Origin of the sequence: Neorhizobium sp. BETTINA12A (assembly GCF_023006485.1) — a bacterium.
In the GTDB taxonomy this organism is placed as follows: domain Bacteria; phylum Pseudomonadota; class Alphaproteobacteria; order Rhizobiales; family Rhizobiaceae; genus Neorhizobium.
Genome location: NZ_JALBGW010000028.1, coordinates 1 through 50952 on the forward strand (window position 1 = coordinate 1; position 50952 = coordinate 50952).

Genomic DNA, 50952 nt, shown 5'->3' on the forward strand with positions numbered 1-50952 from the left:
CGTCGAGCGCGCTCAGATTGCCTGACATGGACTTGCCACGCAGCGCATTCGGGGCGCCCATCAGCGTCCAAAGCCCGCGGCGGCGGGCCTCTTCGGCGGCCGGCAGCGTCACCGGGAACTCGCTGATCGTGACGCCGAGATCGAACATCTCGGCCACCTTCTCGATGCTGTCGTCGTCATGGGAAGCGAGCGACAGGCCGTGTTGCAAGGAGAGCGAAACGATTTCCTTCAGCTTCACCTCGATCTGCGGATCGTTGCGCATGGCAATGCGCTTTTGCACAATCTCGGCGGCCATTTCCTCGGAAATCGCCCGGCGTTCGGAAATGCTGGCGACATAGGCGGCGATGTTGTTGTACTGGCCCTGGCCCGGCGTATGGTCGGTGAGCGATACCATGTCAATTTCATCGGCCTTCAGCAGCCGTTCCAGAGCCGGCGCCGCGCCGACATTGGTGATCTCGTAGCGGGCGTGAACGCGGTGGTCGATCAGCAGGTTGTCGCCCAGGCGGTTGATGCCCTCGATGATGGCCGAGGTCGTTTCCAGCGAGCGGACATGGCCGTAGACGCTTTCGGTGGCGAAGGAAACGGCTGCGTAGGCCGTGGTGACACCGGCGGCAGCGAGTTTCTTGTCCAGCTCGTGGATGCCGAAGTCGATCGGCATCTGGGCGTTCGGCCGCGGCGCGATCTCGCGCTCGATCATGTCGCCATGCAGATCGACGAAGCCCGGCATCAGCAGGCGCCCGCCACCGTCGATCACCGCGCCCGCGACCGGTTCGGCGCGGATTTCAGCGATCACGCCATCTTCAATCCGCACAGAACCTGAATTCACTACCTCGTTCGGCAGAACGAGGGTGAAATTGCCGAGCCACATGGCTTTCTCCTGACCATATAAGGATGATTATCAAGAGGCAGCGCTTAGCCGCCATTCGTGACATTCATGTGAAATCCGGGCGGCTCAAGGTCAAATCACAATCACGCGGCGACTGAAACAACAGGCGACCGGGTTTATCGACGTTTCAAGCCTCTACCGCGACACCGCCTACATCAGGCGGCGAACGATGCCCGGTTTATCACCGCCCATTGCAGCATCATGATCGTCTTCGCATCGATGATGTCGCCGTTGGCGATCATCGCAAACGCCTCGTCGAGCGGCAGTTCGAGAACCTCGATATCCTCGTGCTCCTCGGCAAGCCCGCCGCCACCGTTCACCCGGTCGGAAAGATCGATCGGCGCATGGAAGAAATGCACGAGTTCGGTGATCGCGCCTGGCGACATGAATGCCTTGAAGACAAACCGCACATCCCGCAGGCGGTAGCCGGTTTCCTCCATCGCTTCGCGCCGGATCGCCTCTTCCGGGTGGTCCTCGTCGAGCAGCCCGGCCGGCACTTCGACCATCCATGCCGGCTTGCCGGTCAGATAGGCGGGCAATCGGAACTGCTTCACCAGCACGACCATGTCGCGCTTCGCATCGTAGAGAAGGATGCAGGCGGCCTCGGACTTATGGTAGATTTCGCGATGCAGGCGGTGCGTCTCGCCGCTGCGATCGGCATAGTCGAGTTCGTAGCTCGAAAGCCGCGTCCAGCCGTCCGACAACGTCTTCTCGCTGACGAGCTTCACCCGATCATTCTGCCCGGTCATGCTGCGTCCTTGCGAAGCCATACCTTGTTGTCGTGGAAGGCCGCCCCGCCATAGGGCGCCACGGCGTCGGCGCCGGTCAGCACGTTGATACCCTCGCCGTCGAGGTGTTTGCGGTTCGGCCACAGCCCCTCGGCGATCAGCACGCCCGGCCTCGCGCCAGCCACCAGCCTTGCATGTAGGCGGATTTCGCCGCGGGTGTTGCCGAGCCGGACGATATCGCCGTCGACGATGCCGAGGCGCTCCGCATCGGTCGGCTCGATCATCACTTCCGGCCGCCCTTCCCGCTCGTACGAGCTCTTGGTCTCGGTGAAGGAGGAGTTGAGGAAGCTGCGAGCCGGGGACGTCGCCAGCCGGAAGGGATGCGCCTCGTCCGCCACTTCGATGACATCGACCTGGTCGGGGAAGACCGGCAGTTCGCCGATCGGTCCCAGCGGCCCGACATTTTTCGGCGGCTTGTCCGGCGACGGGCCGTTCGCCCAGTCCGGCCTGAAGCGGAATTTTCCGTCCGGATAACCAAACCCCTTGATGTAATGGGCGGTTTCGAAATCCGGCTGCGCATCGATCCATTTGGTCCGCGCCAGATCCTCGTAGGCGCCCCAGTGGCTGGCCTTCAGAATGCGGTCGATATGCTGGCGTTCGTCGAGGCCGAAACCAGGAAAATGATCGACGCCGAGGCGCTTGGCCAGTTCCTCGATGACGAAGAGGTTGGTGCGCACCGTCGACGGCGGCTCGACCAGCTTTGGCCCGAGCAGGATATGCTGCTGGCCACCGGCGCGGTAAAGATCGTCATGCTCGACGAACATGGTGGCTGGCAGGACGATATCGGCGACCTCAGCCGTATCGGTCATGAACTGCTCGTGCACCGCGACGAACAAGTCGTCGCGCAAGAAGCCCTGGCGGACGAGGCGCTGTTCTGGGGCGACGTTCATCGGATTGGTGTTCTGGATCAGCATGGCCGTCACCGGCCCACGGTCACGCAGCGCTTCCGCGTCGCCGGTTAGCACCCGGCCGATCTGCGACTGGTCGAGCTGGCGGATATCGGGATCGGCATAGGCCGTGCCCATCAGCTCGGACTTGTTGAGCCTAAAGATCTCGCCGTTGTTGTGAAAAGCGCCGCCGCCCTCGTACTGCCAGCAGCCGAGCACGGTCGCGATCGACAGTGCCGCATGCATGGCGACCGTGCCGTTCCTCTGCCGGGCAAACCCGTAGCCCAGCCGGAAGAAGGTTTTCTGGGTCGTGCCGACAAGGCGGGCGAAGGTCTCGATCTCTTCGACCGACAGGCCGGTGATGGCGGAGGCCCATTCCGGCGTCTTCGCCTTCAGATGCGCTTCGAGGCCGGCCGGGTCGTCGGCATATCGCGCCATGTAGGCGCGGTCGGCATATCCGTCGCGAAAGGCGACGTGCATGACGGCGCAGGCGAGTGCTGCGTCGGTGCCGGGGCGCACGGTCAGCGCCATATCGGCCTGTTTCATCGTCGGGTTGTCGTAGATGTCGATGACGACGATCTTGGCGCCGCGCTCCTTGCGGGCCTTCACCGCGTGGGTCATGACGTTGACCTGCGTGGAGACGGCGTTGGTGCCCCAGATCACCACGCAATCGGACTTTGCCATCTCACGCGGATCGGGACCGCGCAGAGCGCCGGTTCCCATCACGTAACCGGTCCAGGCCATGTTGGTGCAGATCGTGCCGAAGAAGCCGGAGTATTTTTTCGCATGCCGCAGGCGCTCGATCGAATCGCGCTGCACCTGGCCCATCGTGCCGGCATAAAAATAGGGCCAGATCGCTTCCGATCCGTATCTCGCCTCCGCCTTGACGAAGGCGTTAGCGATCTCGTCGAGTGCGGCCTCCCAGGACAGCTCCTGCCAGTTCCCCTCGCCCTTGGCGCCCAAGCGGCGCTTCGGGTGCATCAGCCGGCCGGGATGGTAGAGCCGCTCGGAATAGCGGGCGACCTTGGCGCAGATGACGCCGGCCGTATAGCTGTTGTCGGCAGCCCCGCGCACGCGGCCGATTCGGCCGTCGGCGGTGAGATCTATGTCCAGTGCGCAGGCCGACGGACAGTCGTGCGGACAGACGGTGTGTCCGACGGAATTGTGGCCGGACTTTTCTGGGGCGATTGGGGTTTTCGCGGTAATCGGGGTCGCAACGTTCATGGCTTTTCTATATTGCAAGCTGACGTCCGCAAAAAGCGTGATTTGCAGCGCATCAATTTAATTCAAGCGAGACACCAGCAACGATGAACTACCGGCATATCTATCACGCGGGCAATTTTGCCGATGTCCTCAAACACGCGGTTTTGGCGCGGTTGATCCGCTATGCGCAGAACAAGGACAAGGCTTTTCGCCTGCTGGATACCCATGCCGGCATCGGGCTTTACGACCTTTCCTCGGATGAGGCGCAGAAGACCGGTGAATGGCGCGACGGCATCGGCCGGCTGATGGAAGCGGACCTGCCGGCAAAGGTCGCGGACCTGCTGGAGCCCTATCTGACGGCGGTCAGGGAACTGAACCCGACCGGCGCGCTGAAACTTTATCCCGGCTCGCCGAAACTTGCCCGCATGCTGTTCCGCCCTCAGGACCGGTTGTCGGCAATGGAACTGCATCCGGAAGACTTCAATCGCCTGCACAACCTTTTCGAAGGCGATTTCCAGGTGCGCGCCACCGAACTCGACGGCTGGCTGGCGCTCGGCGCCCATCTGCCGCCGAAGGAAAAGCGCGGAATCGTCCTCGTCGATCCGCCTTTCGAGGAAGAAGGCGAATACAGGCGGCTGGTGAAAGGCCTGTCGATCGGCTGGCGCCGCTTTCAAGGCGGCACCTTCTGCCTCTGGTATCCGATCAAGAAGGGCGCGCCGCTCAGGGCCTTTCACGATGAGCTGAAGGCGCTGGACATCCCGAAAATGCTGTGCGCCGAGTTGACCGTTCAAAGCGACCGCGAGACGACCGGGTTGTCCGGCTCCGGCCTCATCATCGTCAACCCGCCCTTCACGCTGAAGGAGGAGTTGCACACGCTTCTGCCGACGTTGAAAACCATCCTGGCGCAGGATCGGTTCGCCTCGCAGCGAGCCTTCTGGCTGACCGGCGAGACCGTCGACAACGACCTCGATTCGGAGTCTTGACCAGGCGTGGCTTCCCGCCCATGGTGCCGCGCATTGCAGGGGGCCGGCCGATGACCAACCGTTTTATCGCTTTCCTTTTTCTCGCGCTTTTCGCATCCACCGCCTCCGCCCAGGAGCGCCGATCGGACAATCGGCAGGATCACGCGGGACAGTTCGATTTCTACGTCCTGTCGCTTTCCTGGTCGCCAACCTTCTGCGCTTCGCAGAGCGGCGGCAAAAACGACCAGCAATGCAGCACGGACAAGGATTTCCGTTTCATCGTCCACGGGCTGTGGCCGCAATACGAAAAGGGCTATCCGGATTTCTGCGAGACGAAGGAGCCGGGCCGTGTGCCGCAGTCGCTCGGCAAACCGCTCTTCGACATCATGCCGTCGATGGGCCTGATCGGACATCAGTGGCGCAAGCACGGAAGCTGCACCGGGCTCAGCCAGGCTGATTATTTCGAAAAGGTCCGTGAGGCCTTTTCGCGGATCAAACTGCCCGCCGATCTGTCCCGCGGCGACTCGGCCATGACGCTGTCGGCCGACCAGATCGAAGAGAAATTCGTTGCCGCCAATCCGGGCATGAGCCACCGCGGCATCTCGACGAGCTGCGAGGGCCGTCAGCTGGAAGAGGTGCGCATCTGTTTCACCAAGGATCTGCAATTCCGTGATTGCGCTGAGGTCGACCGCGACAGCTGCAAGGTCAGCCAGATCACCCTGCCGCCCGCGAAATGACGGCGCGCTGAAGTTCGTCGAGAAGGAAAGATCATGAAGCTGCTTTATTCCCCGGCCTCGCCCTATTCCGCCAAGGTGCGCATGGCGGCGCGCCATCTCGGCATCGGGATCACCGAGGTGAAGACCGACACCAACGCGGCTCCGCCAGAACTGGTGAGCAACAACCCGCTCGGCAAGATCCCTGTCCTGCTTCGTGAAGGCGAGCCGCCGATCTACGACAGCATCGCGATCATGCATTGGCTCGATCGCCAGTCGGGCGGCAAGCTCTATCCGAAGAAGGACGCCAAGCGCACCGAGGCGGAAGTGCTGGAAGCGCTCTGCGACGGCATCACGGATTGCCTTCTGGCAATCGTCTACGAGCGCCGCTCGCGCGACGAGGACAAGGTCCACCAGCCATGGATCGACAAACAGTGGGGCAAGGTCGTGCGGGGGCTCGATCACCTCGAGAATAACCTGCCGAAAACCGGCAAGAAACTGCATGGCGGCCATTTCGCGCTGGCTGCGTTGATCGGTTACCTCGATCTGCGCTTCAACGGGCAATGGGCCGCGGGCCGGCCGGAACTTGCCTCCTGGCCGGACGTCTTCACCAAGCGCTTCGCTTCCTATACCGCGATGAAATCGGCAGCCTAAAAACAAAAAAAGCCCGGACCGAAGCCCGGGCTTTCCCCAGCCTGTTAAGGCTATTGAACTTAGAACTTCACGCCGATACCGACCTTGACGCTGTGGTCGTCGAAGCCCTTCGAGACCGAACCGGAATCGAGCGAGTAGCTGTCCGAACCGTAATCCGTGTAGCGGTATTCGACACGAGCGGTGACGTTGTTGGTGATGAAGGCTTCGGCACCGGCACCGACCGTGTAACCTACGCCGGTCTTGCTGTCGGACGAGGTCGCGTCACGCAGTTCGTTGTCCTGCAGAGCGAGGCCGGCCGTACCGTAGATCAGGAAGGGGTTGAGGTCGTAGCCGACGCGGCCACGAACCGAGCCGTTCCAGCCAGCCTTGCCTTCAAAGCCATCGTCCGTGGTGCTCTTCGTGCCGTTGTAACCGACGTCTGCTTCGACACCGTAAACGATCGAACCGCTCTGGAAGTTATAGCCCGTATAAGCACCGCCGCCGAACTGGCCGTCGCGGTCGCCGCTACCGAAGCGACCCCAGTCATACTGACCATAACCACCGAGATAGAAACCCTGCCAGCTGGCAGCCGGGGCCGGCTCTTCGGTTGCAACCGGGGCCTGCGGAATTTGTTCGACGGCATCAGCGGCATTGGCCGCGGAGATGGCGATGAAGCTGACTGCCGAGGCCATCAGAGTTGCGATGAGAGTACGCATACATTTTCTCCTTTTACTGCTGCGCCGGGAATTCGCCGCGACAACATGGTTGGCGACACATTTGTTCCCTGCCCGCTGAAACGGAATGTGGAGGGCAATTGAGGAATAGAAAGAGCCGAAATGTGAATTGATTGTGGCACACAGAAGGCCAAAATTTGATGTTGCTGTATCGCAACACACGTTTGATTAACCTTAAGCAATGCTTACTTTAAATATAAATATTTTTACATTTATAAATTACTTCTTAAATCCAAAGCACAACTCAGTCAATACACTTGTCAGCGCGAACCAGCGCGGGCGCCACTCGCCAAGTTCGACTTGTATTCGCAGCAAAACCGGATCGGCCGCTTGTAGAAATCAAAACTTGAGCAGAAACACGGACGTATTTCGCCTCTCCGCAGGCGGACGGCCGGCGTCGGCCGCCGGATTTCTGCCTTAAATATTCCACCGCGGGAACGGCCATTTCGGCCTTCGTCAAGAGCATGGGCGGAATTTTTGCCAGCGCTTTCAAAATCTGCCCCGAGACACTATTTCTCCGGCAGCGGCCTTTGCGCAGGGAATCGGGCCGCTTCAGCGCAATATTTTGACAAGCTGCCGTCGTCGGCACATGTCATGGACGCATGGTTCGAATCGGTGATGGCCGGATGCCGACATCCGGCGGAGACTAGGAATGAACGGAACGAAGCTGCCCGACGGCGGCGTTCTCTACGACGAGACGGAAGAAGACGACGACGACGTGCTGGTGGCCGAGCCGGCCCAGGGCCCCGCTGCGTCGATCGACTGGAACGAAGGCTGGAAGAACGACAGCGGCCTGAAGGGCGCCGACCTGATCGCCGAATTCGTCAAGCACCTGCCGAACGCGCCGGGCGTCTACCGGATGTTCAACGATGCGCAAGACGTGCTTTACGTCGGCAAGGCGCGCAGCCTCAAGAAACGCGTCGGCAATTATGCGCAGGGCCGCGTCCATTCCAACCGCATCGCCAAGATGGTGCGCGAAACCACCCATATGGAATTCGTCACGACGCGGACGGAAACCGAGGCGTTGCTGCTCGAGGCCAATCTCATCAAGCGCCTGCGGCCGCGCTTCAACGTTCTTCTGCGCGACGACAAATCCTTTCCCTATATCATGATCACCGGCGACCACCGGGCTCCGGCGATCTTCAAGCATCGCGGCGCGCGGGCGCGCAAAGGCGATTATTTCGGCCCCTTCGCGTCGGCGGCCGCCGTCGGCCGCACCATCAATTCGCTGCAGCGCGCCTTCCTGCTGCGCACCTGCACCGACAGCGTCTTCGAGACCCGCACCCGCCCCTGTCTGCTCTTCCAGATCAAGCGCTGTTCGGGCCCCTGCACCCGCGAGATCAGCGACGAGGGTTATGCGGCGCTGGTCGAGGAAGCCAAGGATTTCCTTTCCGGCAAGAGCCAGAACGTCAAGTCGGCGATCGCCCGCCAGATGACGGAAGCCTCCGAGGACCTGGATTTCGAGCGCGCCGCGATCTATCGCGACCGGCTGGCGGCGCTCAGCCACGTCCAGAGCCACCAGGGCATCAACCCGGCCGGCGTCGAGGAGGCGGATGTCTTCGCCATCTACAACGAGGGCGGCATGTCCTGCATCCAAGTGTTCTTCTTCAGGACCGGCCAGAACTGGGGCAACCGCGCCTATTTCCCCAAGGCCGACCCGCAGCTTTCCGGCCCGGAAGTGCTCAACGCCTTCCTCGCCCAGTTCTATGACGACAAGCCGGTGCCGAAGCAGATCCTGCTCTCGGAAACCGTCGAGGAACAGGATCTGCTCGCCCAGGCTTTTTCTGAAAAGGCCGGCCATAAGGTGACGATCTCCGTGCCCCAGCGCGGCGAGAAGAAGGACCTGACCGACCACGTGCTGGCCAATGCCCGCGAGGCGCATGGCCGCCGGCTTGCCGAAACCTCGTCGCAGGCCCGCCTGCTGCAGGGGCTCGCCGAGACCTTCGGCCTGTCCTCCGTGCCGCGCCGCATCGAGATCTACGACAACTCACATATCATGGGCACCAATGCCGTCGGCGGCATGGTCGTGGCGGGGCCGGAAGGCTTCGTGAAGAGCCAGTACCGCAAGTTCAACATCAAATCGACCGACATCACTCCCGGCGACGATTTTGGCATGATGCGGGAAGTGATGACCCGCCGCTTCTCGCGCCTCCTCAAGGAAGAGGGCATTCCCGACCGCACCGCCGTTGCTGGCGCCAGCGCCGAGGATGCGGCCGATGCCGCCTTCCCCGCCTGGCCGGACGTGATCCTCATCGACGGCGGCCAGGGGCAGATGAGCGCGGTACGTGCCATTCTCGACGAACTCGGCATCCGCGACGTGGTGACCGCGATCGGCGTCGCCAAGGGCGTCGACCGGGACGCCGGCCGCGAGCGGTTCTTCGCCGACGGCCGATCCGATTTCTCGCTGCCGCCGCGCGATCCGGTCCTCTATTTCATCCAGCGCATGCGGGACGAAGCGCATCGGTTTGCGATCGGCTCGCACCGGGCAAGGCGCAAGAAGGAGATGGTCAAGAACCCGCTCGACGAGATTTCAGGGATCGGACCCGGCCGCAAGCGCAAGCTTTTGCAGCACTTCGGCACGGCGAAGGCGGTGTCGCGCGCGGGTCTGACCGACCTCATGGCGGTCGAGGGCATTTCCGAGGCTGTCGCCAAACAGATCTACAACCATTTCCACGAGAACCGGGCTGGCTAAATCGGCATGACGCCATCGGCTGCAAAAAAGCCGCGAAACCCTGTTGACGCCTTGGCCTCAACACATCAACTAGGAGCAAACATCCGGAAGGCTCCCCATGGCGTCGCGCGCATACAATATCCCCAATCTTCTGACCTATGCGCGCATCGTGGCCGTGCCGATCATCGTCGGCTGCTTCTTCATCGAGGGGCAGCTTGAAAGCTCCGATGTGGCGCGCTGGACGGCGCTGGTTCTGTTTGCCGTCGCCTCGATCACCGACTATCTCGACGGGTACCTCGCCCGCATCTGGAACCAAACGTCGAATATCGGCCGCATGCTCGACCCGATCGCCGACAAGCTGCTGGTCGCTGCGGTGCTGCTGCTGCTCGCCGCCGACCAGACGATCGCGGGATGGTCGCTCTGGGCGGCAATCACCATTCTCTGCCGCGAAATCCTCGTCTCGGGCCTGCGCGAATATCTTGCCGCTCTGAAGGTCTCCGTGCCGGTGACGCGCATCGCCAAGTGGAAAACGACGATCCAGATGGTGGCGATCGCCTTCCTGCTGGCAGGGCCTGCCGGCGACAAGATCGTGCCCTACACGACCCAGATGGGCATCGCGCTTCTGTGGATCGCCGCGTTCCTGACCTTCTATACCGGCTATGATTATTTCAAGGCCGGCGTCAAACATCTGGTGGACGAAGAATGACCGTCAAACTCGTCTATTTCGCCTGGGTGCGCGAACGGATCGGCAGGCAAGAGGAAGACCTCGACCTGCCGGCAAGCGTCGTCACCGTTCGTGATTTGCTCACCCATCTGACGACGCTCGGCGAGGAATATGAAAACGCCCTGCAGTTCCCTGACGTCATCCGGGTGGCCATCAACCAGGAACATGCCGAACACGACGAACCGATCGCCGGCGCGCGGGAGATCGGCATTTTTCCACCGATGACGGGCGGGTGACAATGACTGGGGCCGGCGCCAGTTGCGGAACATCCCACTTCTCCCCAGCGCGGAGAGGAAGGGGTTGCCCATGACCGCTCCCACCATTCGCGTCCAGTCGACCGACTTCGACCTGCAAGCCGAAATCTCGGCATTGACCGCCGGCCGCAAGAACGTGGGCGCCGTCGTCACCTTCACCGGCCTCTGCCGCGACGAACAGGGTGCATTGTCGGCACTCGAACTCGAACACTATCCAGGCATGGCGGAAGCGGAGATGTTTCGCATCGGCGAACTGGCGATCGATCGCTTTTCGCTGCTCGGTCTCACCGCCATCCACCGTTTCGGCAAGATCATGCCCGGCGAAAACATCGTGCTGGTCATCGCCGCCGCACCACACCGGCAGGCCGCCTTCGACGGCGCCAATTTCGTCATGGATTTTTTGAAGACCTCGGCCCCGTTCTGGAAGAAGGAACACGCCGCCGACGGCAGTCAAGGCGACTGGATCGCCGCCAAGGACGCGGACGACACTGCGCGCGACAAGTGGCGGTGATCTAAGGCACCACCCGCTCCCGCCGGCTCATCACCAAAACCAGGACCAGCATGGCGACGATCACCAGGTCGCGCCAGACGATCGGGCCGTAGCCGCTCCAGAGCGTTTCGGCAAAACCTATGACAGCGGCGCCGGCGGCGGCACGCAGCGGGTTTGAATGGCCGCCGGCCGCAGCGATCAACACCACTTTCAGGCCGAACAGCAAGCCGGCGCCAAAATCCATCGTGCCGTAGTGTGAGGTCGCGAGCACGCCGCAGATCGAGGCATAAAACGCTGCCGCCGCGTAGGCCACGACGAAGACCCGCGCGGAATTGGTGCCGGAGAGCTCCGCCGCCAGCGGATCGTCCGAGACTGCTCGCCACATGCGGCCCCAATGGGTGCGCGTCAAGATCAGATAGCCCGCGCCGATGGCCGCCAGCATGATGGCAACGTTGGCGAGTTGGATCAGCGTCAGCGTCACCGGAAAGCCGTCTGCGTGCCAGAAGACGACCGCGTCGTTGAGGAAGGGCGGCAGCCAGAGTTCGCGGGTGTCGGCGGCGATGCGAGCGCTCTCCATCAGCACCATCAGCACGCCGAGCGAGGCGACGATCACGGCATTCGGTGAGATTTTTGCAAGCGGGCGCATGACGAATTGCCCGATCGCTACCCCTGCCCCTATGCCGCCGGCGATCCCGGCCGCAGCACCGAGCCCCAATGCGGCCGGCAGGATCAGCCACAACCGGTTCCAGCTGAAATGGGCGAAGAGCAGGTAGAGATGGCCGGAAAAGGCGAAGATCGCGCCATAGGTGATGTCGGCCCGCTTCGTCACGGCAAAGGCGATCGCATACCCGAAGGCGAGCGTCGCATAGAGCGCCGCCAGCGGAACCGCGTTCGCCAGTTGCTGCAAGAGATAGGCCATGGGCACTCCGATAGCGATAACGAATATAACTGGTCAACTGTATTTTACCAGTTATAATATCGCATGAGCTTTTCCTGGACCCCGCATCGTTTTGCCGGCGGCGCGCTGGCGCTGGATGTTGCCAACAGCGTCATCCTGCGCTTCGATCCGACACGCAGCATCGACCGGTTTGCGGAACCGCAGCAGATGCACGCCTTTCCGGAAGCCGCCGAAAAGTTCTCGGCCGAACGGACGCTGTTCGGCGATCTTGCGCCCGTCCGAGCTGAGAACCACACGCCGTTTCTCACGCTACGCGAAGCGATCGACCGCTATTTTCGCGCCCGGGTTCTCGGCGACGATGGGCCGACATTGCTTGCCGATTTCCTCGAAGCGACGGCGGCGATCCTTCGCCGTGCGGAGAGGAATTCGCTGGAGGCGGCGACCGCCCATTCGGCGCTCAGGCTGCTTGCCGACGAAGAGATTTCGCGGATGAAGATCTGCGGCAGTTGCGGCTGGCTGTTCCTCGACCGAAGCCGCAACCGCAGCCGTACCTGGTGCGACATGGCGGTGTGCGGCAACCGGGTCAAAGCCAGCCGCCATTATCATCGCAGGAAGAAGGAGGCCGCGTCATGATGCGCCGGTTTATGGTTCTCAGCCTTGCAGCCCTTGCCCTTTCCGCATGCCAGCGGGAAACCGAAAAGCTAGTGGAGGTGAGCGGGCATATCTTCGTGTTCAATTACCGGGTCGCCAGCGCCACCTATCTCGTGACGCTCAACAAGACCGGGCCGATCCCGGACGGAACCGTGGCAATCGCCAAATTCGACGACCCCGCCGGCGGCGATCCGATCGTCATCAACGAACAGATCTTCCCCGCATGGAACAAGATCACCCTGCAGAGCCCCAATGTCCGCTGCGTGCGCAAGGACAAACCCTATTCCGTGGATATCCGGCTGGTGGATGCGGGCGGCCGGACATTGCAGGAATTGAAGACCCAGCTCGTCTCGGACGTCGACCAGTCGGTGCTTCCCAGCAAGCCGCTGGTGCTCGGAGCCGGTTATGAGCGGAACCCCGATGTCTTCAAGCCGGACGGGACGCTCGACTACGCCCAGCCCGACGACTGCCCGGCGTGAGGTGACAGACGGAAGCCGAATATCCCTGAACGAAAAAACCGGGGCCAAAGCCCCGGTTTCATCAAAATCGTCCGTCGAGACGGGCTTAGATCAGCCGACGATCTCGGTTTCGGAGAACCAGTAGGCGATTTCCTGCGCAGCGGTTTCCGGAGCGTCGGAACCGTGAACCGAGTTCTCGCCGATCGACAGCGCGAAGGTCTTGCGGATGGTGCCTTCGTCAGCGTTGGCCGGGTTGGTGGCGCCCATGATCTCGCGGTTCTTCAGGATGGCGTTTTCGCCTTCCAGAACCTGAACGATGGTCGGGCCGGAGGTCATGCCTTCGACCAGTTCGCCGAAGAACGGACGTTCCTTGTGAACGGCGTAGAAGCCTTCCGCTTCGCGCCTGCTCATCCAGACGCGCTTGGAAGCGATGACGCGCAGGCCATTGTCTTCAAACACCTTGGTGATGGCGCCCGTGAGGTTGCGCTTGGTGGCATCCGGCTTGATCATCGAAAACGTGCGTTCAATCGCCATCGTTCTATCCTTCGTTTCCTGTGGCCCCGTGGTTAAGGGGGAAAGTGGGCGGTCTTTACCCGCCCCTTTCACTGGAAACAAGGGGGTTCGGGCAATTTCACGCCGCTGTCACACTGCGCCCGACGCCATTATGCAGGTCGAGGCAGCGTTCGAACCACAACCCGACCGGGTCGTCATCGGAAAACACCTTGGCGCCGGCGGTGACGCGCATCCATTGCAGCGCCCCGAACAGGATATAGTCGACAAAAAGCGGGCCGTCGCCGCCGATGAAGTCGTGATATTTCAGGGTGTGGCGGATCGGCTCCAGTTTTGGCGCGAAACCGTCGATCTCGGCCTGGCGGCTCGCTTCCATCTCCTCCAGCGTCCTGCCGAGCCGGGCCTCGCGGCTGGCGCGGAAATAGACCTGGTCGGTCTCCCCGAGCATGTCATGAATATTCTTGACCGCGATCTTGGTGATCGCCGTATGCACCACCATCTGGGAAAAACCCTCGACGAACCGGGCAAGCGCCTTGCCGGCCGGGCCGCCGAACAGCGTCGGCCGGTCCGGGTAGGCCTCTTCCAGATAGAGCGCGATCTCGAAACTGTCGCGGATCAGTTCGTTGCCGTCCCTCAGGATCGGTACCGTCTTCGAAAACCCGCCTTCGAGGCTGGGTATCTCGGTAAACGGCGTCGGCTTCTCGATGAAATCGAGGCCCTTGTGAGCAAGCGCCTGTACGACTTTCCAGCAATGCGGTGAAAACGGGCGGCTCTCGTCGGCGCCGCAGAGCGAATAGAGAATACGGGTCACGGCAGGCTCCTGATCTAGACATTCGGCTGGCGATATTGAAAGCAAATTGCCTTTTGAATCCAATCAGGAAATTTCATGGATCGCATTCGATCGACCGTTTCGACGGTCCCTTAACCGTAACTCCCGACGATCCGGCCCTTTTCAGCAAATGTTAAAGCCGGTCCCACATTCCTTGTCGCACTATAGAACACCTGTGGAGACGAGAGATGGCCGGCGAAGTGAGCAGAATGGCACAGGATCGCAGCCTGCAGGCTGTCGTCCAGCTGATGGCGAAGCTGGACGTGAGCGGCCTGCCGCGCAATTACGAACTCTTCCACGAGGCGCTCCTGGGCGGCGACCCCGCCCTGTCGCGCGAAGTGCTGGCGCTCACGGCCGGTCCTTCGCAGACGGTGCTCGACGAGATGGGGCTGCGTCATCAGCTTCCGGCCTTCGTGGCACTCATGCCGGTCAGAGGTCGCGATCAGGAAATAAAGCTGCTGCTGGAACTCCGGGACAAGATGGCAAGCGGCGTTGCCCAGAAAAAGGGTTTCAGCCGGGTGCTGGAAACCGTCGCCCGCAGCTTGCGCCAGGACAGCACCGCGGGACCTGAGGATATTCTGGCCGAAATCGAATACTTAAGCGTTTCGCTCTCCGATGCCGTGGTCGCCGAAACCGAACTGGAAGCCATTCTTCGCTCCGGTGCCGATCGTCTCGTCAAGGCCGAACGCGAAGCGTCGGTTGCCCGCTCGGTGACCCTGCGCGACCGGCTGACCTCGCTGCCGAATCATGCGGCGCTTGCCGAACGGCTGGAGGCCCTCTACGGCGTCGATGCCGACAGCCGCGATACCGCGCTGTTCCTGGTGACGATCACCGACCTGCCGCATTTCGCCCGTACCTACGGCGATCCCACCGTCAACCGGATCGTCAAGAAGGCCGCCTCGATCTTCCGCAAGGCGATCAAGAAAAACGATTTCCTGGCGCGTATCGGCAAGGGCGATTTCGCTTTCGTCTTCCGCGACGTCGGCCGCGACAGCGTGCAGCCGATCGCCGAACGGCTGATCGCCTCGATCACCGACAATCTCGTCTTCGCCGCCTCCGATGGTACGAGCGGGATCGGTCTTTCGGTCGGTGCGGCGCTGACCGCAGACGCCTTTTCACCGCAAGAACTGCGCTTGCAGGCCGGGACGGCGCTTGAAACGGCCAAGGCCAATCCGCGAATGATCGTCGCGCTTCACGGCGGAGCGCCTAAACGATCATCCTCCGAGGGGTAGGGTTTCCAAAACAGAAAGGCCGCGGTTTCCCACGGCCTTTCTGTTTTGCGAACGAAGATCGGCGACTGATAGCAATACGTCCGACGGCCGCCCTCTTGTCCTACCAGCAGGCCGGCGGAATTATGCCGGCACGAACTGGTTCTTCTGCGTGAACCGAACGGAGACATCCGTGACACCGGCAAAGCTCACCTCGTAGGCCGCCGAAGACGTGGCGGTGTCGATCACCTGTCCCTGGACGAAAGAGCCGGCGAGGATGTAATATTTCGGCTTCGGGGTGAACTGGTACAAGAGGCTGGGTTCGAGCTGGACCGCGATCGTCGGCTTGGTGGCCATGGCGATGCCGACATTCAGATAGACGTTCTTGCTGGCCTGCACCAGGACGGTCGGAATGGTGTCGTCGGCCTTGGCGAGGATGAGGCCTTTGGTCGCGTCGGACGGCCCCGCCGGAAAACCGGGAGCGCCATAGGGGAACGGCCCCTGATAGGTCACCGGCACCTGATTCTGGTTGTCGATCATGACGCCGACCGAGCTCGCTGTCTGGAAGGAACGCGGCGAGCCGGGCGTACCCTGCTGCTGAATGTAGCCAACCGTCACGGAATAATCGATCGTCCAGTTGAAGGAAGACGTGCTCGGCTGGTCGGGGGTACCGGCGGCGGCGCCGCCGACCATCCATGCCAGCGACAGGGGGTCGACCGACGGCCCGATAACCTGTGGGATCGTCTGGAACAGGGCAAACTGCTGCCATTTCGCGTTTTCGTTGAGAACCGTGAGGCTGTAGGGCTGGCCCGCCGCCGCTGCCTGTGCGCTGAAGGCTTTGATCGCCTTCTGCCCCATATAAATGGTCATAATACATCTCCTCATTTGGGTTGCCGCCACCACACCATGCGGTGACGGCATCTGTGCTCACGGCACCGGCTTCCGCGGAGCATCATTTGCACAAGCACAACCTAGGATATTTAAATCTGAAAATATGTCACACAGGTAACAACCCTGATTTGCATTTTTGCTAAATATCGCCCCTACACACGGCAGCCATGTTTCCGACTTCAGGGTGGTCACGAGCAGATGAAAACGATGAAGAATCCGACGATTTCGGACGAAATAAGAAAGATGGAGTTATTTAGCGCCGCGGATGACGCCGTTATTTCTACGTTTGCAAAAAAGACAAATATAAATGTATACAAAGATCAACAGACCCTGTTTCTGAGCGGCGATCCTTGCGATACACTTTATATTATACTATCCGGAGGCATCTATCTTTATTTTATATCCGAGGAAGGCAATGAGGTGATTTTCTCCGACCTTCAACCGGGGGACGCAGTCGGCGAGATCGAGTTCGCTCTCAACTACCGGCATTCCTCGAACGCAGCGATCTGCGGAACGACGCGGCTGCTCGAAATCGACCGAAAAACCTTCAACGAACTCTCGGCGATCCCGCAGGTGTCTTCGTATCTGATGCGGACGATCGCCCGGAAGCTCCACCGCACCATTATGTTCGCGGAAGGGATGGCGCTTTACCCGCTGGAGACTCGCCTTGCGCGTCTCCTGCTCAATCTCGGCGCCTCGCACGGACGGTCGACCAGCGACGGCATCCTCATCGAAAAATCGATCTCCCAGAGCCGCATGGGCCAGCTCATCAATGCCAGCCGGCCACGCATCAATGCGCAGCTCCAGGCCTGGAAGAGCGAGCAGCTGATCGGCGTGCGGCAGCACCGCATCGTCATTTTCAACAAGAGATCGCTGCAGATCATCTCGCGCCATTCAGACCCTGCCGCCTGAACAGCGCGGATGCCTCTGCGGACGCCAGGCCGATGCGGCGAGACCGCCGGCCCGTATGCTGCTATTCATGGGCAACCGTTCTTGACGATGGCGATCAGATCGGCGGTATCCTGGGTGAAACTCGGCCCGTAGACGCCGTCCGGCGCGCCGCTGGAGACGACGCTGACCGCCTTGTGGACGTTGTTGGCGGTCACGAACCACGCCCCGCCGCTTGCGCCGCCGCCATACATGGGATGTGGGCCGGCGTCATAGGCGGTGCCGGCCTGCACGGTGATGCGGGCCGTTTCCCGATACATGTATTCGCCGCCATCAAGCCGCCCAGGGTAGCCGGTGATCGTCACATTGTCATCGACATGGGCGCCGTCAATGCCGAGTTCATATTTGCCGACCGCGGATGCCGCGGTGGTGCGCATCACCGAATAGTCGAACTGCGACCGCGCCATGCTCGGTGGGTTCCCGGACACCTCGGTCCAGCGCAACAGCACCGCCACCCGGTCGATTTGGTAGAGAGTTCCGCCACCGCCCGCATAGCCTTGATAAAAGCGGATATTGGTGGCCTGGTTGCCGTTGCCCCAGGCGGCATGGGCGGCACTCATGACGATCCGATCATCCGCGACAAACTGAGCGCTGGCCGTGTAATCCGCGCCGCCGAGCGTAAACAGCAGCTTGCCTCCGAACTTATAGGGCGCGTCATTGATCGGCGCTCGCTCCGCCTCGGTATCCTTGAGGCCGCGACGTTGTTCGGAGAGACCACCCTCGCCCCGGCCAATCGTCTCCCCGAACGGAATCGCGTTGGCGATCCGTTCCGCAGTCCAGTAGCCGCCGGCGGCGCTCGCCAACAGGGCACCGCCAGGGCTCCAGCAGGTAAACTCCACCGCCCCGGCGCTGAGTGGCATCATCAGCGCGGATGCCGACAGCAGCATCGACCAAGTCAATCTCGTTACTCTCATGACATTCGCTCTCCCGATCGAAGTTCGGTCGCATCATCGCGACCGGCGGCGGCGCCGCCTCGACGATCTACCAGAGCGTGCAATTCTCTTCTGTTTCCCTCGGCACAGCGAAATACCGGTCCATCGGTGCCCTTGCCAACAAACAGGGTTTCGGCCAAAACCCCCGCCATGATCACGATTACCGAACTTTCCGCCCGCGTTGCCGGACGTCTCCTTCTCGACAACGCCAGCGTGACGCTTCCGGCGGGCACCAAGGCCGGGCTCGTCGGCCGCAACGGCGCCGGCAAATCCACGCTGTTCAAGGTCATCACCGGTGAGCTGGGCTCGGAGACCGGTTCGGTCTCCTATCCAAAGAGCGCCCGGCTTGGCCAGGTGGCGCAGGAAGCGCCGGGCACCGAGGATTCGCTGATCGAAATCGTGCTTTCCGCCGACAAGGAGCGCGCTGCACTTCTGGCTGAAGCGGAAACCGCCACCGATCCGCACCGCATCGCCGACATCCAGATGCGGCTCGTCGACATCGACGCGCATTCGGCAGAGGCGCGCGCCGCCAGCATTCTCGCCGGTCTCGGTTTCTCCCAGGAAGCCCAGTCCCGTCCCGCCTCGTCGTTTTCGGGCGGCTGGCGGATGCGGGTGGCACTTGCCTCCGTCCTGTTTGCGGAGCCCGACCTGCTGCTGCTCGACGAACCGACCAACTATCTCGATCTCGAAGGCACGTTATGGCTGGAAGACTATATCCGGCGTTATCCGCACACGGTCATCATCATCAGCCATGACCGCGACCTCCTCAACAACGCGGTCAACGCCATCGTGCATCTCGACCAGAAGAAACTGACCTTCTACCGCGGCGGCTACGATCAGTTCGAGCGGCAGAAGGCTGAGGCCGACGAACTGCAGACCAAGGCGAAGGCCAAGAACGAAGCCGCCCGCAAGCACCTGCAAAGCTTCATCGACCGCTTCAAGGCCAAGGCCACCAAGGCCCGGCAGGCGCAGAGCCGCGTCAAGGCGCTGGAGCGCATGGGTACGGTCGCCGCGGTGATCGAGGACCACGTGCAGCCGATCACCTTTCCCGAGCCGGAAAAACAGCCCGCCTCGCCGATCGTTGCGATCCAGAACGGCGCCGTCGGCTATGAACCCGGCAAGCCGATCCTCAAGAACATCACGCTGCGGATCGACAATGACGACCGCATCGCCCTGCTCGGCTCGAACGGCAACGGCAAATCCACCTTCGCCAAGTTCATCGCCAGCCGCCTCAAGGCGGAAAGCGGCGATATTCGCCTGGCGCCGAACCTGAAGATCGGCTTCTTCGCCCAGCATCAGCTCGACGACCTCGTGCCGGCGGATTCGCCAGTTGCCCATGTGCGCCGGCTGATGCCGGATGCGCCCGAGGCCAAGGTCCGCGCCCGCGTGGCCCAGATGGGGCTTGCGACGGAAAAGATGGCGACGGCCGCCAAAGACCTGTCCGGCGGCGAAAAGGCGCGCCTGCTGATGGGCCTTGCCGCCTTCCATGCGCCGAACCTGCTGATCCTCGACGAACCGACCAACCATCTCGACATCGACAGCCGCCGGGCGCTGATCGAGGCGCTCAACGACTACGAAGGCGCCGTCATCCTGATCAGCCACGACCGCCATCTGATCGAGGCCACCGTCGACCGCCTGTGGCTGGTCAACAACGGCACCGTGTCGAATTTCGAAGGCGACATGGAGGAATACCGCAACCTGATCGTCAGCTCCGGTAAAAAAAAAGAAGAAAAAATTGAACTGACCGAAGATCTGTCCTCGAAGGCGGACCAGCGCAAGGCGAATGCTGAAAAACGCGCCTCGCTCGCGCCGCTCAAGAAAAAGATCAACGAAATCGAGGCCGTGACAGCCAAGCTCGAGAAACTGATCAAGGTTCTTGATAAAGAGCTTGCGGATCCCGCGCTCTACGAAAAAGCTCCCGCCAAGGCGGCCCAGAAGGCAAAGGAACGCGGCGAAGCCGCCGCCAAACTCTCGGCCGCCGAAGAGGAATGGCTGATGCTGTCGTCGGAATACGAAGAGGCGATGGCGGGGTGACTTCGCCCCTTCCTCCCTTGAACGAAAGGCCGCCTGGACGACAAGCGGGGAGAGAATGATGTTCACCGAGAGCTTGGCTGTCGCTAAGATCATTCTCGATGCGGAATTGGCGACGATCTCCTTCGGCAGATCGACGCTGCATCGCAGCGGTAATTAGGCCCGGCGTTATCTATGAAGCCATGGTCGTATTGAGCACCAGCCTTCACCCTGCTCCGCAAACAACATCGGCTGGTCATGAAGACGATCGGCTTTCGGGATCTGCGTTCGTAGACAGCTAACCAGTCGTTAACCATAATCGGCGAATGTGACTTCACTTCAACTCCTTAGTCACTTTTTAGCCGAGTCGCTCCCATGTTTGTCCGCGTCCTTTGCGTCGCCGCTGCCGCCGCGTGCCTTCTTTCTTCCTGCGCCGGTCGCAGCCAAACCGAGAGCGGCTCGCTTGCCACCTCGTTTGCGCCCGCCAAGGCGATTTCCTCGACCAGCCCGGTCAGGAAGGCCGAAGCGGATTCGCCGGTGGCGCTGACGCCGGTCGCCTGGGGGCGTTTCAACAATCCGGGCAGCCTTTCCGGCCGCACCCTCACCGTCTCGTCGCTTTCCGACATCAAGCTCGCCAACAAGGAGGTCATTCTGACTTTCGACGATGGTCCGATGCCGAAGAAGACGGAGAAGATCCTCTCCATCCTCGACGAATACAACGTCAAGGCGACTTTCCTGATGGTCGGGCAGATGGCCAAGGCCCATCCGGAAATCGCCCGCAAGGTCGTCGATGCCGGGCACGCGATTGGCAGCCATACCTATCGCCATGCCGATCTGCAGCACCTTTCCTTCGATGCGGCCATTGCCGAGATCGAAAAGGGGCGCGATGCGGTGATCAGCGTCACCCACGAGGATGCCGGCTTCTTCCGCTTCCCCTACCTTGCAGATACCAGGCGCCTGCGCCAATGGGTGGCCTCGAACGGCATGGTCGTGCTGGACGTGCAGATCGACTCCAAGGATTATTTCGGCGTCTCTCCCGCCGCCGTCGCGACCCGGACGATGAATTCGCTGAGGGCAAACGGCAAGGGTATCATCCTGCTGCACGACATCCATGCCCGCACCGCCGCCATGCTGCCGGCGCTGCTGACGCAGTTGCAGGCGGAAGGCTACAAGGTGGTCAGGCTGCGCCACAGCAACTCATCGATGATGCTGGCTTCGCTCTTCGACTGAGAGGCATCCGCCCGAGGACTTCGGGTCAGGCCTTCTTGACCCAGCGCCCCTCTTCCGATTGCTGCCAATAGGTCAGCGCATGCCCCTCGCCCTTCAACTTTTTCCACTGGGCGCGGGCATTGTCGAGCTGGACGGCATCGTAGCCGTCGAACATGAAGACGATACGGTCGTAGTCTGCGATCGGCGGCGGCTCGGCACCATCCACCAGAAAGCGGACCGTCGCGCCGTTGCCGTTTTCGGCAGCGGATGTCAGAAGCACCGGCTGCGCCTCGGCCATCGGCGAGGCGTCGGTGCCATGCGGCAGAAAACTGTCCTCGCGAAATGTCCAGAGATGCGCGTCGAGAAAATCCCGCCGCACATCGCCGCTCGTCTGCACCGCCACCTTCCAGCCGCGCTCGACGCTCTTTTCGAGAAGCGCCGGCAGCGCATCCTCGAGCTTCGATTCGGTCAGATGATAGAACAGGACTTCAGTCATTACGGTCGAGAACCCAAATTTTCGTTGAACCGACAAATATGGGTTCTCAACCCACCTCGTAATGCGCCCGCACGAGTTCGTCCAGCAGCCGGACGCCGTAGCCGGATCCCCAGGACTGGTTGATCTCGCTCGACGGTGAATTCATCGCGGTGCCGGCGATGTCGAGATGTGCCCAGGGCGTTTCGCCGACGAAGCGCTTCAAGAGTTGCGCCGCGGTAATCGACCCTGCGTTGCGCCCGCCGGTATTCTTCATGTCTGCGAATTTCGAATCGATGAGTTTGTCGTATTCCTTGCCGAGCGGCATGCGCCACAGGCGCTCCCCGGTCACATCGCCGACACCGGTCAACTGGCTGGCCAGCGTGTCGTCGTTGGAGAAGAGGCCCGCCTGCAGGTTTCCAAGTGCCACCAGGATTGCGCCGGTGAGGGTGGCGAGATTGATCATGAACCTCGGTTTAAAACGGTCGTTGCAATAGTGAAGCGCATCGGCAAGCACCAGCCGGCCTTCCGCATCGGTATTGATGATCTCGATCGTCTGGCCCGACATGGTGGTGACGATATCGCCCGGCCGCTGGGCGTTGCCGTCAGGCATGTTCTCGACGAGGCCTAGAATGCCGATCGCGTTGACCTTGGCCTTGCGGGCGCCAAGCGTATGCATGAGGCCGATCACCGCTGCGGCGCCGCCCATGTCGCCCTTCATGTCTTCCATGCCGGCACCCGGCTTGATGGAAATGCCGCCGGTATCGAAAACGACGCCCTTGCCGATGAAGGCGACCGGCGCCTCCTTCGGCTTGCCGCCCTTCCATTGCATGACGGCGAGCCGCGGCGGGCGGACCGAACCTTGCGCCACGCCGAGCAGCGCACCCATGCCGAGCTTCTTCATCTCCTTCTCGGTGAGGATTTCCACCTCGACGCCGAGCTTCTCCAGTTCCTTGGCCTTGTCGGCGAATTCGACCGGCCCGAGCACGTTCGGCGGCAGGTTGACGAGTTCGCGGGCAAGAAGCACGCCGCCCGCGATCGCTTCGGAATCGGAAAAGGCCTTCTTGGCGGCGGCATGCGCGGCGGTGACGATCGTCACTTTGACGGTCTTCGGCGCCTTGTCGTCGTCTTCGCCCTTCTTGGTCTTGTAGGTGTCGAAGCTGTAGGCGCGCAGCAGCATGCCGAGCGCGAACCCGGCCAGTTCGGCAGCACCGACGGCAATGCCCGGCGCGTCGGCGAAGATTGCAACCTTGGTCATCGACTTGACCGTCGAAGCCGCGACGCCGCCCGCCTTCAGCCAGTCGTAGGCGGTCAGCGTCTCGGCCTTGCCGAGACCCAATACGACCAACCGATCAGCCGGCGACCCCTGCGGCGCAATGAGGTCCAGCGTCGACATCGGCTTGCCGGAAAACTTCGCGATCTCGGCCGCTCGGCTCACGATGCCGGCAGGATCGGCATCGGCGGCACCCGCCGCTGGCCCTTCGCCGGCAAGCTTAAGCTGGATGGCAAGGCCGCCGTCGATCTTGGCGGACTTGGCGAAGGAGATATCGAATTTCACGGACATTGCGACTCCAGGAGGCTTTCGAAAGAAAGCGGCGATCATCGCCGTTTCGGCCGCGAGCGCAAGGGCGAGATGTCGCTACCGTCTCAGCCCGCAGGCCGGTTCGCTCTCCGACGCGTCAAAAAGCCCGATTTCGGGAGCGGGCATTCCCTTCTATCGGTCCGCTGCCCTTCTATCGGTCGCCGGCCCTGTTCAAATCCGGCGCGTCTTGCTCTAGGGTCGCGCCGCCCGACGACCAATGGATAAGTTCGCATGACCTCGCCCTCCCAAACCGTCCCCGAATGGCTGGCCGCCATGCGGCGATTCCTTGCCACGCCGAGGGGATTGTTCATCGTGCTGATGGCGCTCTGGTGGGTGCTGCTGGCGGTCTTCTATCTGGTGCCGCAGATCGATCTTGCGGTGGCGCGCGCCTTCTTCGAACAAGCCGCCTGCGGCGAGGCTATCGAACATGGCCGCGTCTGCGGCAGTTTCCCCTATGGCGCCGAAACGCTCTTCATACTGATCCGGCGCATTCTCTTCTACCTGCCGGCGCTGGTCGCGATCTGGATCATCTACCGGCTGATCGCCAACCTGCAGCACCATGGCACGACCTACAGCCCGCGCAAGACGCGGAATTATTCCATTGCCCTGATTTCCTTCCTGATCGGCCCCTACGTGCTGGTCAACCTGATCCTGAAGCAGGTCTCCAACCGTCCCCGCCCCTACGAGACCGACTTTTTCGGCGGCAGGGACGTGTTCACGCCGGCCGGCGATTTCGGCGGCGCCTGCGTCGGCAACTGTTCCTTCATTTCCGGCGAGGCGGCCGGCGCCGGGTGGCTGGCCTGCCTCATCGTTTTGCTGCCTAAACCGCTGCGTCCGGTGCTCGGCCCGCCGCTGATCGCCATCTCGCTGATCTCGCCGGCGCTGAGGACTTCCTTCGGGGGCCACTACTTTTCCGACGTGACGCTCGGCTGGCTGTCGTCGCTGGTGGTCTATGCGGGGGTGGCCGCGTGTTTCGAAATGTCACAGCGAGCAAGAAAACGGAATTCGCAAACAAATTTGTGACGCGACCCCTGTCGCAATGCTGATATCAATCGCTTAGATAGGCGCGACCGTCATCTCGGGGCAACAAGCTGTCACCATTCCCCGGGTGACGTTGTGCAGGGTATCCAGGCTGGAATGAAGCTTCTCGAAGTCTACATATTGCGCCGGATTTTTCAGATGTTCCTGGTGACGCTCCTGCCGGTGCTCACCATCATCTGGACCATCCAGGTGCTGGGACGCATCAACCTGGTCACCGATACCGGCCAGTCGATGGGCTCGTTCGCGACTCTTGCCACCTTCATCCTGCCCACCATCATCCCCGTCGTGCTGCCTTTCGCGCTCGTCATCGGCATCACCCAGACGCTGACGGCGATGAACAACGATTCGGAGTTGCCGGTCATCGACGCGGCCGGAGCATCGCGCAACATCATCTACCGGCCGGTGCTGATGCTCGGGATCGCGCTCAGCATGTTCTCCTTCCTGGTGACGAATTTCGTCGAGCCGCCTTCGCGCGTCGCAGCTCGCCAGATGGTCGCTGCGGCCTATGCGGACCTGCTCTCCTCGGTCATCGAGGAGAAGACCTTCCGCAGCATCGAGCCGGGTCTCTACGTGCAGATCTCGGAGCGTCATTCCGGCCGCGTGCTCAAGGGCCTGTTCGTCGTCGATTATCGCGACCCGAATTTCGACCTCATCTATTATGCCCGTGAGGGATCGATCGACGAAAGCGGCACCTCGCTCACCATGCGCGACGGCGAGGTCCATCGCAAAGCCGCCGACGGTCGCATCTCGATCATCAAGTTCGTCTCCTACGCCTTCGACCTGTCGGCGATGGCGAAGGCGGAAGGCGGGCTGCCGCAATATTCGTCCGACCGCAGCCTGGCCTTTCTCCTGAACCCGGATCCGAACGATCCGCTCTATCAGAAGTCGCCGAATGCCTATCGGTCGGAACTGCACAGACGCTTGTCCGACTGGCTTTTCCCGATCTGCTTCGCGCTGATCTCGCTGGTCATCGCCGGCAGCACCCGCTCGCACCGGCAGACCCGGGTCCATCCGATGGTATTTGCGCTGTTCCTTGCGTTCGGCGTTCGCTGGCTCGGTTTCTCGGCCACCAACATGGTCGAACGCCATTCGCTCTACACTCCGCTTCCCTACATGGTGCCGGTCGTCTTCTCGCTGATCGCGATCTTCATGCTTGCCACCAACCGGCAGTTCTCGGCGCCGCGCTTCATTACCCGCGGCATGTCGCGCCTAGCCAGCAGCCTGCAGCGCCGGATGCCCGCCTCGCGGACTTCGGGCGGAGGTGCGGCATGATCTTCACGACGCTCGGCCGGTATTTCTTCCGCCGCTATATCGTCACCGCGCTGTGGTTCCTGCTCGGCGTCAGCGCCATCATCTTCCTTGCCGACTTCAGCGAAACCAGCCGCCGGATGTCGGGCTTTACCGGCTATACGGTTTCGGCCGGGCTGCTGATGACCTCCATGCGCTTGCCGCTCATCCTGCAGCAGATCATCCCGACGCTCAGCCTCTTCATCGGCATGACGGTGTTGATCGCGCTGAACCGCCGCTATGAACTGGTGGTGACGCGTGCGGCCGGCATTTCGGTCTGGCAGTTCGTCTCGCCCTTCGTCATCGGAGCGTTTCTGATCGGGCTCGCCACCTTGTTCGTGGTCAATCCGCTCGCCGCGTGGGGCCAGCGCGAATCAGCCTCCATGGAGGCTAGCTGGCGCGAGGCGAGCAACCGGTCCCGAGCGTCCGCCTTCATCCCCTGGATCCGCCAGATCAGCGGCGACGACGATACGATCATTGGCGCCAAGAGCTATCAGGAGAAGGGAACGCTACTCGTCGACGTGGTGGTTTTCCAGTTCGACAAGGACGGCCGCGTGGCCTTGCGGCAGGATGCCAAGACTGCAAAATTGGAAAATGGTTACTGGCTGCTTAAAGAGGTTCTGGAAAACCGGCCGGGCGAAATTCCGGTGCGTCGCGAGACAGCACAGGTTCGCACCAAGTTGAAGCAGGAATACATTCAAGAGAGTCTGGCGCAGCCTGATACTGTTGCGTTTTTTGATCTTTCCAGAAAAATTGAGGTCAGCAAATCGTTCGGCATTCCCACAAAGGCGCTCGAGACGCAGTACCACTCGCTGCTCTCCCTGCCGATCCTGCTCGTGGCAATGACTCTCATTGCAGCGACAGTTTCATTAAAATTCAGTCGGTTCGCCCAGTCCCGCTCCGTGATTCTGGGTGGAATAGTTTCTGGCTTCGTGCTTTATGTCGTCACTGTGCTTGTGAAAGCATTCGGGAGCAGTGGGGCAATTCCTCCCTTCGTGGCGGTCTGGATTCCAGTGATCGTTGCGACGGCGCTGGGGACGACAATTCTGCTTCATCAGGAGGATGGCTAGTGGCGGTAAGTGACCGCAAACATATAAGACGGCTCGCCGCCGCCCTGCTGACAGGTGTGTCTGTATGCGTATTCGGCGTATCCGCAACGGTTGTGCAGGCGCAAGGTCTGGTGCCTCAGGCAGCGGACGGCGCCAAGATGCTGCTGCGCGCCAATGAGCTCGTCTATAATCAGGATGCCAAGCTGGTCACCGCAACCGGTGGCGTGCAGATCTATTATAATCGCTACAAGATGGTGGCGCAGCGCGTTCAGTACGATCAGAAGAGCGGCCGCGTCATGGCGACCGGCAATATCGAGCTGATCGAGCCGGGCGGCAGCCGCGTCTACGCCGAGCAGCTCGACGTCACCGACAGTTTCAGCGAAGGTTTCATCAACGCGCTTCGCGTCGAGACCACCGACAATACCCGCCTTGCTGCCGAGAGCGCCGAGCGCCAGCCCGGCGACCTGATGGTGCTCAACAACAGCGTCTACACCGCCTGTCTTCCGTGCACCCAGACGCCCGGCAAAGCTCCGCTCTGGCAGGTCAAGGCGCAGCGTATCGTCCGCAACGGCCAGACCCATACGATTCGCCTGGAAAACGCCCAGTTCGAACTGTTCGGCCTGCCGATCGGCCGTCTGCCGTTTGCGATCGAGGTTCCGGACGAAACGGTCGAGCGCAAGTCAGGCCTTCTCTTCCCGCAATACAGCGCGAGCGACAATCTCGGCTTCGGCGTGACCGTGCCCTACTATCACGTGTTCTCGCCGAGCATGGATGCGACGCTCAGCCCCACCTATTTTTCCAATCAGGGGCTGCTGCTCCAGGGCGAGATTCGCAACAAGTTCGAGACAGGCGAGCACACGTTCCGCTTCGCCGGCATCCACCAGAACGATCCGGGGGCCTTCAAACCGAATACCAGCGACAGTGCCGCGGACAACCGCTTCATGGCCGCCTCCAAGGGTGAATTCAGGATCAATCCGCGCTGGACGTTCGGCTGGAATGTCATGACCCAGAGCGACAACAATTTTTCACGGACCTACAAGTTGACCGGCGTCGGGAGCAGCACGTTCACCAACGACATCTATCTCACCGGGTTGGGGACGCGGAACTATTTCGACCTGCACAACTATTATTTCAACATCCAGGACGACACCTATAGCAACACGGCCGAACAGAAGCAGGCGATCGTCTATCCTTCGCTCGACTACACCTACTATGCGCCGGAACCGATCCTCGGCGGCGAGCTTTCGGTCACCTCCAACATTACCAACCTGTCCCGTCGCGAAGACGACTGGTACAGGGAAGGCACGACTAATCGTTTCCCGGGTCTTGAAGGCAGCTACAGCCGCTTGACCGTGGAAGCCGAATGGAAGCGCACCTTCAACACGCTCGACGGCCTGCTGCTGACGCCGATCCTCGCCGCCCGCGGCGACGGCATCCGCCATACCGGTTCCGGCACTCCGGGTGCCTATTTCGGCGATATGGAGCCGGAAGGCGGCAATGGCCGCTATATGCTCACGGCCGGTCTCGAAGCGCGTTATCCGATCCTGCTGACCACCGAAAACAGCAGCCATATCATCGAGCCGATTGCGCAGATTTTCGCGCGTCCCGACGAGCAGATGGCGGGCGGGTTGCCGAACGAGGATGCGCAGAGCTTCGTCTTCGACGCCACCAGCCTTTTCGAGCGTGACAAGTTTTCGGGCTTCGACCGTGTCGAAGGCGGCACGCGCGCCAATGTCGGCCTTCGTTATACCGGTACGTTCGCAAACGGCATCGGCGTGCGCAGCGTTGTCGGCCAGTCCTATCAGATTGCCGGCCAGAACTCGTTCGCCACCGAGGACCTGGTTCATGCAGGCGCCGATTCTGGTCTCGAAACGCGGCGGTCCGATTATGTCGCGATGGCAGCCATCGATCTGCCACAGGGCTTCACGATCGGGGCAAATGCCCGCTTCGACGAAAAGACGTTTGCGATCAAGCGCACCGATGCCTCGCTCGGCTACACGACGCCGCGGGTAAGCGGCACCCTGGTCTACACGCAGGTCGATGCTCAGCCGGAATACGGTTCGGACGACGCGAGGGACGTGCTGAAGCACTCGATGAGCTTCCGGATCAACGAAAACTGGGCGCTTGCCGGCACCGCGACCTGGGACCTTGTGGACAAGCAATTGATCCGGCGCGGCATTGGCATCAGCTATGCGGACGAGTGCACGATCTTTACGCTCGCCTACACGGACAAGCCGTCGGACACCGCTGCCAACGACTGGACCGTCAGCGCACGCTTGAGTTTCCGCACACTTGGCGATATCAGCGTCGGCTCTACCACAGGATTCGACCAGGACTACCGCAACTGATGTGGCGGTTCGTCCGCTCGGTGAAGCGTCATCGTTTCGCCGCAAGAATTGTGCAAGCGGTCGCGGATAGAGTATGAAAGGCGAGGCTGGGCGGGTTCAAGTACCCACCGGGGCGGGAAAAGGGATTGGTATCATGTTCGCAATGACCGCAACGCGCAAGCTGATGCTGGCCGCGGCCGCTTTGGCCGCCTCGGTCGTCATCCAGCCCGGCGTCCAGCAGGCGCAGGCCGCAAGCGAAGTCTCAGCCGTCGTCAACAGGACGGCGATCACCAGCAGCGATGTCGCCAAGCGCGTCGCCTTCCTGCGCCTTCAGCGTCAGAAGGCCGATGCCAAGACGGCGCGCGAGGTACTGGTGGATGAGGCGCTGAAGCGCCAGGAAATCTCCCGCGTGAAAATGTCGGTCAGCACCGAGGACGTCGACAAGGCCTTCGAGCGGTTTGCCGCCGGCAACAAGCTGAGCGTGGCGCAGATGAGCCAGATCCTCGAGAAAGCCGGCGTCGGCGTCGAGCATTTCAAGAGTTACATCGCCGTGCAGATGAGCTGGCCGCGGCTGGTCAACGCCCGTTACGGCGGCTCGCGCGGCCGCATGTCGAGCCAGGAACTCGTCAAGCGCATGATGGAGAACAAGGAAAAGCCGGTCACCACCGAATATTTCCTGCAACAGGTAATCTTCGTCGTGCCCCCGGCCAAGCGCAATGCCATTCTCGCCAAACGCCAGAAGGAAGCGAACGCCGCACGCTCCAAATTCCCGGGCTGCGAGCAGTCGAAGGATTTCGCCGCGACCATGCTGGACGTGTCGATCCGCGACCTCGGCCGCGTTCTCGCCCCCGAACTGCCGGCCGACTGGAAACCGCTGATCGAGAAGACAGCCGATGGCGGCACGACTGGCACCCGCGTCACCGAACGTGGTGTCGAGTTTCTGGCCATCTGCAAGCAGCGCCAGGTATCGGACGATCTTGCGGCGGAAGTCGTGTTCCGCGCCGAGGACCTCGGCAAGGAGAAGAAGGGCGCTCCCGACCCCAACGACAAGAAATATCTCGATGACCTGCGCAGCAAGGCACAGATCGAGTATCGCTAAGAATATCGCTGACCTCGACACTTAAGTCATTCCCGGAGCCGTAATGCCTCTCGACCGTCCGCTTGCGTTGACCCAGGGCGATCCTGCCGGCATCGGCCCCGATATCACGCTTGTCGCCTGGGCCTCGCGTCAGAAATACGACCTGCCGCCTTTCCTCTTCCTCGGCGATCCGGCCGTGCTCAGGGCCCGCGCCGTGATGCTCGGCCTCGACGTGCCGATTCGGGAGGCGGATAGCGACAGCGCGATGTCGATCTTTCAGGATGCCCTGCCCGTGCTGCCAATTGTCGCGGGTGCAGAAGTCGCCGCCGGCGAACCGCATGTGGCAACCGCCAAGGGGACGATCCAGGCAATCCAGACCGCCGTTTCGCTCTCGCTCGAAGGCAAGGCCGCCGGTACGGTCACCAATCCGATCGCCAAATCCATTCTCTACCAGGCCGGCTTCGGTTTCCCCGGCCACACGGAATTTCTCGCCGACCTTGCCGAGCGCGCCACGGGCAAGAAGATCCTGCCGGTGATGATGCTGGCGGGGCCGAAGCTTAGGGCGATCCCCGTCACCATCCATATCCCGATCAGCCAAGTCCCGGCGGCCCTCAATGCGGACCTGATCGCCGAGACCTGCCGTATCGCCCATCACGATCTCAAGACCCGTTTCGGCATCGACAAGCCGCGGCTTGCGGTTGCCGGCCTCAACCCGCATGCGGGTGAGGATGGCGCGATCGGCCGCGAGGACCAGGACATTATCCATCCGGCGATCTTCAAGCTGCGGGCCGAGGGCCTGCACGTCTTCGGGCCACTGCCGGCCGATACGATGTTCCACGACGAGGCGCGCGCTCGCTACGATGTGGCGATCTGCATGTATCACGACCAGGCGCTGATCCCCGCCAAGGCGCTCGGCTTCGACACCTCCGTCAACGTCACGCTCGGCCTGCCGTTCATCCGCACATCGCCGGATCACGGCACGGCGTTCGGCATTGCCGGCCAGGGTGTCGCCCGCGAGACGAGCCTCGTCGAAGCGATCAAGCTTGCCGGCAATCTCGCTCTGACGTCGAAAGCCGGCTGATGGCCACTCTGGACGGCTTGCCGCCGCTGCGGGACGTGATCCAGCGTCACGGGCTCGACGCCAGGAAGGCGCTCGGACAGAATTTCCTTCTCGACCTCAACCTCACCCAGAAGATCGCCCGCAGCGCCGGGCCGCTACAGGATGCGACCGTCTTCGAGGTCGGTCCCGGCCCCGGCGGCCTGACCCGCGCCATCCTGTCGCTCGGCGCGAAAAAGGTGATCGCCGTCGAACGGGACAGCCGCTGTCTCCCTGCTCTCGCGGAAATTGGCGAGCATTATCCCGGCAGGCTGGACGTGATCGAGGGCGATGCGCTGAAGACCGATTTTGCGGCGCTCGCACCAGAAGGCCCGATAAAGATCATCGCCAACCTGCCCTACAATGTCGGCACCCAGCTTCTCATCAACTGGCTGCTGCCTTCGCCCGACCGATGGCCGCCCTTCTGGGAAAGCCTGACGCTGATGTTCCAGAAGGAAGTCGGCCAACGGATCGTCGCCGACGAGGAGGACGACCATTACGGCCGCCTCGGCGTGCTCGCCGGCTGGCGCACCGATGCGCACATGGTCTTCGACGTGCCGCCGCAGGCCTTCACGCCGCCGCCGAAGGTCACCTCGACGGTCGTGCACCTGACGCCCCGGACAAATCCCCTGCCCTGCGACGTCGCCAAACTCGAGCGCGTCACCCACGCCGCCTTCGGCCAGCGCCGGAAGATGCTGCGCCAGAGCGTCAAATCGCTCGGTGGCGAGGCCTTGCTTGTCAAAGCCGGGATCGATCCGGCGAGGCGGGCGGAAACGCTGTCGGTCGAAGAGTTCGTTCGGATGGCAAACTGTCTCTGAGCTCCGGCCAAGACCGCTTTCGGCCCGAATCTGCAGTTGGCGATCTTGGCGTAGACGAGCGGCTTTGCCCTTCAGCATTGCGGCGGATTCGCAGTCTTTTAGGGATAGATGAGCGACAAGCGCCAGCTCCGCTCAGATTCATCTAGTTTGGTCATGTTGCCGGCGCGCCTGCTCGATCACATCCCGATTTGAATCTGCCCAGGTCATCAAGGCCATGACTGGGGCGAGAAGCGACCTGCCGACTGCAGTCAGCTCGTAATCCACGCGCGGAGGGATCGTCGGAAAGTGGGTGCGACTAATCAAACCGTCGCGTTCCAATTGCCGAAGCGTAATCGTGAGCATCCGCTGCGAGATCCCGTCGATCTGCCGTCGCAATGCATTGAAGCGGACCGGCCCATCCTTCAGAGCCACGAAGATGTAAAGACTCCATTTATCGGCGATGCGATCGAGGATCTCCCGAACGGGACGGCAGTCGGCGTCTTCGCTTGGGGTAGGAAACTCTATGTCACTGAGTGTCATCAATGTGCCTTCTTGCGGACGGTCAAATAGTTATCTTAATAGGGTTGGTCACAATTTGATACTACTCTATTCTCCCAGGAGCCACCAATGACCAACATCCTTCTCGTTACCTCCAGCCCACGCGGTCCTCAGAGCCTTTCCACCCGATTTGCCCGTGACATCGCTGAAAGCCTCAGCGCCCGTTCTGCCGGCACAATTGTCGAACGTGATCTTGGGGCGGCCCCTCTGCCGCATATCACAGCCGCCTATATCGACGGCCGCGTTGCGCCGCCCGAGACACGTACACCCGAACAGACCGAAGCCGTCGATCTCGCTCAAACCCTCGTTGATGAGGTCCAGGCTGCCGACGTAATTGTCGTTGGCTCGGGCATGATCAACTTCGGCCCGCCGACGCAGCTCAAGGCTTGGTTTGACTATATCACTTGGCCTGGCGTAACCTTTCGCTACGACGCAACCGGTGTGATGGGATTGTTGCCCGCCAAGAAAGTCTATCTCGTGACCGCAACTGGCGGCGTCTTTTCGGAAGGCAGGAACGCCCCGTTGGACTTCCAGACCACCTATCTCGTGCATCTTCTCGGTTTTATCGGACTGACGGATATCGAAGTGGTCCGCGTGGAAGGGACACTCGTCAGCCCGGACGCAGCCAAGGCTGCGATCGCCTCCACCGAAGCACAGATCCGGGCTGCCTTGGAGCGTGCCGCCTGACCGGCAAACCCATCAGTCAGCTAGCCAAGAAATCGGCGAATGGCCCTGATGCGAGCGGGGTCGAAGAATTCGCTAGGCTGGCGAACTGTCTTTGAGCAGTCCTCTACGCCACCAGGGCCGTTGCCGGTTTCTTGAGACGTAAACCGAGAACCAGCGGGACGCTGGCGGCGTAGACAGCGACCACCGATAGCCAGATCGCACCTGGCCATTGCTCCCGCACGACGAAATAGAAGCTGGAAAAAGCCAACGGTCCCACGATCGAGGCCAGGCTCACGGCCGAGGCCAGCACGCCCTGGAACTGGCCCTGCTGGCTCTCGTCGACCTGCCGGGTCGCCAGAGACTGCAGTGCTGGAACGCCGATGCCGCCGAGGGCGAAAACCGGCATGATCGCGAAGATCATCCAGCTCTCGGTCGCAAAGGCCATGACGGTCAATGCAATGCAGGCGCTGGCAACACCCGTCAGAATGGCAGTTCGCTCGCCGAGCAGCTTCACCGCCGGTCCCGGAAGGAACGCCTGGGCGAGCGTCTGGCAGACACCGAATGTGCCGAGCGAAAGACCGATCCAAAGCCCGTTCCACCGGAAAGCGTCGTTCCCCCAGAGGGCCCAGGAGGTGCCATAGGCCTCGCCGGTGGCGCTGAAGACGAAAAAGATGAAGATGAGCGGCAGCAGGCTCTTCACCGAGAACACCCAACGCAGCGGCGACAGCGGGTTAAGTGCTCCGAGGTCGATTTTCTCCCGTTTGGGTGTGCGCGACTCCGGCAGGATGAAGAACGCCAGCAGAAGATTGCAGGCATTGAGCATGGCCGCCGCCATGAAGGGCAGCCGCAGCCAGTAATCACCAAGGGCGCCGCCAAGAATGGGGCCGACGATGAAACCGATGCCGAACATGGCGTTGAACAGGCCAAATCGGCGGGCGCGCTTATCCTCGGGGGAAATGTCGGTGATGTAAGCGGCCGCCACCGAGGTGTTGGCACTGGTCAGCCCGGCAATGGCGCGACCGAGCAGCAACATCCAGAGGCTGGGCGCAAAGGCGAGGAACAGGTAATTGATGGCCGCGCCGGCAAGCGAGATCAGAAGCACCGGGCGTCGCCCAAGCCGGTCGCTCAGCGAACCGAGCACCGGTGCGAAGATGAACTGCATGACTGCGTAGAGGGCAGTCATGATGCCGATATAGGGAGCCACGTTTTCAGTGTGGGTGACGTCCTGCAGCAGCGAGGGCAGGATCGGAAAGATGAGGCCAATGCCAACGGCATCAAGGACGATGGCAGTGAAAATAACGATGAGGGATCTGTTCATGGCACGCTCCGGTGGACGCGAGCATACAAGCGCCGCCAGGCGCCATCGCTCGCGATTAGGCCTGACGGACGTCAGGCGTTCTTTTCTGGGGAACGCTGGCCGATCCACGCTCGAAAGGGCATGGATGGCGTGTGCTTGACCACCTGGACGACAATTCGTCCACCTGTTTACTCCGCCACTGAGCGGATCAAGGGAAGCAGTCGCTTTTCGCGATATTTGCCAGTTACACCCGACAACTAAATTCGACAAGGCTCTTTTTTTGCCACTACTTCCATCAACGGCCGTCTTTGAAGTCCCCCGGGCTGGCCACCACCGCATCTTTCTCCGCTTTGGATCTAGAATGGGCAGCCGCGTTTCAGCCTGCCGGGAACCTTTGGTGTTCCGTCTCGTTCGAATTTAAGAGCTGAGGACGCCTGGCATGGTGATTAGAACTGTTCAGTTTCTGACAATCATCGTCTCTGCGCTTACGCTGATTCCGGCGGGAGCGCATCTTGCCGCTCTGCCCAACAAGATTGACTTGCCGCAGGCCGAGTATTTCACCGTGCAGGGGATCTACCGAGGGTGGGCCGCTCTCGGGGCGTTATGGGCACTTGCGTTGATCCTGAACATCGCGCTCGCATTTCTTGTCCGCTCGCAGGCGCGGTCCCTCGGATTTTCCGTGGCCGCCGTCGCTTGTTTTTCCGCGATGATCATCATCTTTTATCATTGGACGTTTCCGGCCAATCAGGCGACACAGAATTGGACCGTTGCTCCTGCAAATTGGCAAGCGCTGAGACAGCAATGGGAATACTCCCATGCGGCGAACACGGTGATCGCCTTCCTGGCCGTCTGCTTTGTTACATTGTCCACGCTTTGCTGGAAGCCGTCCTACTAAGAGCTCCTCCGCAACGTGACCTTCGAATAGCTTAAAGCTTCGGCTCTTCCGTCAGCAGTTCGCTGACGAAATCGAACAGGCCATGGCGGCGGTCGCGGCGGATGCGTTCGGCGTTGACGATGCAACTGACATGCCCGAAAGCCTCGTCGAGATCGTCGTTGACGATGACGTAGTCGTATTCCCGCCAATGCTCGATCTCGGCGCGGGAATTCAGGAGCCGCGTGCGGATCACCTCTTCGGAGTCCTCGGCGCGGCGGTGCAGGCGCGACTGCAGTTCGGTCATGGTCGGCGGCAGCACGAAGATGGAGACGACGTCGGCCGCCATCTTTTCCTGCAGCTGGCGGGCGCCCTGCCAGTCGATGTCGAACAGCATGTCGCGGCCCTCGCTCATCGCCAATTCCACCGGCTCGCGCGGGGTGCCGTAGAAATTGCCATGCACCTCGGCCCATTCGAGCAGGTCCCCGGCGTCGCGCATCTTCTCGAATTGCTGCACGGTGATGAAATGATAGTGCTTGTCGGCGATCTCGCTCGGCCGCTTGGCCCGCGTTGTGACGCTGATCGAGATTTCGAGGCTGCGATCCGCATCCAGGAGATTGCGGGCGATCGTCGACTTGCCGGCGCCGGACGGCGAGGAAAGAACCAGCATCAGTCCGCGTCGGGCGATCTTCACGGGCGAGGACGGCTTGCCCTGGGACGATGGGGCCGGGCTCATGTCTTACTCCAGATTCTGGACCTGTTCGCGGAACTGGTCGATGACGACTTTCAACTCGATTCCGGCGGAGGTGACCGCGGCCGAATTGGACTTCGAACAGATAGTATTCGATTCCCGGTTAAATTCCTGTGCAAGGAAATCAAGCCGCCGGCCGACCGGGCCGCCCTTGTCTATAAGTTCGTTGGCAGCCGCCACATGGGCCTTCAGCCGGTCGATCTCTTCGCGCAGATCGGCCTTGGTGGCAAGCAGCGCCGCCTCCGCATGCAGCCGATCGCGGTCGAGCGTCGGCGCCTCCTGGAGAAGCGCTGCGAGCTGAAAGGAGAGCTTGCGGGCGATCTCTTCCGGCGTGCGGGAAGGATCGGTTTCGACGACTTGGGCGAGCTCGGCGATGCGGGCGACCTGGCTCTTCAGCACAGCCGCAAGCGCCGTGCCCTCGCCTTCGCGCATCCGCTGCAGATGGCCGATCGCCTCATCGAGGCTCGTGAGGATCGCAGCGTCGCGGGCTGCGACCGTCTCCTCGTCCTCTTCCGCCTCGCGGATGTCGACCAGGCCGCGAATGCCCATCAGCGTGTCGAGCCTGAGCGGCGACGGATCAACGAGATTTCCGAGTTCGGCACGCAGCGCCAGCACGGCCGCCAGCGCATCGCGGTTCAGCACCGCTTCCACCTTGGTCTCGGCAACGGTGAGGGTGAGGGTCGCCTGCAGATTGCCGCGCGAAAACTTCTCCGTGATCAGCCGGCGGACGTCCGGCTCCAGGCGTTCGAGGCCGGGCGGCAGACGCAGCCTTATATCGAGGCCTTTGCCGTTCACCGAGCGCAGTTCCCATGCGTAACGGTTGCGCCCGCTCGTGCCTTCGCTGCGGGCAAAACCGGTCATGGACTGCAATGTCATCGGTGTCTCCAGATCATGCTTTAAAGGAAGCGGTCAGTTGCTCTTCGGCGGCTTTTCCGCTTCGTCGCCATCCGGCTGGCCGTCCACCACTTCCGGGTTGGCGGCGCGCTCGGATTCCATTCTACGCCAACGGCGGACGTTGGCATTGTGTTCCTCGAGCGTCGCAGCGAACACATGACCGCCGGTGCCGTCGGCCACGAAATAGAGGTCCTTGGTCCGCCAGGGATTGGCCACGGCCTGCAGCGCGGCGCGGCCGGGATTGGAGATCGGCGTCGGCGGCAGGCCCTTGATCTGGTAGGTGTTGTAGGGCGTCTGCCTGGCAAGGTCCGACTTGAAGATCGGCCGGTCGGAAGGTTTTCCCTCGCCGCCGAAGATGCCGTAGACGATCGTCGGATCCGATTGCAGGCGCATGCCGCGCTGCAGCCGGTTGATGAAGACGGAGGCCACATGAGCGCGCTCGTCTTCCTTGCCGGTCTCCTTCTCGACGATCGAAGCGAGCACGACGAATTCTTCCTTGGTCTTGATCGGCAGGCCGGGATCGCGGCGCTCCCAGATCTGATCGACCAGCTTCTGCTGTGCGACGCGCATCTGCTGGATGATGTCGGCCCGCTTATTGCCGCGCGTGAACTTGTACGTGTCGGGGCGCAGGCTGCCTTCCTGCGGCAGTTCGGCCGGCAGGTCGCCTTCGAGAGCCGGGTCCTCGGCAAGCCGCAGCATCATCTGCCTGACGGTCAGGCCTTCAGGAAAAACAACGGAATAGAGGATCGACTTGCCACCTTCCAGCACGCCCATGACGTCCTTCATGGAGGCGCGTGCCTTGATCTCGTATTCGCCGGCCTTCAGCGTCTCGCCGTTGCGGAGATAGGTGGCAGTCATGTAGCGGAAGATGCGCGCATCGGAAATGATGCCGTTGCGCTCCAGATTGCTGGCAATTTCAGAGTTGCTGTTGCCGGGGCGGACCATGAAATGGGTGTTGGCTTCGAGCGGGCCCGGCTGCTGGAACGCCGAGATCATGTAGTAGAAGCCGGCAATCCCGATCACGCAGAGAACGACGACCATGGTCATCACGAAATTCAGGAAGATGACGACCTGGCTGCGCGCCTTCTTGGAACGGCGGGGCGGTTCCGGAACACGTTCGGGCTTCAGGGCCTCGTTCGGCGATTTCGGAATAATCGGCCCCCTGCCATTGCCGGGCGGCAGTTCACTGACATGATTCGTATCGTTCAACCGCGCCCCCCGGGGTTAACGCCCCCTACAGACTCAAAGACTTGCAACCCGCTGTTTGGCCAACCAATGCGGCGAAAAACAGGTCCAGAAGATGATACGAGCCGGCTCGCGAGTCCAGCCGGCATATGTTTCAGGGGCCGAAACGATCCATGCCCGAAAAGTTCGGCCCAAAGATCGAGGCGCCAGAGATCAGGCCCGAAAGATCAGGCCTCGTAGCGGCGCAGCACGAGAGATGCGTTGGTGCCGCCGAAACCGAAGGAGTTCGACAGCGCCACATTGATCTCGCGCTTGCGCGCCTTGTGCGGCACCAGGTCGATCGCCGTCTCGACATCGGGATTGTCGAGGTTGAGCGTCGGCGGCGCGATATTGTCGCGGATGGCGAGCGCCGAGAAGATCGCCTCGACCGCACCGGCAGCACCGAGAAGATGGCCGATCGCCGACTTGGTCGACGACATCGAGATCTTCGAGGCCGCATTGCCGACCAGACGCTCGACCGCGCCAAGCTCGATCGTGTCGGCCATGGTCGAGGTGCCATGGGCGTTGATGTAGTCAACGTCCGACGCCGAAATACCCGCACGCTTCAGCGCCGCAGTCATGCAGCGGAACGCGCCGTCGCCGTCTTCCGACGGCGCGGTGATGTGGAAGGCGTCCCCGGACATGCCGTAGCCGACCACTTCCGCGTAGATCTTGGCGCCGCGGGCCTTGGCATGTTCCAGCTCTTCCAGAACCACGATGCCGGCACCCTCGCCCATGACGAAACCATCGCGATCGCGGTCATAGGGGCGCGAAGCCTTCTGCGGATCGTCGTTGTGTTGGGTCGAAAGCGCCTTGCAGGCGGCAAAACCGGCCAGCGAAATGCGGCAGATAGGCGATTCCGCACCGCCGGCGACCATCACCTCGGCATCGCCGAAGGCGATCATCCGGGCCGCATCGCCGATGGCGTGCGCGCCGGTGGAACAGGCAGTGACGACGGCGTGGTTCGGACCGCGCAGCTTGTGGCGGATCGACACCTGGCCGGAGACCAGATTGATCAGCCGGCCGGGAATGAAGAAGGGCGAGATGCGGCGCGGACCTTTGTCGCGCAACGTATAGCCTGCCTCGACAATGCCTTCGAGGCCGCCGATACCCGAGCCGATCAGCACGCCGGTGGCGATCTGGTCCTCGTCGGTCTTCGGATGCCAGCCGGCATCTTCAAGCGCCATTTCGGCGGCGGCCACGCCATAGATGATGAAGGGATCGACCTTGCGCTGTTCCTTCGGCTCCATCCACTGGTCGACGTTGAACGTGCCATCGGAGCCGTCGCCGACAGGAATGCGGCAGGCGATTTTTGCGGGAAGGTCTTCGACCTCGAATTCAGTGACGACGCGGGCGGCATTGCCGCCGGCAAGCAGCCGCGACCAGCTGACTTCCGTTCCGCATCCGAGAGGAGATACCATGCCGGTACCGGTGATAACGACCCGTCTCATCGCCAGTGCCCTACCCTATAATTTTTCTCGATTTTTCAGGGCCTAAGCCCCAATTGCTGAAACGGCCCGAACAAGCGGGCCGTTTGCGGGATCTGCCTTGCGGCGCCATCCCCTCTATGTCGGGTCGATCAGGCCTGAGCCTTCTCGATGAACTTCACAGCGTCGCCGACGGTCAGGATGGAATCGGCGGCATCGTCGGGGATTTCAACGCCGAATTCTTCCTCGAAAGCCATGACCAGTTCGACGGTGTCGAGCGAGTCCGCACCAAGATCGTCGATGAAGCTTGCGCCTTCGACGACTTTGTCGGCGTCGACGCCGAGGTGGTCAATAACAATTTTCTTCACGCGTTCTGCGATATCGCTCATGTCGGTTTCCTCGACCTTTGTCTTTATCGAATGCCCGATTGGCATCCGCACCCTGTTAAAAACCTGCGACCGCCGCTTGTTCAGCGCCGATGCGGGCAAACCCGTTCTCCCCTTTTCAGGTTCCAATCCTATCGCGCTCACGCAATATGACGGCCTGCATATCAGGGTGACCATTCACAGTCATGGCCCGCTTAACATGGTTTCCGTGTTCAGCAAAGCCAGAATTTGTTCCATTGCACAGCCGCCAACAACCGTTTGCAACGTGTTTTCTTGAAGGCGGCACTCAATCAGATCATCGCCATGCCGCCGTTGACATGCAGGGTCTGGCCGGTGACGTAACCCGCCTCGCTGGAGGCGAGATAAAGAACCGCAGACGCGATGTCCGAACCGGCGCCCATGCGCTTCATCGGAATGGCGCCGAGGATCGCCTCTTTCTGCTTGTCGTTGAGCTTTCCGGTCATCGCGCTGTCGATGAAGCCCGGCGCCACGCAGTTGACCGTGACGTTGCGGGTGGCGATTTCCTGGGCGAGCGACTTCGAGAAACCGATCATGCCGGCCTTGGAGGCGCAGTAGTTGGTCTGGCCCGGGTTGCCGGTGACGCCGACCACCGAAGTGATGTTGATGATGCGGCCATAACGGCGGCGCATCATCGGATGGGTGAGTTCGCGGGTCAGGCGGAAGACTGCCGTCAGGTTGACTTCCAGGACCCTATCCCAGTCGTCGTCGCTCATGCGCACGAACAGGCCGTCCTTGGTGATGCCGGCATTGTTGACGAGGATGTCGACGCCTTCGAGCTCGGCCTCGGCCTTCTCACCGAGCGCCTTCACTTCGGCGCGGTCGGTGAGATTTGCCGGGAAGATCTTGACGCGCTCGCCGAGTTCGCCGGCCAGAGCTTCGAGCTTTTCGACGCGGGTGCCATGCAGGCCGACGGTGGCGCCTCGGCTATGCAGCATCCGGGCGATCTCCTCGCCGAGCCCGCCGGTTGCGCCCGTCACCAATGCCTTGCGGCCGGTCAAATCAAACATGATCGTGTTCCTTCGCGTGTCTCTGGTTTCAGCCCATGATGGCTGTGAGCGCGGCTTCGATATCGGCCGGCGTGTTGACGGCAATGCCGGAGATATTCTTGTCGATGCGGCGGGCAAGGCCGGTCAGCACTTTTCCCGAGCCGATCTCATAAAGAGTGGTCACGCCGTTGGCGCCGAACCATTCCACCGTCTCGCGCCAGCGGACCTGGCCCGTCACCTGGGTGACCAGCAGCGTGGCGACCTCGTCGGCATCGTAGACCGGCACGGCACGCACGTTGGCGATTACCGGCACGACCGGATTATGCTTCTCCACCTTGTCGAGCGCGTGACGCATGGCGTCGGCGGCCGGCGCCATCAGGTCGCTGTGGAAAGGTGCGGAGACGGGCAGCATGATGGCGCGCTTGGCGCCCTTTTCGGTCGCAAGCCCGGCCGCCTTCTCGACGGCCGCCTTGGAGCCGGAGATGACGAGCTGGCCGCCGCCATTGTCGTTGGCAATCTGGCAGACGCCGGCATCGCGGGCCGCAGCGCAGATCGCGTCGACGTGTTCAAGGCCGATGATCGCCGCCATGGCGCCCTGCCCGACAGGCACCGCCGACTGCATGGCGTCGCCGCGAATGCGGAGCAACCGCGCCGTATCAGCTAGCGAGAAGGTGCCGGCAGCGCACAGCGCCGAGTATTCTCCTAGCGAATGGCCGGCAACGAAGGCAACCTTGTCGGCGAGCTTCAGGCCGCGCGCTTCCATCACCCGGATCGCTGCGACAGAGACCGCCATCAGCGCCGGCTGCGCATTGGCGGTCAGCGTCAACGTTTCTTCCGGACCGTTCCACATGATGTCGGAAAGCTTCTGGCCGAGCGCCTCGTCGACTTCATCGAAGACGGCGCGGGCTTCGGGAAAAGCCTCCGCCAGATCCTTGCCCATGCCGACAGCCTGGCTGCCCTGGCCGGGGAACGTGAATGCGATCGTGCTCATGGGGATGATTTCCTTCCCTTATGTTTTGCCTCTCCATTCACATTCCGGCCCGGAGAGTCAAGGGCAGCGCGGTTTTCGAGCCCTTTAACAACCTGTTGTCCCCTTGCGCTTCATCAAATCCGGATTAGAGTGCCGCCGACTTTTTGAGAACGGGATCTCATTTCCATGAAGTATAAAAAACTCGGCCGCACGGACTTGTCCGTGTCGGAAATCTGCCTTGGCACCATGACCTGGGGCACCCAGAATTCGGAAGCCGAAGCCCATGAGCAGATGGACCACGCTTTCGAGAACGGCGTCAACTTCTTCGATACTGCCGAACTCTATCCGACCACGCCGGTCAGCGCCGCCACCTATGGCCGCACCGAGGAATATATCGGCACCTGGCTGAAAAAGAGCGGCAAGCGCAAGGACCTCGTCCTCGCCACGAAGATCGCCGGCAGCGGCCGTCCGCATATCCGCGACGGACGCGACATCGAATCCGCCACGATCCGCGAGGCGGTCGATGCCAGCCTGACCCGGCTGCAGACCGATTATCTCGACCTCTACCAGATCCACTGGCCGAACCGCGGCACTTTCCATTTCCGCAACTCCTGGACCTTCGACGTCACGCAGCAGGACCGCGACAAGGCGGCGGCCGAAATCGCCGAGATTCTCGAAACGCTCGGCGACCTGGTGAAGGAAGGCAAGCTGCGGGCCGTCGGCCTTTCCAACGAAAGCGCCTGGGGCGCGATGAAATATCTGCGGCTGTCGGAGAAAAAGGCCCTGCCGCGCATCGCCTCGCTGCAGAACGAATACAATCTCCTCTACCGGCACTTCGATCTCGACCTCGCCGAGGTCGCGCACCACGAGGGCGTCGGGCTGATGGCCTATTCGCCGCTCGCCGCCGGCATCCTCACCGGCAAGTATCAGAACGGCGCAAGGCCGGAAAGCTCGCGCGCCACGATCAACAAGGATCTCGGCGGCCGCCTGACGCCCTATCAGGAGCCGGCAGTGAAGGCCTATATCGAGGTCGCGGCCAAACACGGCCTCGACCTCGCCCAGATGGCGCTCGCCTTCTGCCTGTCGCGCCCCTTCATGACGTCGATCATCGTCGGCGCAACGTCCGTCGCCCAGCTGAAGCATGACATGGCGGCGGCCGACGTGACACTGTCTGACGAGGTGTTCGCGGACATCGCCAAGGTCCATCGTCAATATCCGATGCCGCTGTAAGATAGGGCATGCATTCGGGGGGAGCAAAGCCATGTCACGAGCCAGGACAACATCGACGGGCCACGAGGCGAGCGACGCTTCCTGGCTCGATCTTCATTACCGTTCGTCGCGGGCGGAATACGAGCACGCGCTCTCGAGCGTCGGAATAAAAACCGGATGGTCGGTGCTCGACGCCGGCTGCGGCGGGGGCGACTTCCTTCCGCTGCTTGCCGAGTTCGTCGGAACGGAGGGGGCGATCACCGCCCTTGACCTGGCACCCGAAAACATCGCCAGGGTGGAAACGCTTGCCCGGGAAGGCCGCCTCCCCTCCGGTATCGTCACCAAGGTCGGCAGCCTCCTCGATCTTCCCTTTCCGGACGCGGCGTTCGACTGCGTCTGGATCGCCAATGTCGCGCAATACCTGACGCCGGCCGAATTCGAGACCGCCGTCGCCGAAGCGCGGCGCGTCCTCAAACCCGGCGGCCTGCTGGCGATCAAGGAATTCGACTCGCATATCCTCCAGGTCCAGCCGATGGATAGCGGTGCCTTTTCGCGCTTCATGAATATCCGGCTGGCGACCTTCGCCACCAAAGGCGTGCTCGGCACCGGCTCGGGAACCGGCATCGCCTCGCGCCTTCGCGCAACCGGGCTGACGGACATCACCGCGCGCGGCTTCCTGGTGGAGCGCTGGGCCGATTGCGGTGCGGACACCAAGGCCTATGTCCGCAACCTGCTTTCCTATTTCGCGACGGTCGCGCCGCAATACCCGCTGCCGTCCGAGGATCTCGCCACCTGGCAGGGCGTTGCCGCCAATCCCGAGAGGCTGCTTGACGATCCCGGCTTCTGCTACCGCGAATTCTTCGTGCTGACGCTTGCCACCATGCCAGGCTGAGCACGCGTGATTTTCGAACGAGGCCGCCGGGCGAGAGGGGCGCTACATCGATCAGCAAGCGTACGAGGCGGATGACGGGCGGAAGTTCGAGGAACGGCCTTGCCATCTCGCCAAAAATCCGTATAAGCGCGCTGTTCGCAACACCCGGTCTTCTGGCTGGTGGCTGAACGGAGGGCAGGTTCGCCGCAAGGCAAGCCGCAGGGACCATAGGGTCCAAGCCTCCCGTGTCTCCGCTCTCGACCGTCTCGATAACAACACTTTTCTTGCCTGGGGTTTTCCCGTTCAGGAGCAGTCGTTGAGGCTTAGCCGCCGAGGTCCGGGTAGACAACCGCAAGAAAAGGCAAAGCTTACATGGCTCTTTATGAACACGTATTCCTTGCCCGGCAGGATATGTCCGCTCAGCAGGTTGATGCCCTCGTCGAACAGTACAAGGGCGTCATCGAAGCTAACGGCGGCAAAGTCGGGCGCATTGAAAACTGGGGCCTCAAGTCCCTCACCTACCGCATCAACAAGAACCGCAAGGCTCATTACGCCCTGATGGACATCGACGCACCGGCTCCGGCCGTGCACGAGATGGAACGCCAGATGCGCATCAACGAAGACGTTCTTCGCTACATGACGATCGCCGTCGAGAAGCATGAAGAAGGTCCGTCGGCGATGATGCAGAAGCGCGACCGTGACGACCGTCCGCGCCGCGATGGCGACGACCGTGGCCCGCGCCGCGAATTCGGCGACCGTCCTCCGCGCCGCGAAGGCGTCTTCGGCGACCGTCCGGACCGTGGTCCGCGTGAAGGCGGCTTCGAGCGCCGTCCGCGCGAAGACCGTGCGTAATAGAGGCTAAGGAGAAAAGACCATGGCTGACGTATCATCATCCTCCTCCCAGGCACGCCGTCCGTTCCATCGCCGCCGCAAGACCTGCCCGTTCTCGGGTGCCAATGCGCCGAAGATCGACTACAAGGACGTACGCCTCCTGCAGCGCTACATTTCCGAGCGTGGCAAGATCGTTCCGTCGCGCATCACGGCCGTTTCCCAGAAGAAGCAGCGCGAACTCGCCCAGGCGATCAAGCGCGCCCGCTTCCTCGGCCTGCTGCCCTACGTCGTAGCGTAATTACGAATACCGGACCCGCTGATTAAGAGTCAGCGGGTCTATCCCTTCCGCGATGGGCGCGGATCGGAACCTTCCAAATCCCATGTTGGGGATGAAGTACCTGAGACAGTGATTCAGGTGTGATCCCCTAACTGCTTCAAAAAGCAGGACAGCGAGACCGTGACGAACAAGATACAGACAGTGCTGCCCACCGGCATTCTTGCCGGCATTGCCGCCACCCTGCTCGTGCTGGGTGCGAATGCGCAACTGTCGTTTGCGTCCTTGCTTTACGCCGCCTCCTCGCTTCCGATCTTCATCGCCGGCCTCGGCTGGGGCAATCGCGCCGCCGTCATCGGCATCGTGACCGCCGGCATTCTCGGCGCCATCCTCGTCTCGCCGATGTTTGCCGTCGCCATGGCGGTCTTCACGCTGATCCCGGCGGGCTGGCTTTCGCATCTCGCCAATCTCGCGCGTCCCGCCTCCGAACTCGGCGGCCCGGACAACCTGATGGCCTGGTACCCGATCTCGGATATCCTTCTGCATCTCTGTGGCCTGGTAACGATCGCCGTCATCGCGCTCGGGGTCGCGATCGGCTACGGCCCGGAACTCACCGACCAGATGGTCGATGCGATGACCGCGGCCCTCAAGGCCCAGGAGCCGGCCTTTACGCCGGAACCGGCGGGCATGGCGCAGACCAAGTCGCTGCTGGTGCTGATGTTGCCGCTCGTCCAGGGCGGCGTTTGGGTGACGCTGCTGTTTGCCGCCTTCTACATCGCCGTGCGTATCGTATCGCGCTCCGGCCGGGCCTTGCGTCCACGCGAGGACATGCCGTCGGCGCTCAGGATGAACCGGCATGCGATCTTCATCTTCCTCGGCGGCATCGTGCTTTGCTTCCTCGGCGGCGTCCCGGCGATGATCGGCGCGACGATCTGTGGCACGTTCGGCGCCGGCTTCCTGATGGCCGGTTTCGCTTCCCTACATTTCCGCAGCCTCGGCAAGGATTGGCGCATCCCGGTCCTCGTCCTCTGTTACCTCTCTTCCATGCTCGTCCTGCCGGCGATCGCGATCCTCATCCTGGGGCTTTCCGATACGAGACGGACGATCGCGCTCACTCCGCTCAAGACCGGCGCGAGCCCCGACAACAAGACCACCGAAAACAAGAACTGAAAAACAAGAACCGACTGATCGAAAGGAAACCTAACCATGCAAGTCATTCTGCTTGAACGCGTACCGAAGCTTGGCCAGATGGGCGAAACCGTCAAGGTCCGCGACGGCTTTGCCCGTAACTACCTCCTGCCGCTCGGCAAGGCTCTCCGCTCCAACGAAGCCAACAAGAAGCGCTTCGAATCCGAGCGCGCCACGCTCGAAGCCCGCAACCTCGAGCGCAAGGGCGAAGCCCTGAAGGTCGCCGAAGTTCTCGACGGCAAGTCCTTCGTCGTCGTGCGCGCCGCTGGCGAAACCGGCCAGCTCTACGGCTCCGTCGCTGCCCGCGACATCGTCGAAGCGCTCGCTGCCGAAGGCTTCACCATCGGCCGCAACCAGGTCGACCTCAACACGCCGATCAAGGAAATCGGCCTGCACAAGGTCTCCCTGCACCTGCATGCGGAAGTCGAAGTTTCGGTCCAGCTGAACGTCGCCCGCTCGACGGAAGAAGCTGAACGCCAGTCCCAGGGCGAAAGCCTCACCTCGGCCGACGCCATCTACGGCGTCGACGAAGATGCGCTGCGTCCGGAAGACTTCTTCGATCCGGAAGCCGACGGCGCCGGCGAAGACGAATAATCGTCTTTTCCAAAGCATTTCAAAGAGCGCCCGGCCCGAAAGGTCCGGGCGTTTTTTTGTCTCTTTTCAACGTGTAGAATGAGGCGTCGCACCAGCGATTCGCCGATTGCCACAGTCAACCGGATTCGTGCCGTCCTCCGCAATTTTATGGGTGGCCTGTGAATCACTGTGTGTAGCGAACTGAATCATTTCAGGACGCCTCGCAACCCGTTAGAACCGACGGCTTGGCAGCAGGACAGAACGGACAGAAGACCATGAACGACGCAGTACGCAAGCTCGCCAACATCCAGCCGGCAGAGCCGCATTACCGCGAAGCCCCGAACAATATCGAGGCCGAACAGGCGCTTCTCGGCGCGATCCTGGTCAATAATGACGCCTATTACCGCGTCTCCGATTTCCTGAAGCCCGTCCATCTTTACGAGCCCCTGCACCGCAAGATCTTCGAGGTCGCCGGCGACATCATCCGGATGGGCAAGACCGCCAACCCGGTGACGATCAAGACCTTCCTGCCCGCCGACGACAAGGTCGGTGACCTGACGGTGGCGCAATATCTCGCCCGCCTCGCCTCCGAAGCCGTGTCGATCATCAATGCGGAGGACTACGGAAGGGCGATCTACGACCTGGCGCTCCGCCGCGCGCTGATCACCATCGGCGAGGACATGGTCAACATCGCCTTCGACGCGCCGCTCGACATGCCGCCGCAGACGCAGATCGAGGATACCGAACGCCGGCTGTTCGAGCTCGCCGAAAACGGCCGTTACGACGGCGGTTTCCAGTCGTTCAACGATGCGGTGGCGCTTGCGATCGACATGGCCGGCCAGGCCTTCGAGCGAGACGGCCATCTTTCCGGTGTCTCGACCGGCATCATGTCTCTCGACAGCAAGATGGGCGGGCTTCAGCGCTCCGACTTGATCGTGCTTGCGGGACGCCCCGGCATGGGCAAGACCTCGCTTGCCACCAACATCGCCTATAACATTGCCGCCTCCTACGAGCCGGAAGTCCAGCCGGACGGTTCGTACAAGGCCAAGAACGGCGGCGTCGTCGGCTTCTATTCGCTCGAAATGTCGGCCGAACAGCTCGCCACCCGTATCATCTCCGAGCAGACGGAAGTCTCCTCGTCAAAGATCCGCCGCGGCGACATCACCGAGGCGGATTTCGAAAAGCTCGTCGCCTGCAGCCAAATGATGCAGAAGGTGCCGCTGTTCATCGACCAGACCGGCGGTATCTCGATCGCCCAGCTTTCCGCCCGCGCCCGCCGCCTGAAGCGCCAGCGCGGCCTCGATTGCCTGGTGGTCGACTATATCCAGCTGATGACCGGCTCGGGTAAATCCGGCGAGAACCGCGTTCAGGAAATCACCCAGATCACCACCGGCCTGAAAGCGCTCGGCAAGGAACTCAACGTGCCGATCATCGCGCTGTCGCAGCTCTCGCGCCAGGTGGAAAGCCGCGACGACAAGCGCCCGCAGCTCTCCGACCTTCGCGAATCGGGCTCGATTGAACAGGACGCCGACGTGGTGTTGTTCGTGTTCCGCGAGGAATATTACGTCAAGAACATGGAACCACGCGACATCGCCGACCCGAAATATCCCGAATGGGAAGTGCTGATGGACAAGGTCAAGGGCACCGCCGACGTGATCATCGCCAAGCAGCGCCACGGACCGACCGGCACCGTCAAGCTCGCCTTCCAGTCGGAATATACCCGCTTCGCCGATTTGGCCGACCCGAGCTTCACGCAATACGAAGAACATTGATCAGGGCGGTCGCCGATATCATTTTTCGGCCGATGGCAAGTTTCGGATCGTCTCAGCGGGATTGGGGTTTTCATCGTCAATATTTGAGCCAGCCCGCCCCCCTCTGGCCTGCCGGCCATCTCCCCCTCAGGTGGGGAGATCCGCTGGGCGCCTGCCCACAGTCTCACGTCAGGCTTCTCCGATCCGAGCGCTGTCCCGCCTGAGGGTTATTGGGAAGCGAAGGTCGTGCCGCGGGTAATCTCCCCACCTGAGGGGGAGATGGCCGGCAGGCCAGAGGGGGGCGGGCATATTCCAGCGCTTGTGACAGGTCTGCGGCATCCACGACCCAAAAGATTGTGCAGCGCGAAGGATTTTGCAGGCATGGTCTTTTTCCTGCCTTCGAAACCGGTAGGATCGCTGCAACCGTTCTCATGCCTCACGAGCCGACATGACCGATTTCGACAGCGAGCTTTCCTATCCCGACGATTTCGATATCGCGCCGGTCCGGCTGACCGTCGATCTGGGTGCGCTTGGCGACAACTGGCGGGAGATGGCGCGGCGGTCGGGAACGGCGCGGACGGCGGCCGTCGTCAAGGCCGATGCCTACGGGCTCGGGCTGGAGGATTGCGGCATCACGCTTTACGAGGCCGGCGCCCGGGATTTCTTCGTGGCGGTGGTGCAGGAAGGCATGACGCTGCGCACCTATGCGCCCGACGCCCGGATCTACGTACTCTCCGGCATCTGGCCCGGTCAGGAGCGGATGTTCTTCGAACACGATCTGGTGCCCGTTCTGGCCTCCGAGGAACAGCTGGCCTTCTGGATGTCGGTGACGGCAGAATACGGCGACCACCCCTGCGCGCTGCAGGTGGACACCGGCTTCAACCGGCTCGGCCTGCCGCTTGAGGACGCCATCGCCTTCGCCGACGACGTGTCGCGTCCGGCCAGCTTCTCGCCGGTCCTGGTACTCTCGCATCTCCATAGCGGCGATACCCCCTCCTCGCCGCTCAACCAGAAACAGCTTTCGGCCTTCCAGAAGGTCGCGGAGGCTTTCGAAGGCATCGAGACGAGTCTTTCGGCATCTGCCGGCATCTTCCTCGGCCCCGACTATCATTTCGATCTCACCCGCCCCGGCATCGCGCTTTATGGCGGCGAAGCGGTGGTCGGAGTGCCGAACCCGATGAAGCCGGTGGCCAAGGCGGAAGCCCGCATCATCCAGATCCGCGACGGCAAAAAGGGCGAGACGGTGAGCTACGGCGGCACTTATCAGCTCTCCCGCGACAGCCGGCTGGCGATCGTCTCCGCCGGTTATGCGGACGGCTACAAACGCGCGCTCTCCGGTTCTGGCGTGCCGCTGCGCCAGACCATCGGTCAGGGCGGCTTCGGCTTCGTCGCCGGACGCAAGGTTCCGGTCATCGGCCGCATCACCATGGACCTGACGATCTTCGACGTCACCGACATCCCGGTATCGGACATCCAGGCCGGCGACTATGTCGAACTGTTCGGCCCGAACGTCGCTCTCGACGACGTCGCCCGCGCCGCCGGCACGATCGGCTACGAGCTGCTCACCAGCCTCGGCCTGCGCTATGAGCGGCGGTACATCGAGGCCGAATAACTCCCTTCCTCCTTGCCATCATCTGCATTTTCGGATTAGACAAGAAAAGTTCCGCTTTTGTTCACGGTGGAATTTTGTGAATATCGAAGGCGGCAACTGATCCCATGGCAAAATCCAAAACCCAATTCGTGTGCCAGAACTGCGGCTCGGTGCATAACCGCTGGGCCGGCAAATGCGACGGCTGCGGCGAGTGGAACACCATTATCGAAGACGACATGATGGGCGGCATCGGCTCCGGTCCAGGCAAGGTGCCGAAGAAGGGCCGCGCGGTGGCGCTCACCACCCTGTCGGGCGAGACCGAGGAAGCGCCGCGCATCTTCACGGGCATTTCCGAGCTCGACCGGGCGACCGGCGGCGGCTTCGTGCGCGGCTCG

Annotated in this window: 51 protein-coding genes and 1 pseudogene; 32 read left to right on the forward strand and 20 right to left on the reverse strand. The window is 61.9% G+C overall.

The genetic code is table 11. The features are described from left to right. The 3 genes from MOV61_RS10400 to MOV61_RS10410 all read right to left on the reverse strand — a co-directional run. Window positions 1-868 (reverse strand): alpha-D-ribose 1-methylphosphonate 5-triphosphate diphosphatase (locus tag MOV61_RS10400; protein WP_247136521.1); only part of this gene is annotated, 868 nt, incomplete at its 3' end. Window positions 869-1041: 173 nt separating this feature from the next. Further along, a complete protein-coding gene (locus tag MOV61_RS10405; protein ID WP_247136522.1) occupies window positions 1042-1635 on the reverse strand; it encodes an NUDIX domain-containing protein in 594 nt (197 codons plus the stop codon). Further along, on the reverse strand, window positions 1632-3785 hold the full coding sequence (locus MOV61_RS10410) for a molybdopterin-dependent oxidoreductase (protein WP_247136523.1): 2154 nt from the start codon (window positions 3783-3785) through the stop codon (window positions 1632-1634). The genes MOV61_RS10405 and MOV61_RS10410 overlap by 4 nt, the downstream gene beginning before the upstream one ends. Before the next feature lie 83 nt (window positions 3786-3868). Here MOV61_RS10410 and MOV61_RS10415 point away from each other — a divergent pair, with 83 nt between their 5' ends. The 3 genes from MOV61_RS10415 to MOV61_RS10425 are packed head-to-tail and all read left to right on the forward strand — an operon-like array spanning window position 3869 to window position 6093. After that, complete coding sequence (locus tag MOV61_RS10415; RefSeq protein WP_247136524.1) at window positions 3869-4747, forward strand: 23S rRNA (adenine(2030)-N(6))-methyltransferase RlmJ; 879 nt, start codon at window positions 3869-3871, stop codon at window positions 4745-4747. A 50-nt stretch (window positions 4748-4797) separates the two neighbouring features. Further along, on the forward strand, window positions 4798-5463 hold the full coding sequence (locus MOV61_RS10420; RefSeq protein ID WP_247136525.1) for a ribonuclease T2 family protein: 666 nt from the start codon (window positions 4798-4800) through the stop codon (window positions 5461-5463). Window positions 5464-5496: 33 nt separating this feature from the next. Further along, on the forward strand, window positions 5497-6093 hold the full coding sequence (locus MOV61_RS10425) for a glutathione S-transferase (RefSeq protein ID WP_247136526.1): 597 nt from the start codon (window positions 5497-5499) through the stop codon (window positions 6091-6093). Window positions 6094-6152: 59 nt separating this feature from the next. Here the strand turns inward: MOV61_RS10425 and MOV61_RS10430 are convergent, their stop codons facing one another. Beyond that, complete coding sequence (locus tag MOV61_RS10430) at window positions 6153-6788, reverse strand: outer membrane protein (protein WP_247136527.1); 636 nt, start codon at window positions 6786-6788, stop codon at window positions 6153-6155. Between the two features lie 670 nt (window positions 6789-7458). Between MOV61_RS10430 and uvrC the strand changes: the two genes are divergently transcribed. The 4 genes from uvrC (at window position 7459) to MOV61_RS10450 (ending at window position 10966) form a co-directional block, all read left to right on the forward strand. Beyond that, window positions 7459-9498: an excinuclease ABC subunit UvrC gene (gene uvrC / locus MOV61_RS10435; protein WP_247136528.1), complete on the forward strand. Its 2040-nt coding sequence runs from the start codon at window positions 7459-7461 to the stop codon at window positions 9496-9498. Between the two features lie 97 nt (window positions 9499-9595). Further along, complete coding sequence (gene pgsA, locus MOV61_RS10440; protein ID WP_038541747.1) at window positions 9596-10183, forward strand: CDP-diacylglycerol--glycerol-3-phosphate 3-phosphatidyltransferase; 588 nt, start codon at window positions 9596-9598, stop codon at window positions 10181-10183. Next, window positions 10180-10437, forward strand: a complete 258-nt coding sequence (gene moaD / locus MOV61_RS10445; RefSeq protein ID WP_247032032.1) for a molybdopterin converting factor subunit 1 — start codon at window positions 10180-10182, stop codon at window positions 10435-10437. Before pgsA ends, moaD begins: the two co-directional genes overlap by 4 nt. A 70-nt stretch (window positions 10438-10507) precedes the next feature. Beyond that, window positions 10508-10966 (forward strand): molybdenum cofactor biosynthesis protein MoaE, encoded by a 459-nt coding sequence (locus MOV61_RS10450; protein ID WP_247032030.1) that lies wholly within the window; start codon window positions 10508-10510, stop codon window positions 10964-10966. A gap of 1 nt (window position 10967) precedes the next feature. Here the strand turns inward: MOV61_RS10450 and MOV61_RS10455 are convergent, their stop codons facing one another. Further along, complete coding sequence (locus MOV61_RS10455; RefSeq protein WP_247136529.1) at window positions 10968-11864, reverse strand: branched-chain amino acid ABC transporter permease; 897 nt, start codon at window positions 11862-11864, stop codon at window positions 10968-10970. Between the two features lie 63 nt (window positions 11865-11927). Between MOV61_RS10455 and MOV61_RS10460 the strand changes: the two genes are divergently transcribed. Continuing rightward, the gene (locus MOV61_RS10460; RefSeq protein ID WP_247136530.1) at window positions 11928-12476 is read left to right on the forward strand and encodes a CGNR zinc finger domain-containing protein; all 549 of its coding nucleotides are present in this window, start codon (window positions 11928-11930) and stop codon (window positions 12474-12476) included. Beyond that, window positions 12473-12973 carry a hypothetical protein gene (locus tag MOV61_RS10465; RefSeq protein ID WP_247136531.1) on the forward strand — a complete coding sequence of 167 codons (501 nt, stop codon included), beginning with the start codon at window positions 12473-12475 and terminating at the stop codon, window positions 12971-12973. The genes MOV61_RS10460 and MOV61_RS10465 overlap by 4 nt, the downstream gene beginning before the upstream one ends. A 90-nt stretch (window positions 12974-13063) precedes the next feature. Here MOV61_RS10465 and ndk read toward each other — a convergent pair whose 3' ends face one another. Both ndk and MOV61_RS10475 read right to left on the reverse strand, forming a co-directional pair. Next, on the reverse strand, window positions 13064-13486 hold the full coding sequence (ndk, locus tag MOV61_RS10470; RefSeq protein ID WP_247136532.1) for a nucleoside-diphosphate kinase: 423 nt from the start codon (window positions 13484-13486) through the stop codon (window positions 13064-13066). 97 nt (window positions 13487-13583) lie between these two features. Next, complete coding sequence (locus MOV61_RS10475; protein WP_247032022.1) at window positions 13584-14273, reverse strand: glutathione S-transferase family protein; 690 nt, start codon at window positions 14271-14273, stop codon at window positions 13584-13586. Window positions 14274-14479: 206 nt separating this feature from the next. Here MOV61_RS10475 and MOV61_RS10480 point away from each other — a divergent pair, with 206 nt between their 5' ends. After that, window positions 14480-15523, forward strand: coding sequence for a diguanylate cyclase (locus MOV61_RS10480; RefSeq protein WP_247032020.1), 1044 nt, complete (start codon window positions 14480-14482; stop codon window positions 15521-15523). A 120-nt stretch (window positions 15524-15643) separates the two neighbouring features. On the opposite strand, the gene MOV61_RS10485 is transcribed toward MOV61_RS10480, so the two are convergent. After that, window positions 15644-16369 (reverse strand): hypothetical protein, encoded by a 726-nt coding sequence (locus MOV61_RS10485; RefSeq protein ID WP_247032018.1) that lies wholly within the window; start codon window positions 16367-16369, stop codon window positions 15644-15646. A 219-nt stretch (window positions 16370-16588) separates the two neighbouring features. Here MOV61_RS10485 and MOV61_RS10490 point away from each other — a divergent pair, with 219 nt between their 5' ends. After that, window positions 16589-17302, forward strand: coding sequence for a Crp/Fnr family transcriptional regulator (locus MOV61_RS10490; RefSeq protein ID WP_247136533.1), 714 nt, complete (start codon window positions 16589-16591; stop codon window positions 17300-17302). A gap of 65 nt (window positions 17303-17367) precedes the next feature. Here the strand turns inward: MOV61_RS10490 and MOV61_RS10495 are convergent, their stop codons facing one another. Continuing rightward, entirely contained in the window at window positions 17368-18252 is an 885-nt protein-coding gene (locus MOV61_RS10495) for a hypothetical protein (RefSeq protein ID WP_247136534.1), read from the reverse strand. Window positions 18253-18420: 168 nt separating this feature from the next. Here MOV61_RS10495 and MOV61_RS10500 point away from each other — a divergent pair, with 168 nt between their 5' ends. Together MOV61_RS10500 and MOV61_RS10505 are read left to right on the forward strand one after the other, a co-directional pair. Beyond that, window positions 18421-20304 (forward strand): ATP-binding cassette domain-containing protein, encoded by a 1884-nt coding sequence (locus MOV61_RS10500; RefSeq protein ID WP_038541720.1) that lies wholly within the window; start codon window positions 18421-18423, stop codon window positions 20302-20304. A 351-nt stretch (window positions 20305-20655) separates the two neighbouring features. Then, window positions 20656-21510: a polysaccharide deacetylase family protein gene (locus MOV61_RS10505; protein ID WP_038541717.1), complete on the forward strand. Its 855-nt coding sequence runs from the start codon at window positions 20656-20658 to the stop codon at window positions 21508-21510. Between the two features lie 25 nt (window positions 21511-21535). On the opposite strand, the gene MOV61_RS10510 is transcribed toward MOV61_RS10505, so the two are convergent. Both MOV61_RS10510 and MOV61_RS10515 read right to left on the reverse strand, forming a co-directional pair. Continuing rightward, the gene (locus MOV61_RS10510) at window positions 21536-21985 is read right to left on the reverse strand and encodes a DNA polymerase III subunit chi (RefSeq protein ID WP_038541713.1); all 450 of its coding nucleotides are present in this window, start codon (window positions 21983-21985) and stop codon (window positions 21536-21538) included. A 46-nt stretch (window positions 21986-22031) separates the two neighbouring features. Further along, window positions 22032-23525 (reverse strand): leucyl aminopeptidase, encoded by a 1494-nt coding sequence (locus MOV61_RS10515; protein ID WP_247136535.1) that lies wholly within the window; start codon window positions 23523-23525, stop codon window positions 22032-22034. A gap of 249 nt (window positions 23526-23774) precedes the next feature. Between MOV61_RS10515 and MOV61_RS10520 the strand changes: the two genes are divergently transcribed. The 7 genes from MOV61_RS10520 (at window position 23775) to rsmA (ending at window position 32239) form a co-directional block, all read left to right on the forward strand. Next, window positions 23775-24566 (forward strand): phosphatase PAP2 family protein, encoded by a 792-nt coding sequence (locus MOV61_RS10520; RefSeq protein ID WP_038541710.1) that lies wholly within the window; start codon window positions 23775-23777, stop codon window positions 24564-24566. Between the two features lie 114 nt (window positions 24567-24680). Continuing rightward, on the forward strand, window positions 24681-25856 hold the full coding sequence (gene lptF / locus MOV61_RS10525; protein WP_247136536.1) for an LPS export ABC transporter permease LptF: 1176 nt from the start codon (window positions 24681-24683) through the stop codon (window positions 25854-25856). Continuing rightward, on the forward strand, window positions 25853-26941 hold the full coding sequence (gene lptG / locus MOV61_RS10530; protein ID WP_247136537.1) for an LPS export ABC transporter permease LptG: 1089 nt from the start codon (window positions 25853-25855) through the stop codon (window positions 26939-26941). The genes lptF and lptG overlap by 4 nt, the downstream gene beginning before the upstream one ends. Further along, a complete protein-coding gene (locus MOV61_RS10535; protein ID WP_247136538.1) occupies window positions 26941-29268 on the forward strand; it encodes an LPS-assembly protein LptD in 2328 nt (775 codons plus the stop codon). Before lptG ends, MOV61_RS10535 begins: the two co-directional genes overlap by 1 nt. 163 nt (window positions 29269-29431) lie before the next feature. After that, window positions 29432-30346, forward strand: a complete 915-nt coding sequence (locus MOV61_RS10540; protein ID WP_244447512.1) for a peptidylprolyl isomerase — start codon at window positions 29432-29434, stop codon at window positions 30344-30346. A gap of 43 nt (window positions 30347-30389) precedes the next feature. After that, a complete protein-coding gene (gene pdxA, locus MOV61_RS10545; protein ID WP_247136539.1) occupies window positions 30390-31406 on the forward strand; it encodes a 4-hydroxythreonine-4-phosphate dehydrogenase PdxA in 1017 nt (338 codons plus the stop codon). Then, on the forward strand, window positions 31406-32239 hold the full coding sequence (rsmA, locus tag MOV61_RS10550) for a 16S rRNA (adenine(1518)-N(6)/adenine(1519)-N(6))-dimethyltransferase RsmA (RefSeq protein ID WP_247136540.1): 834 nt from the start codon (window positions 31406-31408) through the stop codon (window positions 32237-32239). The genes pdxA and rsmA overlap by 1 nt, the downstream gene beginning before the upstream one ends. A 138-nt stretch (window positions 32240-32377) precedes the next feature. Here the strand turns inward: rsmA and MOV61_RS10555 are convergent, their stop codons facing one another. After that, the gene (locus tag MOV61_RS10555; protein WP_247136541.1) at window positions 32378-32758 is read right to left on the reverse strand and encodes a helix-turn-helix domain-containing protein; all 381 of its coding nucleotides are present in this window, start codon (window positions 32756-32758) and stop codon (window positions 32378-32380) included. An 87-nt stretch (window positions 32759-32845) separates the two neighbouring features. Here MOV61_RS10555 and MOV61_RS10560 point away from each other — a divergent pair, with 87 nt between their 5' ends. Beyond that, window positions 32846-33463, forward strand: a complete 618-nt coding sequence (locus MOV61_RS10560; protein ID WP_247136542.1) for an FMN-dependent NADH-azoreductase — start codon at window positions 32846-32848, stop codon at window positions 33461-33463. A gap of 103 nt (window positions 33464-33566) precedes the next feature. On the opposite strand, the gene MOV61_RS10565 is transcribed toward MOV61_RS10560, so the two are convergent. Beyond that, entirely contained in the window at window positions 33567-34760 is a 1194-nt protein-coding gene (locus MOV61_RS10565) for a TCR/Tet family MFS transporter (protein ID WP_247136543.1), read from the reverse strand. A gap of 418 nt (window positions 34761-35178) precedes the next feature. Here MOV61_RS10565 and MOV61_RS10570 point away from each other — a divergent pair, with 418 nt between their 5' ends. Beyond that, window positions 35179-35634 (forward strand): DUF1772 domain-containing protein, encoded by a 456-nt coding sequence (locus MOV61_RS10570; RefSeq protein ID WP_247031990.1) that lies wholly within the window; start codon window positions 35179-35181, stop codon window positions 35632-35634. Between the two features lie 31 nt (window positions 35635-35665). Here the strand turns inward: MOV61_RS10570 and gmk are convergent, their stop codons facing one another. From gmk to MOV61_RS10595, 5 genes are all read right to left on the reverse strand, one after another. Continuing rightward, window positions 35666-36346, reverse strand: coding sequence for a guanylate kinase (gene gmk, locus MOV61_RS10575; RefSeq protein WP_038541680.1), 681 nt, complete (start codon window positions 36344-36346; stop codon window positions 35666-35668). Window positions 36347-36349: 3 nt separating this feature from the next. Next, the gene (locus tag MOV61_RS10580) at window positions 36350-37237 is read right to left on the reverse strand and encodes a YicC/YloC family endoribonuclease (RefSeq protein WP_247136544.1); all 888 of its coding nucleotides are present in this window, start codon (window positions 37235-37237) and stop codon (window positions 36350-36352) included. Between the two features lie 33 nt (window positions 37238-37270). Further along, complete coding sequence (gene mltG, locus MOV61_RS10585) at window positions 37271-38464, reverse strand: endolytic transglycosylase MltG (RefSeq protein ID WP_038541675.1); 1194 nt, start codon at window positions 38462-38464, stop codon at window positions 37271-37273. Window positions 38465-38667: 203 nt separating this feature from the next. Beyond that, complete coding sequence (gene fabF / locus MOV61_RS10590; RefSeq protein WP_038541672.1) at window positions 38668-39930, reverse strand: beta-ketoacyl-ACP synthase II; 1263 nt, start codon at window positions 39928-39930, stop codon at window positions 38668-38670. 128 nt (window positions 39931-40058) lie between these two features. After that, on the reverse strand, window positions 40059-40295 hold the full coding sequence (locus MOV61_RS10595; RefSeq protein ID WP_003502080.1) for an acyl carrier protein: 237 nt from the start codon (window positions 40293-40295) through the stop codon (window positions 40059-40061). On the opposite strand from MOV61_RS10595, the gene MOV61_RS10600 reads away from it, so the two are divergent. Continuing rightward, window positions 40294-40569, forward strand: coding sequence for a hypothetical protein (locus tag MOV61_RS10600; protein WP_157885096.1), 276 nt, complete (start codon window positions 40294-40296; stop codon window positions 40567-40569). The genes MOV61_RS10595 and MOV61_RS10600 overlap by 2 nt on opposite strands. 13 nt (window positions 40570-40582) lie before the next feature. Here MOV61_RS10600 and fabG read toward each other — a convergent pair whose 3' ends face one another. Further along, the gene (gene fabG / locus MOV61_RS10605; RefSeq protein WP_247136545.1) at window positions 40583-41320 is read right to left on the reverse strand and encodes a 3-oxoacyl-[acyl-carrier-protein] reductase; all 738 of its coding nucleotides are present in this window, start codon (window positions 41318-41320) and stop codon (window positions 40583-40585) included. A 28-nt stretch (window positions 41321-41348) separates the two neighbouring features. Next, a complete protein-coding gene (gene fabD, locus MOV61_RS10610) occupies window positions 41349-42290 on the reverse strand; it encodes an ACP S-malonyltransferase (protein WP_247136546.1) in 942 nt (313 codons plus the stop codon). 165 nt (window positions 42291-42455) lie between these two features. Between fabD and MOV61_RS10615 the strand changes: the two genes are divergently transcribed. The 9 genes and pseudogenes from MOV61_RS10615 to MOV61_RS10655 form a co-directional block, all read left to right on the forward strand. Continuing rightward, complete coding sequence (locus MOV61_RS10615) at window positions 42456-43499, forward strand: aldo/keto reductase (protein WP_247136547.1); 1044 nt, start codon at window positions 42456-42458, stop codon at window positions 43497-43499. 31 nt (window positions 43500-43530) lie between these two features. Beyond that, complete coding sequence (locus tag MOV61_RS10620; RefSeq protein ID WP_247136548.1) at window positions 43531-44370, forward strand: class I SAM-dependent methyltransferase; 840 nt, start codon at window positions 43531-43533, stop codon at window positions 44368-44370. A gap of 351 nt (window positions 44371-44721) precedes the next feature. Then, on the forward strand, window positions 44722-45201 hold the full coding sequence (gene rpsF / locus MOV61_RS10625; protein WP_247136549.1) for a 30S ribosomal protein S6: 480 nt from the start codon (window positions 44722-44724) through the stop codon (window positions 45199-45201). A 22-nt stretch (window positions 45202-45223) separates the two neighbouring features. Then, a complete protein-coding gene (rpsR, locus tag MOV61_RS10630) occupies window positions 45224-45478 on the forward strand; it encodes a 30S ribosomal protein S18 (RefSeq protein ID WP_007771634.1) in 255 nt (84 codons plus the stop codon). Between the two features lie 159 nt (window positions 45479-45637). Then, complete coding sequence (locus MOV61_RS10635; protein WP_247136550.1) at window positions 45638-46624, forward strand: DUF2232 domain-containing protein; 987 nt, start codon at window positions 45638-45640, stop codon at window positions 46622-46624. 36 nt (window positions 46625-46660) lie between these two features. Further along, window positions 46661-47236 carry a 50S ribosomal protein L9 gene (gene rplI / locus MOV61_RS10640; RefSeq protein WP_038541650.1) on the forward strand — a complete coding sequence of 192 codons (576 nt, stop codon included), beginning with the start codon at window positions 46661-46663 and terminating at the stop codon, window positions 47234-47236. A 254-nt stretch (window positions 47237-47490) separates the two neighbouring features. Next, window positions 47491-48987 carry a replicative DNA helicase gene (locus MOV61_RS10645; RefSeq protein WP_038541647.1) on the forward strand — a complete coding sequence of 499 codons (1497 nt, stop codon included), beginning with the start codon at window positions 47491-47493 and terminating at the stop codon, window positions 48985-48987. 427 nt (window positions 48988-49414) lie between these two features. After that, on the forward strand, window positions 49415-50578 hold the full coding sequence (alr, locus tag MOV61_RS10650) for an alanine racemase (protein WP_247136551.1): 1164 nt from the start codon (window positions 49415-49417) through the stop codon (window positions 50576-50578). A gap of 104 nt (window positions 50579-50682) precedes the next feature. Next, window positions 50683-50952: pseudogene (locus MOV61_RS10655) on the forward strand (DNA repair protein RadA); the annotation flags it as partial.

Excerpts from the sequence above, each read along its gene's own strand:
- MOV61_RS10405 (WP_247136522.1), bottom strand. The coding sequence starts at position 1,635 with ATGACCGGGCAGAATGATCGGGTGAAGCTCGTCAGCGAGAAGACGTTG.
- MOV61_RS10410 (WP_247136523.1), bottom strand. The coding sequence starts at position 3,785 with ATGAACGTTGCGACCCCGATTACCGCGAAAACCCCAATCGCCCCAGAA.
- MOV61_RS10415 (WP_247136524.1), top strand. The coding sequence starts at position 3,869 with ATGAACTACCGGCATATCTATCACGCGGGCAATTTTGCCGATGTCCTC.
- MOV61_RS10420 (WP_247136525.1), top strand. The coding sequence starts at position 4,798 with ATGACCAACCGTTTTATCGCTTTCCTTTTTCTCGCGCTTTTCGCATCC.
- MOV61_RS10425 (WP_247136526.1), top strand. The coding sequence starts at position 5,497 with ATGAAGCTGCTTTATTCCCCGGCCTCGCCCTATTCCGCCAAGGTGCGC.
- MOV61_RS10430 (WP_247136527.1), bottom strand. The coding sequence starts at position 6,788 with ATGCGTACTCTCATCGCAACTCTGATGGCCTCGGCAGTCAGCTTCATC.
- uvrC (WP_247136528.1), top strand. The coding sequence starts at position 7,459 with ATGAACGGAACGAAGCTGCCCGACGGCGGCGTTCTCTACGACGAGACG.
- pgsA (WP_038541747.1), top strand. The coding sequence starts at position 9,596 with ATGGCGTCGCGCGCATACAATATCCCCAATCTTCTGACCTATGCGCGC.
- moaD (WP_247032032.1), top strand. The coding sequence starts at position 10,180 with ATGACCGTCAAACTCGTCTATTTCGCCTGGGTGCGCGAACGGATCGGC.
- MOV61_RS10450 (WP_247032030.1), top strand. The coding sequence starts at position 10,508 with ATGACCGCTCCCACCATTCGCGTCCAGTCGACCGACTTCGACCTGCAA.
- MOV61_RS10455 (WP_247136529.1), bottom strand. The coding sequence starts at position 11,864 with ATGGCCTATCTCTTGCAGCAACTGGCGAACGCGGTTCCGCTGGCGGCG.
- MOV61_RS10460 (WP_247136530.1), top strand. The coding sequence starts at position 11,928 with ATGAGCTTTTCCTGGACCCCGCATCGTTTTGCCGGCGGCGCGCTGGCG.
- MOV61_RS10465 (WP_247136531.1), top strand. The coding sequence starts at position 12,473 with ATGATGCGCCGGTTTATGGTTCTCAGCCTTGCAGCCCTTGCCCTTTCC.
- ndk (WP_247136532.1), bottom strand. The coding sequence starts at position 13,486 with ATGGCGATTGAACGCACGTTTTCGATGATCAAGCCGGATGCCACCAAG.
- MOV61_RS10480 (WP_247032020.1), top strand. The coding sequence starts at position 14,480 with ATGGCCGGCGAAGTGAGCAGAATGGCACAGGATCGCAGCCTGCAGGCT.
- MOV61_RS10485 (WP_247032018.1), bottom strand. The coding sequence starts at position 16,369 with ATGACCATTTATATGGGGCAGAAGGCGATCAAAGCCTTCAGCGCACAG.
- MOV61_RS10490 (WP_247136533.1), top strand. The coding sequence starts at position 16,589 with ATGAAAACGATGAAGAATCCGACGATTTCGGACGAAATAAGAAAGATG.
- MOV61_RS10495 (WP_247136534.1), bottom strand. The coding sequence starts at position 18,252 with ATGAGAGTAACGAGATTGACTTGGTCGATGCTGCTGTCGGCATCCGCG.
- MOV61_RS10500 (WP_038541720.1), top strand. The coding sequence starts at position 18,421 with ATGATCACGATTACCGAACTTTCCGCCCGCGTTGCCGGACGTCTCCTT.
- MOV61_RS10505 (WP_038541717.1), top strand. The coding sequence starts at position 20,656 with ATGTTTGTCCGCGTCCTTTGCGTCGCCGCTGCCGCCGCGTGCCTTCTT.
- MOV61_RS10510 (WP_038541713.1), bottom strand. The coding sequence starts at position 21,985 with ATGACTGAAGTCCTGTTCTATCATCTGACCGAATCGAAGCTCGAGGAT.
- MOV61_RS10515 (WP_247136535.1), bottom strand. The coding sequence starts at position 23,525 with ATGTCCGTGAAATTCGATATCTCCTTCGCCAAGTCCGCCAAGATCGAC.
- MOV61_RS10520 (WP_038541710.1), top strand. The coding sequence starts at position 23,775 with ATGACCTCGCCCTCCCAAACCGTCCCCGAATGGCTGGCCGCCATGCGG.
- lptF (WP_247136536.1), top strand. The coding sequence starts at position 24,681 with ATGAAGCTTCTCGAAGTCTACATATTGCGCCGGATTTTTCAGATGTTC.
- lptG (WP_247136537.1), top strand. The coding sequence starts at position 25,853 with ATGATCTTCACGACGCTCGGCCGGTATTTCTTCCGCCGCTATATCGTC.
- MOV61_RS10540 (WP_244447512.1), top strand. The coding sequence starts at position 29,432 with ATGCTGGCCGCGGCCGCTTTGGCCGCCTCGGTCGTCATCCAGCCCGGC.
- pdxA (WP_247136539.1), top strand. The coding sequence starts at position 30,390 with ATGCCTCTCGACCGTCCGCTTGCGTTGACCCAGGGCGATCCTGCCGGC.
- rsmA (WP_247136540.1), top strand. The coding sequence starts at position 31,406 with ATGGCCACTCTGGACGGCTTGCCGCCGCTGCGGGACGTGATCCAGCGT.
- MOV61_RS10555 (WP_247136541.1), bottom strand. The coding sequence starts at position 32,758 with ATGACACTCAGTGACATAGAGTTTCCTACCCCAAGCGAAGACGCCGAC.
- MOV61_RS10560 (WP_247136542.1), top strand. The coding sequence starts at position 32,846 with ATGACCAACATCCTTCTCGTTACCTCCAGCCCACGCGGTCCTCAGAGC.
- MOV61_RS10565 (WP_247136543.1), bottom strand. The coding sequence starts at position 34,760 with ATGAACAGATCCCTCATCGTTATTTTCACTGCCATCGTCCTTGATGCC.
- MOV61_RS10570 (WP_247031990.1), top strand. The coding sequence starts at position 35,179 with ATGGTGATTAGAACTGTTCAGTTTCTGACAATCATCGTCTCTGCGCTT.
- gmk (WP_038541680.1), bottom strand. The coding sequence starts at position 36,346 with ATGAGCCCGGCCCCATCGTCCCAGGGCAAGCCGTCCTCGCCCGTGAAG.
- MOV61_RS10580 (WP_247136544.1), bottom strand. The coding sequence starts at position 37,237 with ATGACATTGCAGTCCATGACCGGTTTTGCCCGCAGCGAAGGCACGAGC.
- fabF (WP_038541672.1), bottom strand. The coding sequence starts at position 39,930 with ATGAGACGGGTCGTTATCACCGGTACCGGCATGGTATCTCCTCTCGGA.
- MOV61_RS10600 (WP_157885096.1), top strand. The coding sequence starts at position 40,294 with ATGTCGGTTTCCTCGACCTTTGTCTTTATCGAATGCCCGATTGGCATC.
- MOV61_RS10595 (WP_003502080.1), bottom strand. The coding sequence starts at position 40,295 with ATGAGCGATATCGCAGAACGCGTGAAGAAAATTGTTATTGACCACCTC.
- fabG (WP_247136545.1), bottom strand. The coding sequence starts at position 41,320 with ATGTTTGATTTGACCGGCCGCAAGGCATTGGTGACGGGCGCAACCGGC.
- fabD (WP_247136546.1), bottom strand. The coding sequence starts at position 42,290 with ATGAGCACGATCGCATTCACGTTCCCCGGCCAGGGCAGCCAGGCTGTC.
- MOV61_RS10615 (WP_247136547.1), top strand. The coding sequence starts at position 42,456 with ATGAAGTATAAAAAACTCGGCCGCACGGACTTGTCCGTGTCGGAAATC.
- MOV61_RS10620 (WP_247136548.1), top strand. The coding sequence starts at position 43,531 with ATGTCACGAGCCAGGACAACATCGACGGGCCACGAGGCGAGCGACGCT.
- rpsF (WP_247136549.1), top strand. The coding sequence starts at position 44,722 with ATGGCTCTTTATGAACACGTATTCCTTGCCCGGCAGGATATGTCCGCT.
- rpsR (WP_007771634.1), top strand. The coding sequence starts at position 45,224 with ATGGCTGACGTATCATCATCCTCCTCCCAGGCACGCCGTCCGTTCCAT.
- rplI (WP_038541650.1), top strand. The coding sequence starts at position 46,661 with ATGCAAGTCATTCTGCTTGAACGCGTACCGAAGCTTGGCCAGATGGGC.
- MOV61_RS10645 (WP_038541647.1), top strand. The coding sequence starts at position 47,491 with ATGAACGACGCAGTACGCAAGCTCGCCAACATCCAGCCGGCAGAGCCG.
- alr (WP_247136551.1), top strand. The coding sequence starts at position 49,415 with ATGACCGATTTCGACAGCGAGCTTTCCTATCCCGACGATTTCGATATC.